This is a genomic window from Stenotrophomonas sp. Marseille-Q5258, assembly GCF_946900935.1.
Taxonomy (GTDB): Bacteria; Pseudomonadota; Gammaproteobacteria; order Xanthomonadales; family Xanthomonadaceae; genus Stenotrophomonas; species Stenotrophomonas nematodicola.
Map to the genome: position 1 here is coordinate 170591 of NZ_CAMPPN010000002.1, position 55203 is coordinate 225793.

Here is a 55203-nt window from a genome sequence, read left to right on the forward strand (position 1 = left end):
CGGGGGCGAAACTTGCATTGAAAGGTTTGCCTGTGCTTTGTTTGCCCTTAACAATTGTGATCGTTAAGCTGCCGGGACATAGCCGTGAATTGTTCATGAGCAAAGGGAGCGCCGTAACGTGTCATCTGTGCGCCTTGCCACAAGTCCATTGGCCCTGGATATCGCCACCATCGACCGCTTTCTGGCCCACAGCCATCGCCGTCGCTACCCTGCCCGCACGGACGTCTTCCGGCCGGGGGACCCCGCAGGCACCCTTTATTACGTGATCAGCGGCTCTGTTTCTATAATTGCCGAGGAAGATGACGACCGTGAGCTGGTCCTGGGCTATTTCGGCTCCGGGGAGTTCGTGGGGGAAATGGGCCTGTTCGTGGAATCGGACCGGCGCGAGGTCATCCTGCGCACCCGGACCCCGTGCGAACTGGCCGAAATCAGCTACGAGCGCCTCCACCAGCTGTTCCTGGGCCCGCTGTCCACCGATGCGCCGCGGCTGCTGTATGCCATCGGCCAGCAGATCTCCAAGCGCCTGCTCGACACCAGCCGCAAGGCCAGCCGCCTGGCGTTCCTGGACGTGACCGACCGCATCGTGCGCACCCTTCACGACCTGTCCCGCGAGCCGGAGGCCATGAGCCACCCGCAAGGCACCCAGCTGCGCGTCTCGCGCCAGGAACTGGCACGCCTGGTCGGCTGCTCGCGTGAAATGGCCGGCCGCGTGCTCAAGAAGCTGCAGAGCGACGGGCTCCTTCACGCCCGCGGCAAGACGGTCGTCCTCTACGGCACCCGATGAGCCCGGCAGACGCCGGGTGCCGGCCCGCAGCCGGCACTACCGCACCTTTCACCCGTTCAGGCTAGGCTGGGCGGATGGAGCCTGGCAGCGAATTCTATTGGTTCATCCTGATCGGCCTCGGCGCGCAGCTGGTCGACGGCGCCCTGGGCATGGCCTTCGGGCTGGTGTCCTCCTCGGTCCTGCTCAGCATGGGCCTGCCACCGGCTGCGGTCAGCGCCAGCATCCATACCGCCGAAGTCTTCACCACCGGGGCGTCCGGGGTCTCCCACCTGGTGGCAGGCAACGTGGATCGCCGGCTGTTCCTGCGCCTGGCGCTGCCCGGTGCGGTCGGCGGCGTGCTCGGTGCCTATGTGCTGACCCAGCTCCCCGGAGACGTGATCCGCCCGTTCATCTATGCCTACCTGCTGGTGTTGGCGATCTTCATCCTGCTGCGCGCAGCCGGGCGGCTGATGCCGACACGGGAGGTCAAGCGCGTGCCGGTGCTGGGCTTTGTGGCCGGCCTGCTGGATGCCAGCGGCGGCGGCGGCTGGGGGCCGGTGGCCACCTCCACCCTGCTGGCCCGCGGGGGCCAGGCCCGCACCACGATCGGCACGGTCAACGCGGCCGAGTTCGTGGTCACCCTGGCGGTGTCGATCACCTTCCTGCTCTCGATGGGCCTGCAGTACCTGAACATCGTCGCCGGCCTGCTGGTCGGCGGCATGATGGCCGCGCCAGTCGCGGCGCTGCTGGTGAAGAAGGTCAAGGAGCGCTGGGTGCTGGTGGCGGTGGGCGTGCTGGTGCTGGCGATCAGCCTGTTCCAGATCGGCCACGCCGTGCATGGCTGGTGGAGCAGCCAGTAGTGCCGGCCAGTGGCCGGCACTACGCATCAGGGCGTGTCGCCGCCCCTGTCCACGCAGCCCCAGTTGAGGATGCGGGTCCCCGGCTTCAACACGCGGCGGAAGAACGCCACCTTGGCATGCTTGGGGTTCACCACGACAGGATCCTTCGCCGCCAGCAGCAGCGGCAGGTCCGCCGTGCTGTCCGAATAAGCCACGTCGATGTCGCCGTAGCCCCGCTCGCGCAGCATCCGCATCTTTTCCTCGTTGTGGCAGTGGCGCGTCGCACCGACTGCGCCCAGGCGCGGCCCGACTTCGCTGCCGATCACCGGCACGCCCTGGTGGGCGACGAAGGCCAGGATCGCGCGCGCCAGTTCCGGTGGGGCGCCGGTAGCCACCACCACGCGATCGCCATTGGCACGGTGCCGGGCGAACACGTCCAGCGCCTTCGGCAGCAGCTTGGCGCGCAGTTCGGGCTCATGCTTGAGCACGTAGGCGTCGATCACGCGGTTGAACTCGCGTGCGCGGTGCAGGCCGAACGTGGCGATCCACACATACACCGAGATGCCGGCACGCCGGGTCGGCAGCATGGCCACCAGCGGCCCGGCGATCGGCGTGACCAGCAGCGCGGCCAGCAGCCGCAGCGGGTTGCGCTTGATCAGCGAGGCGAACAGGTGGCTGCCCGAATCGCCGTCGTACAGGGTGTGATCGAAATCGAAGACCACCAGCGGGGCGTCGTCGCGCGGCGTTGGGTAGATCGCAGTCATGCGCTGAAGAATAGCTGACGCAGGCCCTCGCCGGGCTCTTCGACGCGCATGAAGGCTTCGCCGACCAGGAAGGCGTGGATACCCGCCTCGCGCATCACCCGCACGTCATCCGTGCCGAGAATGCCGCTCTCGGTGACCAGCAGGCGGTCGCGCGGCACGGCCTGGCGCATGTCCAGGGTGGTCTGCAGCGACACCTCAAAGGTGCGCAGATTGCGGTTGTTGATGCCCACCAGCGGCACCGGCACCTGGAGGGCGCGCTCGAGTTCATCGATGTCGTGCACTTCCACCAGCACATCCATGCCCAGCTGCATGGCCAGGTCGGACAGCTCGGCCAGCTGGCGGTCGTCCAGCGCGGCCACGATCAGCAGGATGCAGTCGGCGCCGAGCACGCGCGCCTCGTACACCTGGTAGGGGTCGATCACGAAGTCCTTGCGCAGCACCGGCAGCGTGCAGGCCTCACGGGCCTGCTGCAGGTAGGCGTCGGCACCCTGGAAGAAGTCCACATCGGTCAAGACCGACAGGCAGCTGGCACCGCCGAACTCGTAGCTCACCGCGATGTCGGCCGGATGGAAGTCCGGGCGGATCACGCCCTTGGAGGGGCTGGCCTTCTTGATCTCGGCGATCACCGCCGGGTTGCCCGCAGCGATCGAGGCACGCAGGGCATCGGCGAAGCCGCGCACCGGCGGGGCCTGCTCCAGGCGGGCGATCAGCGCCTCCAGCGGCACCTGGGCACGGCGCGCGGCGACTTCGTCGGCCTTGCGGGCCAGGATGGTGTCGAGGATGTCGCTCTTGTCGCTCATGTCGGTCGGGGTCCTTCAGGCCGGCCATTATCGGCCAGGCGCGGGCAATGCGTGAAACAGGGAGCGAAAACGGCTCAGCCGCCGGCGCGGATGCGGTGGGTGGCCTCGACGTACTGCTGCATGCGCAGCCGCGCACTGCCATCGGCAATGACCGCCCGCGCGCGGGCCAGGCCGTCGGCGATGCTGTTGGCCACGCCGGCCACGTACAGCGCCGCACCGGCGTTGAGCGCCACGATGTCCAGCGCCGGGCCCGGCTGGTTGTCCAGTACCCCGCGCAGCATCGCGATCGATTCGGCCGGGTCGGCCACCTTGAGGTTGCGGCTGGCCGACATGGCGATGCCGAAGTCTTCGGGATGGATCTCGTACTCGCGCACCTTGCCGTCGCGCAGCTCGCCCACCAGCGTGCCGGCACCGAGCGAGATCTCGTCCATGTTGTCGCGGCCCCACACCACCAGCGCGCGTTCGGCGCCGAGCTCGCGCAGGACGCGCGCCTGGATACCGACCAGATCGGGATGGAACACGCCCATCAGCACATTGGTGGCACCGACCGGGTTGGTCAGCGGGCCGAGGATGTTGAAGATGGTGCGCACGCCCATTTCGCGGCGCACCGGCGCGACCAGCTTCATGGCCGGGTGGTGCATCGGCGCGAACATGAAGCCGATGCCGGTATCGCTGATCGCACGGGCCACTTCTTCCGGGCGCAGTTCGATGATCGCGCCCAGCGCCTCGACCGCGTCTGCGCTGCCGGACTTGGACGACACGCTGCGGTTGCCGTGCTTGGCCACCTTGGCCCCGGCGGCGGCCACCACGAACATCGCGCAGGTGGAGATGTTGAACGTGTGCGAGCCGTCGCCGCCGGTCCCGACGATGTCGATCAGGTGGGTGCGGTCCTCGACCGGCACCGCCAGTGCCAGCTCGCGCATCACCGTGGCCGCACCGGCGATCTCACCGACGGTTTCCTTCTTGACCCGCAGGCCGGTGAGGATCGCCGCGGTCATCACCGGCGACACCTCGCCACGCATCACCTGGCGCATCAGATCGACCATTTCGTCGAAGAAGATTTCGCGGTGCTCGATGGTGCGCTGCAGGGCTTCCTGGGGGGAGAAGGTCATGTGGGGTCCTTTGCGGTGCGGGGGCGGCGCGCTCAGCGCTGCAGGAAATTCTTCAGCAGGGCGTGGCCGTGCTCGGTAAGGATGGACTCGGGGTGGAACTGCACACCTTCAACCGGGTGCTCGCGATGCCGCAGGCCCATGATTTCCTCGACCGTGCCATCCTCGTTCTCGGTCCACGCGGTCACTTCCAGGCATGCCGGCAACGTTGTCTTGTCCACCACCAGCGAGTGGTAGCGTGTGGCCTGGTAGCGGTCCGGCAGGCCGGCGAACACGCCCTTGCCTTCATGCCGGATCGGCGAGGTCTTGCCATGCATGATGGTGCCGGCGCGGATCACATCACCGCCGTACACCTGGCCGATGCTCTGGTGGCCCAGGCAGACGCCGAGGATCGGCGTGGTCGGGCCCAGCCGGCGGATCAGTTCCAGCGACACGCCCGCCTCGTTGGGCGTGCACGGGCCGGGCGAGATCACAATGCGCTCGGGGGCAAGCGCGGCGATCTCATCGACGCTCAGCGCGTCATTGCGCACCACCTTGACCTCGGCGCCCAGCGTCTGCAGGTACTGCACGAGGTTGTAGGTGAAGCTGTCGTAGTTGTCGAGCATCAACAACATGGTCAGGGTCCGTCTTGGATGAGGAAAATGGCGTACACGTTCTCGGTGTACGTGATGGGCGCGGCGGTGAGCAGCTCGCCGCCCGACGCCGCGCGGTAGCGCGATCCGGTCACGGCTATTTTGTCCAGCGTTGTGCTTTCGCCGCCGCCGAACCCATCGCGGACGGCCGTGCCCCAGGTGCCGGCCTGCACGCCATAGGCGAAGTTCGGTGCGACGTCGGAAATGCTGTACAGGCCGGTGATCTTCGTGCCGTACGCGCCGGCCAGGCCCTTGGCCGATTCGCGCGTCTGCGCGGCGGCTTCGGCCTTCAGTTCACCCCGCAGGCGGCTTTCGCCCGAGTAGGTCGGTTCAGCGGTGCTGACCTGCACCTCGCGGCTGGCTTTCAGATCGCCGAGGAAGGCTTTCAGCGCCTGCGCATCGGCGAATTCCGCCTTCAGGTCGCGACTGGCGGCGGTGCCGTTGTACACCTCCTCATCGTTGCGATAGCGCGTGGAGGGGGCAATGCGCAGATTGGCGGCGCTCACGGTGCCCTCGATGGCACCGTGCCGGGCGAACAGCTGCAGCACGCGTTCGGCATTGGCCTGCACGCGGGCACGGGCGACATCGGTCTGCATGTCGACCGACTCCAGTTCCACCTTCACCGTGAAGCGGTCCGGCATCACCGTGCGGCTGGCGCTGCCCTTCACCAGCAGATGCGGCTGCGAGGGGATGGTATTGGCCTGGCCCCACGCAGGGGCGACCGCGGCCAGCGTCGTCGACAACAGCAATGCGCTCAGCAGCTTCATGCGCCCGACCAGACCGAAGATCGGGGGGGTGCACGTCTTGATGTCGGAATACGTTGTAGGCAGCAAACGACTATCTCCTGTTGAGGGAGCCGCCGTGCCGGGGAGCGTTGAACTGGAACTTGCCCGCCGATGCGGCGGCAAGGTGCGGTCGGGGACCGCGACGACATGCCGCTTCCTACTGGAAGCGCCACCACTGGGCTACGTTGTTTGACGCAGTGCGTGTCATCGGAAGTATTCTCAGATCTACAGGGAAAGGCTTCGGAACGCGCCTCGCCGGTGGTCCCTAGCGTAGCAGATCCCGTTCCACCCTGTGCAGGAGCAGATCCACCTCGCGCAAGCCTCCGCGCACCCGGTAGCTGATGGCGACAGGCCGGCCCAGGCATCTGGCAATCCGGCCTTCCTGCTCCTGCAACGGTATACGCCGCCTCCCCCCCGTACACGTGTTGTGCCGTGCAAGGGGCGTCTCTACGGTTCTGCCTCCGGCGTATCAAGGAAGGCAGGGATGGCCCGGCACTTCATCGTTGTAGGGGACAGTCTCAGCCGTGGCGGCAGGGTGGTGAGCGGGTCGCCCTTTACCGACATCGAGGGCCGCCCGATGGCCCGCGTCGGCGACAGAGCCTTATGCAGCAAGCATGGGCCGGCCACCATCATCACCGGCGATGCCACGGTGATCATAGACGGCAACGCCGCAGCGAGGCACGGTGACTGGGCAAGCTGCGGCTGTCAGCTTGTTGCCGGCCAGCAGTCGCTGGTGTTCACCGACAACGGTGAGTCCACTGCCCCAATGACAAGGGCACCCTCAGGCGAAATGCCGCCGGGACCCGCTTCGGGTGGGCCGCTGGCAGCACCCGCTCCATCGGCGCCCTCGACACTGGGGTCACGCGGTAGAGCCGCCCGGGTCTGCTGGGTCAACGATCAGGACATCCGGGTGGCTGCGAACGCTCACGGGCGCTACTACCAGGTTTACGGGCCCGGCGGCGACGCGAAGGTGTTCAGCATGGAACGACGATTCCGCATCGATGTGCCGTTGCACACCGCCGGCGACGTAGAGGTGACGGTGAAGCTCAAGGCCGTACCTGTACCAAGCCCTCCGGAAGCGCAGGCCACCGAACACGATATCGAGGCCGTCAAAGCACGCATGGAGGGTGCCATCCAACAGTTCTGGAACGGCAGGTTCACCTTGTCGGTGTCAGATCCACAGTGTGGGAACCGCTCTTTCCCGATCCGCTACAAGGTGGAGTGGGTGACCCGCGGACAGGACTACACCATGAATGTATACCCTTCCGTCATGCGGGCGCATGTCCAGAGCTTGAGGTTGAATATATGGAAAGGCATCAGCGCATGGACATTGGCGCACGAGTTCGCACATTGTGTTGGCGTTGCCGATGAGTACGCCTATGACCCAGACGAAGCTTGGACACTGCGGTACTACGCACACGATGGGACGTTGCACGACGAAGTGGTCCAACTGCCCCCCATCAAACCAGGCACCGATCCCACGGCCACTATAATGTCCACAATGCGATCCACCGCCACAGCGCCGAGGCACGCATGGCCCATTGCGTTTGAGGCACAACGCTTTCTCAGCGCGGAGATCGGAAGGACAATCACATGTATCGTCACTTGATCATTCCTATCGCCATTCTCATGAGCGCCGGTTCAGAGGCAGGGAGTGCACCCAGGGGCCTCAACCCCGATTTCGAGGTGACAGTGGTCTGCAGTAATGATGCGCGCTGCACCTTCGATCACTCGGATGTCCACTTCAGCATCATCATCAGGAACGTCAGCGATTCGGCGATCCGTTTTCCTCTGGAATTCCTGCGCCAGGCGGGTCCGTACGTGACCCTTCACGACAACAGAAGCGATCACACCGAGACCCTCCCCGCTGGCATGCGTGATGAAGCACTGCTTGCGAACCTGACCGTCGTCGAACCCGGCCAGACCGTCTCTATTCCCGGATCCATCAGCGAAGCACAGCTTGAAGCGTGGGGAGGATCGTCGGTCGATGTCACGGCGGAAATCCGCCTGTCGGCGCCACTGGATCAGACGCTGATGTTCCGCCCGATCGGCAGTGCGATGCTACGCATTGTCGGGAAAAAGGTCAGGCACGCCCCCGTTCAACCCCCGATGCCCTGATTCTTCGGGTTCCGCCAAGGGGCGCGGTGCGTGCGCGAGGCACCGGCCGCCTTTCCACCGCCGCCGCCACGCCTGTCGCGGCGGCGGCCACGCCTCACAGGCCCTTGGCAGCCTGCGCAACGGCGCGGAACAGCGCGCGGCCCTTGTTCATGGTCTCGTCCCATTCCTTGCCCGGATCGGAGTCGTAGACGATGCCGGCGCCGGCCTGCACATGCAGGCGGCCGTCCTTGATCACGGCGGTACGGATCGCGATCGCGGTGTCGGCATCGCCGTGCCAGCCGATGTAGCCGATGCTGCCGGCATACACGTTGCGCTTGATCGGCTCCAGCTCGCGGATCACTTCCAGCGCGCGGATCTTCGGCGCGCCGCTGACCGTGCCGGCCGGGAACGTCGCGCGCAGCACGTCGGTGTAGCTCAGGCCCGGCTGCAGCTGGCCGGTGACTTCGCTGACGATGTGCATGACATGGCTGTAGCGTTCGATCACGAACTGCTCGCCCACTTCCACCGTACCGGCCCGGGAAACACGACCGGCATCGTTGCGGCCAAGGTCGATCAGCATCAGGTGCTCGGCACGCTCCTTCGGATCGGCCAGCAGTTCGGCTTCCAGCGCGTTGTCTTCTTCCACGGTGGCGCCACGCGGACGCGTACCGGCAATGGGGCGCACGGTGACTTCGCCGTCCTGGAGACGGACCAGGATTTCAGGCGAGGAGCCAACCACCTGCACATCGCCGGTATCCAGGAAGTACATGTACGGCGAGGGATTGAGCGCACGCAGCGCGCGGTACACATCCACCGGGCGCGCCTTGAACGGCACGCTCAGGCGCTGGCTCAGCACCACCTGGAAGATGTCGCCGGCGCGGATGTATTCCTTGGATTTGTCGACCGCGGCGATGAAGCCTTCGCGGGTGAAGCCGGACACGAAGTCGTTCTCGTCGAGCACGTCGCGGGTGATCGGTGCCGGATAACCCGCACCGGGCGCGCGCAGCTTGGCCACCAGCGCATCCAGCCGCGCCTGCGCGTCGTCCCATGCGCCGGGCTGGCCCGGGTCGGCGTGCACGATCAGGTACAGGCGGCCCTTGAGGTTGTCGAACACCGCCAGGTCTTCGGAATGCAGCAGCAGGATGTCCGGGGTGCCCAGCTCATCGCGGCCGCGCGGCGGTGCCAGGCGCGGTTCGATGTAGCCGATGCACTCGAAGCCGAACCAGCCGACCAGGCCACCGGTGAAGCCCGGCAGGCCCGCCAGCTTGGGCACCGAGTGGGCGCTGCGCAGCGCCTCGACCTCGGTGAACGGGTCGGCGACTTCGCGGGTTTCCACGACCTGGCCGGCTTCACTGACGGTCAGGGTGTGACCGTGGAAGGCATACACCCGGCGCGCCGGCAGGCCGATGATGGAATAGCGCCCGAAGCGTTCGCCGCCTTCGACCGATTCGAACAGGTAGGTATGCGGGCCGTCGGCGAGCTTCAGATAGACCGAGAGCGGCGTGTCCAGGTCGGACAGCACTTCGCGGACGACGGGGATGCGGGTGTGGCCTTCAGCGGCCTGCTGCTGGAACTGATCGAGCGTGATCAAGACGACTTTCCTTCCGGGAAACGGCGGTGGCGGGACGGACGACGGCAACAGGCCACCATCGCCACCAGCGGCGAGCGGAAGAAAGGGAATGCGGGGTCGTCAGAATGGACACGCGGCGACTGTACCGCATTGGCGGCACCGGATGGAACCCGGCGCCGCCATGAAGGTCAGCGCCGCGACAGCAGCGGGCTGTCCAGCGGCAGGTGCAGCCGGACCCGGCCCGGCACGCAGTCGATGCGGAAGCGGCGGGCACGGACCGGCTCGCCATCCAGGTTCAGGGTCAGCGGCTGGGCCGCCTCGATCTCCACCCAGGGGGCCTGGACGCGTTCGGCCACCTGTTCCAGCGCGCCACGCTTGCCGCCCGTGACCAGCGCGGTGAAGGTGGACGCGACTTCGCCGCTGAGCTCGGGAATCAGGGTGAGGTCCAGCAGGCCATCGTCGATGTGCGCGTCCGGACACAGCACCTGCCCGCCCCCGGCCTGGCGACCGTTGCCGACCCCCAGCGCAATGAAGCCCCCTTCCCAGTCGAAGCCGGGCGCGCGGACCCGCGCCTGGATCGGCTCGATGCGGCCCAGCCGCGAAATGCCGGTGACCAGGTACGCCAGGCCGCCCAGCATCTTCTTCAGGCCCTCGTCGGTATCCACGGTGACCTCGGTACCGAAGCCGCCACTGGCCACGTTGGCGCACCACCAGCGCTCGCCGTCGGCGTCGATGCGCAACAGGTCCACCGGGCGCGGCGGCTCATGCTCGATCAGGGCCAGCGCCTGTTCGGGGTCGTCGGGAATCTCCGCCGCGGTGGCGAAGTCATTGGCGGTGCCCAGCGGCACCAGACCCAGCGACGGCAGCGCATCGGCATCCTCGTCCCGGTGCGCCAGCGTTTCGGCCACTTCACTGAGCGTGCCATCGCCGCCGGCGGCAATGATGGTGTCCACGCCGTGCGCGATCGCCTCGGCCACATAGCGCTCGGCATCGCCCTCTTCCCAGGTCACCCGCACTTCCAGCGTGGCCCCGCGCTCACGCAGCGCGTGCACCGCCTCGCGCAGCTCGGCATTGCCGGTGGACTTGCCGTTCAGGATCAGACGCCATCGCTTGCCACGCATGCAGCACTTCCACGGATCAGGGAGGCGCAGGCTAGCAGTGCGCTGTGTCGGGGGCGGTGAACGCCGCGATCACGCGTGGGAAAGCGGCCCCACGGGGCCACCCTGTGTCGACGAAACCGGACACCGTCGATTCAGCCGCCTGGGTTTTCCGGCGCATCCTCTTTGCCGACGGTGACGGATTTGTAGTGGTACTCCACCAGTGTCCACGCGCCGTTGTGGAAGGTGTAGCCCCAGGTTTCGGTACTTACTGCCGCGTCCCGGGAGGTAACGGTCATCCCGTCGCCTTGGTTGCCGCCGTTCGGCAGCGGCGTGGGCGGGCCTGCGCTGGGCGCGCGCGCGACGCTCGATCCGGTCAAGCCTGCTCGTGTCGTGAGCACCTGGACCGTGCCGCGCCTGGACACCGGCGCGTACGCCGGCGAGCGTCCCGCGATCCAGTCGAGCCAGGATGCCGCTTCGACCGACCCCGCCGGATAGGTCGTTTTCGTGGTGATGCTGACAGGGTGGTCAGCGCGTTGCGCCAATACGGCAACCGGTGCCGTGGCAAGCACCCCTCCTAGTACCACAGATACCATCGCAGTCCGAAGCGTCACGTTGATCTCCTTGTGTGGCAGTGAAGCAAACGGCGGACGTTCGCCGGTCGCCTCTCCCTTGTAGCAGCCCGTCAGGCCGTCTTCTGAAGCCCGTTGATTGCTTTTCTCGATAGTGCGACGTCGCTGCTGATATGGCACAGGGCGCGCCCCTTTCACACGAGTACCCGCGAACCGCAGCGGGAACGTGTGGACGTGCCTCGATGCGCTGCACGCCGCGTGGATGCACGCAGTTGCCGGTGCATGCATGGCCTGCGTGGCCCAGCACGGCGCGGGCGAGTGGCGCTGTCGCTTTCGACATAGACGCCGCGGTACAGGATTCTGCGTCGTCTGCACGCAGCGGGGAATGCGTCATCAAAGCGTCATCGCGCGCCCGGAGAATGGAAGGCCATAGCAGGGACGACGGATGGAGGCAGGATCAGCCTCCGATTAATTCCCAAGAACAGTTGCCAGCATTGGCGCTCAGCTTGCAGCAACTGATTCAATACCCCAGCAGCACCCCCAAGGCAGCGGCGTCAATGCGCTATTGCGGGTCATGGGTCGGAGTCTCTGTCGCATTGCGTACAGCACAATCCGCCCTAGCTGGCAGCAAAAGCCGCGCCCCGCCTCTTGCCCGCGAAGGACAGGATCACGTCGGTCCAGAAGGGCTACGAGAGCCCGCGTCCAGGTCAGATGGGTATCGCATGTACGAAAGCATGCCTATACAGCCTGTCAATCCGTGACCTGTCAGAGCACTTCAACAGTATCCTCAACTACGTGCGCCAGCAAAACCTTGGCGGCGTCCCTTACATGTGAGGTGGAGGGGTGTCGAAGCTTGTCGTTGCGGACACTCTGCTGCTTGGCAAGTCTGTCTGCGCGCCAGACGTTCAACTCATTCGTACCAGCTGCTGGCATTGCCTGTGAGCGAAAGAAGCAAGACAAAAATGAATGGCGGACTGGAGCGTTGCAAATGACCCGCATGATTGATGAAGATTTTGAGTATTTCTATCGAAACTCGGGTTTTGGTCCTGCAGTGGATACCCGACCCGCAGGGGAATCTACGCTGACGTTCTATCGCGGGAAGCTACCTGAAAAGCTGCTTGAGTACTGGAAGGCCTATGGCTTTTCCGGCTACGGAGGCGGCTTGTTTTGGATGACTGATCCAAGTGAGTATTCTGAAGTCCTCAATGCCTGGATCTACGGCACGCCGCTGTACGGGACCGACGATTTCCACGTTATCGGTCGGACGGCATTCGGGCGACTGATGGTGTGGGGAACCCGAACGGGCCCGTGCATGACCATCCTGTCGATGACGTCAATGATCTTCCCAAAAGACAATTCGAAGTGGATGAGCCAAGGCAAAGGCGACTTTTTAGCGTCCAGTTGGGTGGAGCGCCTTGATAAGGTCGATCTAGATGAGGAAGACGAAGCTGGAAAGCCTATGTTTGAAAGAGCAGTGAAACAGCTCGGGCACTTGGCTCCCGATGAGATGTATGCCTTCACTCCGGCTTTGAGGGCGGGCGGGCCGTGTCGCCTCGATCATTTGAAGAAGGTCAAGGCCGTCGAACACCTCATGCTCCTAGCCCAACTTGGAGAGCCAGAAATCATGGTGGACATCGTGAAAGAAGCGAAAGACCGTGGTGTTTGGAAGTAGCCCATGCCCGGTCATCCAGGTCGGACTGTCATCGGCCTCTAAGCCGCCGCCGTTTAGCGGCGGCGGCCATCCAGATTGAGCTTTCAGCATCCGACTGCGCTCTCAACTTTCGCTTGTCTTCGCAAAATCGACCTCCGCAACGGGCTGTTGACCAGTTGCATATCCACGCGCAGCTTCTGGGCTTCGCGCGTCAGCACGCCATCGCTGCCACGTAGCTTCTCGCTCCACTGGAGCCTTGCAGCCAGGGTGCGGTCTTTTTTGCCCGGTGTCAGCCGGCGGCGAATTCCCGCAGCGCGTCGCCTTCCATGCGGTACACCGTCCACTCGCTCTGCGGTTTCGCACCGGCGGCTTCATAGAACCTGATCGCCGGTTCATTCCAGTCCAGCACCGACCATTCGAAACGGCCACAGCCATCGGCAACCGCGATACGCGCGATGTGCTGCAGCAGCGCCTTGCCGGCACCGCTGCCGCGCTGCTGCGGGCTGACGTACAGGTCTTCCAGGTAGATGCCGTTGCGGCCCAGCCAGGTGGAGTAGTTGTAGAAGTACACGGCGTAGCCGATGGCCTCGCCACCGGCCTCGCAGATCAGCGCGTGCGCCGTGGCATCGGCGCCGAACAGGCTGGCGCGGATGCCGGCTTCGTCGGTCTGCACCGACGACTCGGCCTTCTCATAGATCGCCAGCTCGCGGATGAAGCGCAGGATCAGCGCTGCATCGTCGGCGGTGGCCACGCGGATGGTCACAGTGGCCACCGGCATGGCTCAGCCCCTGGCCTGGGCGACGTTGTGGCGCATCTGCGCGATCACGTCCTGGTAGCTGGAGGTGGCGTTGAAGATCGCCGAGCCGGCCACGAAGGCATCGGCACCGGCGGCGGCGATCGCGCCGATGTTGTCAGCTTTGACGCCGCCGTCGATCTCCAGGCGCACGTCGCGGCCGCTGGCATCGATCTTCTGGCGCACGACGCGCAGCTTGTCCAGCGCCGAGGGAATGAACGCCTGGCCGCCGAAGCCCGGGTTGACCGACATCAGCAGCACCAGGTCCAGCTCGTCCAGCACCCAGTCCAGGATGTCCACCGGGGTGGCCGGGTTGAGCACGATGCCCGGCTTGCAGCCCAGCGAACGGATCAGCTGGATGGTGCGGTGGACGTGGCGGGAGGCCTCCGGGTGGAAGCTGATGTAGGTGGCACCGGCCTCGGCGAAGTCCGGAATGATGCGGTCCACCGGCTCCACCATCAGGTGCACGTCGATCGGCGCGGTGACGCCGTGCTTGCGCAGCGCCTGGCAGACCATCGGGCCGATGGTCAGGTTGGGCACGTAATGGTTGTCCATCACATCGAAATGCACCCAGTCCGCACCGGCGGCGAGCACGTTGTCCACTTCCTCGCCCAGGCGGGCGAAGTTCGCGGACAGGATGGAGGGGGCGATGATGCAGTTGGACATGGCCGGGGCCTTCAGGACGTGGACGGGGAGGCGCCGCGCGGGGTCAGCGCTTGCGCAGGGTCTTGATGCGGTCGTAGGCGGCGTTGAGCAGGCGCGACTTGCGCTCGGCCTGCTGGCGCAGCTCCGGGGCGGCGCCGACGACCTTGTCGGGGTGGTACTGGGAGATCAGCCGGCGGTAGGCCAGATCGACCTCGGCGTCGGTCGCCTCGGAGGTCAGCCCCAGCTCGCGGTAGGGGTTCTCCCTGTTCAGGCGGAACCAGTCGGCGTCGAAGGCATGCCCGATCAACAGGCCGACCACGGCCCCGAACAGCGGATTGGGCCTGAAAAGCAGGGCGCCAGCGATGAATCCGAGCAGTTTTCCGTACCAGCGCATGGTCGTAAGGGCGGCCGGGTCGACAAAGGAGCCTCATTTTACGTCACAGCGGGCCCAACCCGCTTTACACTAGGCCGCCCGCTGTCTGTGCGGGCCCTCCGGGTCCCCTGGACAGCTGTCTTGACGAAGCCTCAGGAGTGCCCGTGCCGACCACGTTGTTGCAATCCGATCTCCCCGGCCTGCCCTTGCGCCATCGCGGCAAGGTGCGTGATGTTTTCGACATTCCGCGCGACCGGCTGCCCGCCGGCACTCCGCCGGGGGACTACCTGCTGATGGTCGCTACCGACCGTCTGTCGGCCTTCGACGTGGTGCTGCCCGATCCGATTCCCGGCAAGGGCGAAATGCTCTGCCAGGTGTCGAACTTCTGGTTCGCCAAGACCGCGCACCTGATGCCCAACCACCTGACCGGCATCGACGTGGCCAGCGTGCTGCCCGAGGGCGTTGACCCGGCGCTGTACGCCAAGCGCGCAGTGGTGACCCGCAAGCTGAAGCCGGTGCCGGTGGAAGCGATTGCCCGCGGCTACCTGATCGGCAGCGGCTGGAAGGACTACCAGCGCACCGGCAAGATCAGCGGCATCGATCTGCCCGACGGCCTGCGCCAGGCCGAACAGCTGCCCGAGCCGATCTTCACCCCCTCGACCAAGGCCGCCGTGGGCGACCATGACGAGAACATCGATTTCGATGCGATGGTGAAGGCGGTCGGTGCGGACCTGGCCGAGCGCGTGCGCGACGCCACCCTGCGCATCTACAAGTTCGCCGCCGACTACGCGCGCGAGCGCGGCATCATCCTGGCCGATACCAAGTTCGAGTTCGGGACCGATGCCGATGGCCGCCTCTACATCATGGACGAGATGCTGACGCCGGATTCCTCGCGTTACTGGCCGGCCGACGAGTACGAGGTGGGCACCAGCCCACCGAGCTACGACAAGCAGTTCGTACGCGATTACCTGGAAACGCTGGACTGGGGCAAGACCGCTCCGGGCCCGAGCATCCCGGCGGAGATCATCGAGCGCACCCGCGCCAAGTACGCCGAGGCGCTGCAGCGCCTGGCCGGCATCTCGGTCGATTGATGCATGTCCCCCGTCGCCGCAACGGCGACGGGGGACGTCGACCGTGGGTGGGCGGGGACACGCGACGCCGCGATGGGCGGGCTCCGGGAGTATCCTGTGCCCACTCCGGAGGCTCAATGTCCACGACGACCCAGCTTGAGCGGCCCATCGACCGCTACTTCGCCAGCTATTCCGACGACCACCGCAATGCGATCAACCAGCGCATCCATGTGATCGCGGTGCCGGCGATCATGTGGTCGGTGATCGCGCTGCTGTGGTGCCTGCCGCCGTTGATCACCTGGTTCCAGTACGGGATCTGGGCCGGTCTGGCGATGTTCGCCGCGTGGGCCTACTACAACCGTCTGTCACGCCGGCTCGGCTACGGGATGCTCGCCCTGTTCTTCGTCAGCGGCTGCCTGTGCCGGCTGCTGGAAGCCGAAATCGGCCTGCGTGGCCTGTTCTGGCTGGGCCTGGGCGTATTCGCCGTGGCCTGGGTGGCGCAGTTCATCGGCCACAAATTCGAGGGCCGCAAGCCCAGCTTCCTCACCGATCTGGTCTACCTGTTGATCGGCCCGGCCTGGGTGATGGCCAAGGTCTACCGTCGCCTGGACTGGCGCTTCTGAACGCACTTTCCTGAACGACGCGACAGGCTCACCGGCGGTCCACGCGCCGGCGTCCAGCATCCCCATCAGGCCCCCATCCGGGTACGCTGGCGTTCAGCTCCGTGACCGTCCGCCTTCTTCCGCAGGCCCTGCCATTGCTGGCCGGAACCCGCTCGGCACCCCCTGCGACCGGCCACGTTCGGCAAAGCCGCTCCATCGGTTCCATACGGCCCGCGACGCTCCCGGATGGACCCACTGACGAGGCTGAAAAAATGAATCAGCGCACGTTACATGCAGTTCGATGCGTATTCGGGAGTATCGGCGACAATTGCCTGCCTGTTAGACTGAACGACCTGCTCGTGAATCCCGCATTCCCTGCATGAATCCCAGTCTGCTCCTGCTGCTCGCCCTGCCCTTCCTGATGGCCGTGGCGGTCGCTTCATTCCGACGCACCTCCCGCTCCACGGCCGCCTGGTTGGCCGCGGCCGCTCCATTGGGTGGGTTGGCGCTGCTGGCCACCCTGACCCCCGACATCCTGGGCGGCGGGGTCGTCCGCAGTTTCGGGCAGTGGCTGCCGCAGATCGGGCTGGCATTCTCGCTGCGGCTGGACGGCCTGGCGTGGATGTTCGCCGGCCTGGTCCTGGCCATCGGCGCACTGGTGGTGATGTACGCCCACTACTACCTCAGCGCCCGCGACAGCGCCCACCGCTTCTACTGCTACCTGCTGCTGTTCATGGGCGCCATGCTGGGCATGGTGCTGTCGGGCAACCTGCTGCTGCTGATGGTGTTCTGGGAAATGACCAGCATCAGCTCGTTCCTGCTGATCGGCTTCTGGTCGCACCGCCAGGATGCCCGCGAGGGCGCGCGGATGGCGCTGGTGGTGACCGGCGGCGGCGGCCTGGCCCTGCTCGGCGGCGTGCTGCTGATCGGCCGCATCGTGGGCAGCTTCGAGCTGGACGCGGTGCTGGCCGCCGGCGATGCGATCCGCGCCAGTGCGCTGTATCCCTACGCCCTGTTCCTGGTGCTGGCGGGCATCTTCACCAAGAGCGCGCAGTTCCCGTTCCACTTCTGGCTGCCGCACGCGATGGCCGCACCGACGCCGGTGTCGGCCTACCTGCACTCGGCCACGATGGTCAAAGCCGGCGTGTTCCTGCTGGCACGGCTGCACCCGGCCCTGTCCGGCACCGACCTGTTCTTCTATACGGTCAGCGGCATCGGCGCGATCACCCTGCTGATCGGCGCGTGGAATGCGATCTTCCAGCACGACCTGAAGGGCCTGCTGGCCTACTCGACGATCTCCCACCTGGGCCTGATCACGATGCTGTTCGGGCTCTCCGCCCCGATGGCGGTGGTCGCCGGCGTGTTCCACATCCTCAACCACGCCACCTTCAAGGCCTCGCTGTTCATGGCTGCCGGCATCATCGACCACGAAACCGGCACGCGCGACATGCGCAAGCTCGGTGGGCTGCGTCGGCTGATGCCCTTCACCAGCGCGCTGGCGATCATCGCCTCGCTGGCAATGGCCGGCATTCCGCTGCTCAACGGCTTCCTGTCCAAGGAAATGCTGTTCGCCGAAGCGCTGACCACGGAGGGGCCGGAAGCGATGCGCATCGCCATGTCGGTCGCCGCCCTGCTGGCCGGCGTGTTCGGCGTGGCCTACAGCCTGCGCTTCGTGCACGACACCTTCTTCGGCAAGGGCCCGCACGATCTGGACCGCGTGCCGCACGAGCCGCCGCGCTGGATGAAGGTGCCTGTGGAGATTCTGGTGGTGGTGTGTGTGGCGGTCGGCGTCGCCCCCGCCATCACCATCGCACCGGTGCTGCATGCCGCCGCCTCGTCCATCCTCGGCCCGGCGATGCCGGCTTACAGCCTGTCGGTATGGCACGGCTTCAATCTGCCGCTGGCGATGAGCGCGGTTGGCGTGCTGGGCGGCATTGCCCTGTATTTCGGCCTGCGCCGCCTGATCAATCTGCATGCGGTGGTCACCCGCGCCACCGGCCGCAATCTGTTCCACAAACAGCTGGACCTGGTGTTCGGCTTCGCCCATCGGCTGACCCAGGCACTGGCCAACGGCAGCCTGCAGCGCATGCTGCTGGGGCTGGTGGTGGTGGCGATCATCGTCGCGGCAGCCCCGTTCGTGGCCACGCCGGTCTCGCCCAACTGGCCCTCGCCGCAGCCGCTGCCGCTGCTCGGCTGGGGGCTGTGGCTGGTGATGATGGCCTGCGCGTTCGGCGCGTTGTCCAAGTACCGCCAGCGCCTGCTGGCGGTGCTGCTGCTGGGTGGCGTGGGCCTGATCGTGTCGCTCACCTTCGTGTTCCTGTCCGCTCCGGACCTGGCCCTGACCCAGCTGCTGGTGGAGATGGTCACGCTGGTGCTGATGCTGCTGGGCATGAACTACCTGCCGGCGCAGTCGCCACGGGAGCGCTCGCGCTGGCGCAAGGGTCGAGACGTGCTGATCGCGGTGCTCGGTGGCGGCGGCCTGGCGGCGCTGGCCTATACGGCGATGACCCTGCCGCCCAATACGATGGCCGGCGAGCTGCTCGCCCGCGCTCTGCCGGAAGCGTACGGCCAGAATGTGGTCAACGTGATCCTGGTGGACTTCCGCGGTTTCGATACCTTCGGCGAGATCACCGTGTTCGGCATCGCTGCGCTGGTGGTTCACGCGATGCTGCGGCGTTCGCGGATGGCCCCGGAGCAGATCATGCCCGGGCCGCCGATGAAACTGCCGGTGCCGGCCGATCTGGCCCAGATCATGTTCCCGCTGACCATGACCGTCTCGATCTTCCTGTTCCTGCGCGGCCACAACGCGCCGGGGGGCGGCTTCATCGCCGGCCTGGTGCTGGCCGTGCCGCTGCTGATCCAGTACGTGATCCAGGGCACCGCGTCGGTGGAATCGCGCTTCGGCTTCGACTACATCCGCTGCATCGGTGCCGGCCTGCTGATCGCCATCATCAGCGGCAGCGCATCGATGCTGTTCGGCGTGCCGTTCCTGACCAGCGGCCACCTGGACCTGCACCTCCCGCTGATCGGCGAGGTGCCGCTGGCCAGCGCGATCGGGTTCGATACCGGCGTGTACCTGGTGGTGTTCGGCGGGGCGATGCTGATGCTGTCGATGATGGGCACCATCAAGCCGTCACGCACCCGCAGCGCCCGCAAGGGCGAGATCGATCCCAACCGTCGTTCGGCAAAAACCGGGGAGATGCACTGATGGAACTGGCCCTGGCAAGCGCGATCGGTGTGTTGGCCGCGATCGGCATTTACCTGCTGCTGCGTGCGCGCAGCTTCGACGTCATCCTCGGCATGACCTTCCTCTCCTACGCCACCAACCTGCTGATCTTCGCCGGTGGACGCCTGGTCACGGGCAAGGCGCCGGTGCTGCGCGAGGGCATCGACAGCGATCTGGGCAACTACACCGATCCGCTGCCGCAGGCGCTGGTGTTGACCGCGATCGTGATCGCCTTCGCGATGACCGCCGTCAGCATCGTGCTGGCCATGCGCAGCCGCAGCGACAACGATAGCGACCACGTCGATGCGCACGAAGACGACGCCGACAGCGGGCCGACCGATACCGCGTCTGGCCGGGAGGGTGACGCATGAACCATGCGGTGATCCTGCCGATCCTGATTCCCCTGTTCGGCGCGGCCTGCTCGCTGTTCGTGGAGCACCGCCGCTTCGGGCCCAAGGTCCAGCGCAGCGTGGCATGGATCACGCTGACGGCACTGGCAGCGGCGGTCGCACTGCTGTTCGCACAGACCGCCGATGGCAGCATCGCGGTGTACCTGCTCGGCGACTGGCCCTCACGGCTGGGTATCGCGCTGGTCGCCGACCGCCTGTCGGCGTGGATGCTGGTCACCACGCTGCTGCTGGCCATTCCCTGCCTGATGCACGCCTGCTCGGGCTGGGACCGTCGCGCGCCGCACTTCCACGCGCTGTTCCAGTTCCAGCTGGTCGGCCTCAACGGCGCCTTCCTGACCGGCGACATCTTCAATCTGTTCGTGTTTTTCGAGGTGATGCTGATCGCCTCGTACGGCCTGCTGCTCAGTGGCGGGCGCGGCCTGCGCATGCGCATCGGCCTGCACTATGTGGTGTTCAACGTCACCGCCTCGACCCTGTTCCTGATCGCGCTGGGCCTGCTGTACGCCTCGCTCGGCTCGCTCAACATGGCCGAGCTGTCCCAGCGCATCGCCGAGGTGCCCCCTTCGCACCTGCTGCTGGTCAAGGCCACGATGGGCCTGCTGCTGCTGGTGTTCTGCAGCAAGGCCGCACTGATGCCGCTGTACCTGTGGCTGCCCGAGGCCTATGCGCGCGCGCCGGCCGCAGTGGCGGCGCTGTTCGCGATCATGACCAAGGTTGGGCTGTATGCGGTGCTGCGGGTGAGCACGCTGTGGTTCGGCGACGATGCCGGCGCGATGGCCGGCTACGGCAGCGACTGGCTGCTGTGGGCCGGCGTGGCCACCCTGGTCCTCGGCGGACTGGGCGTGATGGCAGCGGCACGGTTGCGGGTGCTGGTCTCCTACCTGGTGGTGGTGTCGGCGGCCACGCTGTTCATCGCCTTCGCCGTGCGCACCCCGCAGGTGCTGTCGGCCGGGTTGTACTACCTGCCGCACAGCACCTTTGTCGCCGCAGCACTGTTCCTGGTGGCGGACCTGATCCGACGCCGTCGAGGCGGCGCCAGCGACCGCAAGGAGATCATCGCGCCAATGCCGGGCAAGCAGACCCCGGCGGTGCTGTTCCTGATCGGCGCGGTGGCCGTGGCCGGCCTGCCGCCACTGTCCGGCTTCCTGGCCAAGGCCGCGCTGCTGGCCGGCATGCCCCCCGCCTACACCGGCGTGGTGTGGACGGCAGTGCTGGGCAGCAGCCTGATGGTGATCGTCGGTCTGACCCGCGCCGGTATCCGCCTGTTCTGGCGCGTGCCGGCAGCCGAGGACGGCGCGCCGCCCGCGCGCAAGGCGCCCACCCGTACCGTCGAACTCATCGCTGCGGCCCTGCTGTTGAGCTACGGCATCGCGATGAGCCTGTTCGCTGGCCCGCTGATGCAGCACACCGACGCGATGGCGACCCAACTGCTTCAGCCGCAGGAGTATGTGAACGGCCTGCGCGCGACCCCGCCGGAGATCCGCCAGCCATGAGCGCCCGTCCTTCGCTGTACAAGCGCGTGCTGCCCTCGCCCTCCCTGAGCGTGATGGTGGTGGCGTTCTGGCTGCTGATGTCCGACAGCTTCACCGTGGGCCAGTTCGTGCTCGGCATGTTCCTGGGTCTGGTGGTGCCGCTGTTCGCGGCGCGGCTGGACCGCGAGTTCGCCCGCATCGGGTCGCTGCGGCCGCTGCCAAAGCTGGTGATGGTGACCCTGTGGGACATCCTGGTCTCCAACATCCGCGTGGCGATCCAGGTGCTGGGGCCGGAGCGACGCATCCACCCCGGCTTCATCTGGCTGCCGCTGGACATCGCCAACATCCACGGCATCGCCGCGCTGACCAGCATGATCACGCTGACCCCCGGCACCGTCTCGGCCGCGCTGTCGGACGACCGCCGCTACCTGCTGGTGCATGTACTGCACCTGGACGACCCGGACGCGCTGATCCGGCAGATCAAGACCCGCTACGAAGCCCCGCTGATGGAGATTTTCCCATGACCGGATACATGTTCATCCAGACCACGATGGTGGTGTGCATGCACGTGGTCGGCGTGGCCATGCTGCTGGCCACCTGGCGCCTGCTGCGCGGCCCGACCGTGCCTGATCGCATCCTCGCGCTGGACACCCTGTCGGTGACGGCGATCGCCGAGCTGATGCTGTTCGGCATGTACCTCAATTCGGCGGTGTACTTCGAAGCGGCGCTGATCATTGCCATGCTCGGGTTCGGCAGCACGGTGGTGCTGAGCAAGTTCGTGCTGCGCCGGGACATCGTCGAATGATCACCTTCATCCAGATCGTGCTGTCGCTCCTGCTGCTGTTCGGCTGCTTCTTCATCCTGGTCGGCGCGCTGGGCCTGGTGAAACTGTCGAGTTTCTTCAAGCGTCTGCATGCACCCACCAAGGCCAGCACGCTGGGCGTGGGCTGCGTGCTGGTCGGTTCGGTGTGTTACCACATCTTCCTTGGCGAAGACCCGCAGCCGCGCGAGCTGCTGATCACCGTGTTCCTGTTCATCACCGCGCCGATCAGCGCGCACATGATGGCCAAGGCCGCGTTGTCGCTGATGATGGAAAAGCGCCCCACTCTGCCGGGCGATGAAACGGCCAAGGAAGAAGCGCTGCCGCCGCCGGAACCACGCCGCGACGAGACGCCCTGACACCGCAGTGAAAGGGCCGTGGCCGCGCGCTGTCAGCCCGCGGTGGCCAAGGCCAGCTCCAACGCGACCCAGCCCAGGAACGCCACCAGCAGCACGCCGCCTTCGCGGCGGCTGATGGTCAGGTCGCCGCGCAGCATCGGGTACAGCACCAGCACGAAGGCGATCGCCGCCGGCAGCTCCAGCTTCACGAACGACTCGGGCAGTGCCAGTGGTCGCAGCGCGGCCATGCCGCCCACCACCACCAGCAGGTTGAACAGGCTCGAGCCGATGACGTGGCCCAGCACCATGTCGCCCTGCCCGCGGCGCGCGGCCGCAATGGCGGCGGCAACTTCCGGCAGCGCGGTGCCGATGGCGACCGGCAGCAGGCCAACCAGCAACGGCGACCAGCCCAGGCCCGCGCCGAACACCGGCGCCGCCTGCACGATCCAGCGCGCGCCGTAGTACAGGCAGACCACCGCGAACACCACGCGCAGCACGTTGAGAAACAGGCCGGTACGGGTCATCGCGTAGCCGGCAATCGCCTCGCGGACAGGCTCGGACTCGTGCGGCGCGCGGCGCAGCACAAATACCAGCACCGCCACGAAGCCCAGCAGCAGCACCGCGCCTTCCCAGCGTGCGATCACGCCATCCAGCCCGAACACGATCAGGGCCAGGCTGGAGACCGCCAGCAGCACCAGCAGCGGCGAGAGCAGCCGTGCACGCACCAGCAGCGGCGCCGCGAGGGCGGCCATGCCCAGGGTCAGGCCGACGTTGACGATGTTGCTGCCCACGGCGTTGCCCAGCGCCAGCGCCTCGGCACCGACCACGAACGCGCGTGCGTTGACCACCAGTTCGGGCAGCGAGGTGCCGAAGGCGACCAGCAGCAACCCGGCCACGAACGGCGAGGCGCCGAAGCGCTGCGCCAGCCCGGAGGCCGCCTTGACGATCGAATCGCCGCCCAGCGCGAGCAGCACCAGACCCAGTACGAACCATGTGGCAGCAGCGATCATCGGTAAATCCCCCGGTGGCAGGCGTGGGCCGATTCTAGAGCCACGGCGGGCCTACAGGCAGCCTTCCACGTAATCGACCTGCGGCGGCAGCCCCACCCGCCAGTCGGTGACGGTGCCGTTGCGGTCGATTTCGAAGTTGATCAGCGCGCCGCCCTCGGTGGCCGGGCGCACGCGCAGGTTGTGGCCCTGCTCGTCGTACTTGTGCGGGGTGACGTCGCCGCGGTCCGGATAGAGCGTCTGCAGCTCGCCCAGCGACATCCCGACTTTGCCACCCCCCGGAGCGACGATACGGTCGTTGTGCACGTCGTAGCGGACCAGGCGCCGGCCCTCGATCATGAACACCACGTCGTCGGCCTGCGCGCCCTGTGGCCGCAGCGAGTGGCAGTAGTCATCGGGGACCGCGCCGTCCAGGGGTTCCTTCCAGGCCGTACGCACCTGGTCCAGCGTGCTGTCCAGGCTCACCGGGCCGTAGCCGTCAAGGCGCGCCGGCCCGGCCGCGGGGACAGGCACGGCCGCCGGTGCAGCGATGGGGCTGGTGGGGGTGGAATCCGCGGTTCGCCCGCAGGCCCCCACGGCCAGTACCAGGCCCAGGGCCAGAACGCTTCCCAGCTGCTTCATGCGGTGTCCTCCGGTCGATGTCGGGCAGCCTAGCGCGATCGCCGTGCAGTGGCTGCATGCGGGCGCAGGGCTGTCATCGCCGTTTCACCTGCCGCGTTCAGGCTCGGCCTGCACCGCATCGACCCCCTCGCCCATGCAACCGCGCAAGACCGACCTCGCCCGCACCGCTCTGCAGGCCCACCGTGCGCCCCTGGACATGCGCCAGCGCCGCCTGCTGATCCTGTGCGACGGCCAGCGCGACCTGCCGCAGCTGACCGCCCTGGTCGGCGCAGAGGCAGCGGCGATGGTGATCCAGCTGATCCAGGCCGGGTACCTGGTCTCCACACCTGCGGCGGCTGCACCGGTGCCGGCTTCCACCAACGCCGCGCCGCGCGGCACCGGGGCGGCAGCCCCGGTCGAGCGCCGTCGCTCGCTGGTGGCCGCGCGCATCTATCTGCTCGGCATTCTGGAACTGCAGCGTCATCCACGCGCGGCAGCGCTGTTCCACGCCCTGCAGCAGGCACGCAGCGATGAAGGCGTGATCGAGGGGCTGCACGGCGCTCTTCAGGCGCTACCGGCACTGACCTCGCCCGGCTACGCCGAACGGGTGCGGCAGCGCCTGCTGGAAGTACTGCCGGCGGCGCACGCGGGCGGCTTCGAGCACAGTCTGGCGTAACCCCGCGATGCCGTCGCGGAAGGCGAGAAACGCTAGGAACGCATGACCGTCGCCTGCGCGGCGCGGGCTTCATTGGGCCTCCACGCCGTACACCGGCGTGGAGGCGCGTGCGGTTACTGCCGGGGGAAGTTGGCCTTCAACCCCTGCCAGCAGTGCTGATAGTCGCGCTGCCGGTGCGCAGCGTCCATTGCCTGCGCGGTGGGGCGGATCACCCCACGGGTCTCGAACATGAAGGCCATCGTGTCCTTGATCACGTCCGGCCTGCTCAGGTCCGCTGCCGAGGCCTTGTCGAAGGTGGCCGCATCCGGGCCGTGGCCGCTCATGCAGTTGTGCAGCGATGCACCACCCGGCACGAAGCCTTCGGCCTTGGCATCGTAGGCACCGTGGATCAGGCCCATGAATTCACTGGCGATGTTGCGGTGGAACCACGGCGGGCGGAAGGTGTCCTGGGCCACCAGCCAGCGCGGCGGGAAGATCGCGAAGTCCATGTTGCTGGTCCCGGGCGTGTCGCTGGGCGAATGCAGCACCAGGAAGATCGACGGGTCCGGATGGTCATGGCTGATCGAACCGATCGTGTTGAAGCGGCGCAGGTCGTAGCGGTACGGGGCGTAGTTGCCGTGCCAGGCGACCACATCCAGCGGCGAATGATCGATGTCCGCGCGCCACAGCTGTCCGCCGAACTTGGCGATCAGCTCGAACGCCCCGTCGATGTCTTCAAAGGCGGCATGCGGAGTTTCAAAATCGCGCGGGTTGGCCAGGCCGTTGGAACCGATCGGCCCCAGGTCGGGCAGCTTCAGCAGCGCGCCGAAGTTCTCGCAGATATAGCCGCGTGCCTGCCCGTCGGGCAGCTCGACCCGGAAGCGGACGCCGCGCGGCATCACCGCGATCTGCTGCGGCTCGATCTCGATCACGCCCAGTTCGGTGAGCAGGCGCAGGCGGCCGAGCTCCGGCACGATCAGCAGCTCGCCGTCGGCGTTGTAGAAGTAGCGGCCCTGCATGTCCGCATTGGCCGCGTACAGGTGGATGCCCACGCCGTGATGCGCATCCGGCGCGCCGTTGCCCCCCATCGTGTACAGGCCGTCGATGAAGTCGGTGGGCGTGGTCGGCAGCGGCAGCGGGTTCCAGCGCAGCTGGTTGGGCGAGACCGCACCGTGGGCGAAGTCGCTGTGCAGATGCGGTTGTGCGTAGGCGGTGAACTCGCCGTGGGTCACCGCCGGGCGGATCCGGTAGACCCAGCTGCGACGGTTGCTGCCACGGGGCGCGGTAAAGGCCGTACCGGACAACTGCTCGGCATACAGCCCGTGCGCGACCCGCTGCGGCGAGTTGCGCCCGACCGGCAAGGCGCCGGGTACCGCTTCGCTGGCGAACTCGTTGCCGAAGCCGGTCTGGTAGCCGCGTGATGCGATGGAGGTGGACATGGTCGGGCTCTCATGGTGCCGGGCGGCTCCCGGCGGTATGTTCATTCGTGCACGTCGGCAGCCCGGCGCGTTGCGACGCGCTCGGCTGCCCGGTGCGGCGGCGGTGGGGCGACCGGGTCGCCCCGTGCCACGTTACAGTACGCCGCGCTTCATCTGGTCGCGCTCGATGCTCTCGAACAGCGCGGTGAAGTTGCCTTCGCCGAAGCCTTCGTTGCCCTTGCGCTGGATGATCTCGAAGAAGATCGGACCGATGCAGTTGGTGGTGAAGATCTGCAGCAGTTTGCGCTGCTTGGTTTCCGGATCGGCGTCGATCAGGATCTTGTTTTTGGCCAGGCGCGCCACGTCTTCGCCATGACCGGGCACGCGCATGTCGATCACGTCGAAGTAGGTCTCCGGCGTATCGAGGAACTCCACGCCCTGCGCGCGCATCGCTTCGACGGTCTCGTAGATGTTCTCGGTGAAGCAGGCGATGTGCTGGATGCCCTCGCCCTTGTAGGCATCGAGGTACTCGTTGATCTGGCTCTTCGGATCGGAGGATTCGTTGAGCGGAATGCGCACAATGCCGTCCGGCGCGGTCATCGCCTTGGACACCAGGCCGGTCTTGAGGCCCTTGATGTCGAAGTAGCGGATCTCGCGGAAGTTGAACAGGCGCTCGTAGTAGTCCGACCACTGCTGCATGTTGCCGAAATACAGGTTGTGGGTCAGGTGGTCGATGAAGGTCAGGCCGAACCCGACCGGACGCTGCTCGGCACCGTCGATCGGCGCGTAGTCGGTGTCGAAGATGCTGCCGTTGGCGCCGTAGCGATCCACCAGATACAGCATGCAGTCGCCGATGCCCTTGATCACCGGTGCCGGCACCGCCTTGGTCTCCGGCTTGAAGTCGATCGCCTCGGCACCATTGCCAAGCGCCATCTGGAACACCTCCTCGCCCGGCTTCTGGAAGCGGATGGCGAAGCCGCAGGCGCACGGGCCATGCTTCTCGGCGAAGTCGGCAGCGAACGAATCCGGCTCCTCGTTGACCAGGAAGTTGACGTCGCCCTGGCGGTAGACGGTGATCGCGCGCTGCTTGTGGCGCAGCACCGCGGAGAAGCCCATCTTGCGGAAATAGGCGTGCAGTTCGGCGCCACGGCCGGCCGGTGCGGCGAATTCGACGAACTCGAAACCGTCGATGCCCATCGGGTTTTCGAAGGTGGTGACCTGCATGCCCGGGTTGGGTGCGTGGGACGCGGTGCTCAGTTGGCTGCTCATGATGTGGCTCCAAAGCAAGTCCGCATCGGAAAAAACCAGGTGCGGGAGGAAGGCAGACCCGCGAGAATGCGGAGTCCGGACTGAAGGTTTATAGTTTCACATGAAACCACCATCAAGGTGCACCGCAGCATGAGCCCGCCCGATCCCACCAGCCACAGCATCCGCGCCTCGCACGCCCTGCTCGATCTGGAGCAGTTTCTGCCGTATCGGCTCAGCGTGCTGTCCAACCGGGTCAGCGGCAACATCGCCAAGCTGTATGGGGACCGGTATGGTCTGGCGATCCCGGAATGGCGGGTCATCACCATCCTGGCCCTGTACCCGGGGTCGTCGGCGAGCGAGGTGTCCGATCGCACCGCGATGGACAAGGTGGCCGTCAGCCGCGCCGTGGCCAGACTGCTCGAACGGGGCTTCATCAAGCGTGAAACCCACGGCGACGACCGCCGTCGTTCGGTGCTGGCGCTGTCGGCGGCCGGGTTCGAGGTCTACGAGACCATCGCGCCGCTGGTGATCGAGATCACCCGCAAGCTGATGTCCGTGCTCAGCGAGGAGGAGGAGCAGATGCTGGAAACGCTGATCCTGCGCCTGGCCGGGGAAGGCCTGCAGCGCATGGACGAAGGGTAGAGCCGGGCTCTGCTAGCTCAGGTGCTTGCGGCGCGCATGCACCCACGGGGCCGCCAGTGCCCCGATGGCGCCGCCAGCGAAGCCGAGTGAGGCGGCGACCGCCGCCGCTTCGATGGCGCCGGGAAGCGCCAGGGCGGCCACCACCAGCAGCAGCGAGGGCAGGCCGATGAAGGTGGCCATGAAGTAACGCCAGCGCGGTGCCCAGGTGCCCACCTGCAGCAGGCTGACCGGCATCCAGGTTTCCGCCGAAGCGTCCTGCGCGATCTTGGCCGCGACCTTGCCCAGGTCCACTTCCACCGGCCCCTTGCCGGTGCGTGCCGTGGCCAGCATCTGCGCCACTTCGTCCACCGCCGGGAACGACGTGGGCCAGGCGACGGGTGCGGCCACGCCGTAGGCGGTCAGCAGCGGCACGCTGATCCAGGGCGCCAGCAGCGGCCGCAACTTGCGCCGGTCCAGCACGCACCAGATCTGGCTGACACCGTGGGCGGTCACGCTGTACAGCGCCATCTGCCCCGGTTCGGGGTAGGCCAGCATGCTGACCCGCGCCGCCATGCTGTCGTAGCCCATCTGGCGCAGGAAGCCTGGCCGGGTGCGTCCTTCGTGGACCCACGCCAACCCCAGCGCCCCGACCAGGTAGGCCTCCGCCGGATCCTTCACGCCCGCACTGGCGCGGTCGTCGCTGGCCAGGAAGAACGCCAGCGACTTGGGCTCGGCCACATCGTCGCGGTCCCAGCGCCCGGCGTCGCCCAGCACGTGCTTGAGCGGCAGCCGCGCCGGTGCGGTCTCGGCCTTGGCCGCGTTGTGCAGAAACGGCAGCACCGAGAGCACGAAGCCCTGCAGATCGACCGCGCGCAGCCCGCTGCCCAGCCACTCGGCCGGCAGCAGCCCGGCCAGCGCCGGGTTGCGGGCCAGCGCATCGAGCTGGGCCTTCTGCTCCACCAGCTTCTGCACCGCGGCTTTGAGCAGCACATTGTCGGGCACCGCGACCAGCGGCAGGCGGTAACGTATCGCACCGGGCGCAGGGGTATCGGCCTCGGCGTCCGGGGTGTCCAGCGTGCCGTGATCGTCGAGCAGGACATCGACAGGCGGCAGGCTCACGCCGGCCGGTCCGTCGAGGGAGATATCGGAACTGCTGTCGCTGGTGCCCGGCTGCATGCGTTTCAATCCGTTGGGTGCGCGCCACGAACTGCGCGGCATGTCGTCCTTGGAGGTAACGGCAGCCCGGCTGAAACCTGTAGGGCCGGCAGCAGGCGACGCGCCACCGGCAACAAAAAAGGCCGCGGAATCCGCGGCCTTGTCGATCATGGCGCCTTCGGCGGCGCCCAGTCCTTCATGAAGGCGAAGAACCGCGTGCGGTCATAGCCCTTCGGCTGGCCCTTGTCGGCCTCCAGCTCGCCGGTGAACTGCGAGTGCAGCAGCGTGCCGTCCGCGTCGAGCACGAACAGGTGCGGATAGCCCTTGATCGCCGGGAACTGCGACAGGAACGCCGTGTTCTCGTTGTCTTCGCTGTAGTTGACCTTCATCCACACGAAGTGGGCATCGCGGAAGCTGCGGATCTCCGCATCGCCCTCGATGAAGGCGTCCATCAGGTGGCACCAGGAGCACCACTCCCCGCCCACGTCCAGCACGATGCGCTTGCCGCCGCGCTGGGCTTCGACCTTGGCCGTGGCCAGGTCCGCGACCGGATCGCGGCCCGGGTCGAACTGCGCGTTGAGCGCGGCGACCGCGGCGATATCCGCGGCGGCCGGGGTGTTGCCCGAGGCCACCGGCTCGCCGGGATCGGCGACCGGCGGCTTCTGCTCGGAGGTATCCAGCGGCTGCGCAGGCGCGGCAGTGGGCGCCGATGGCGAACAGGCGGCCAGCAGGCCGGCCAGGATCATCGGGGACCACCACAGGGTCGTACGCATCGCGGACCTCACTTGACGCCGTGCATCAGCTTGTTGATCAGCGGGGCGATCAGGAACAGCACCGCGCCGGAGCCGATCAATGCCCAGAAGCCGAAGGTGTAGCCCTTCAGCGCCGACTCGACGGTCATGCCGCCTTCGCCACTGACCACGCCGGCAAAGATGCCCGACAGGTTGTTGCCGATGCCGGTGGACAGGAACCAGCCACCCATGCCGAAGCCGACCAGGCGCACCGGGGCCAGCTTGGTCACCATCGACAGGCCGATCGGCGACAGGCACAGCTCGCCCACGGACTGGATGACGTAGACCATGAACAGCGTCCAGAACGGGATCTTGCCGTCCACCACCATCGTCGACAGCGCGAGCATCAGCAGGGCGAAGGCAGCGCCGTTGAACAGCAGGCCCAGGCCGAATTTGCGCGGAATCGACGGATTGGCACGGCCCAGCTTGATCCAGATCCAGGCGATGATCGGGGCCAGGGTGATGATGGCCACCGAGTTGACCGACTGGAACCACGCGGTCGGGAAGGTCCAGCCGCCCAGATTGCGGTTGACGATGTTGTCGGCCAGGAAGGTGAAGGAGCTGCCGGCCTGCTCGAAGAACATCCAGAACATCACGTTGAAGATGAAGATGATCAGCATCGCGATCACGCGGTCGCGCTGGACCTTGCCCTCACGGATGCCCTCGACCAGCAGCAGCACGCCCAGCGCCACGAACATCACGCCGAGGATCCAGGCCAGCGCGGTGGCGCCGGTGGAGAGCAGGAAGTAGGCGACCGGGATGGCCACGATCGAGCCGACCAGCACCATGATGATGCGGCCGAACCCTTCGGCACCTGCCGGCGGAGCGCCGATGCCCTTCAGGCCGGCACGGCCGACGTAGAACCATGCCAGGCTGATCAGCATGCCGATGCCCGACGCGATGAAGACCATCTTGTAGGACGGCATCGCCTGGGTACCGAAGACCGCTTCGGCCAGGTACTGGGTCAGCACGGGGGCGATCATCGCGCCGATGTTGATGCCCATGTAGAAGATGGTGAAGCCCGAATCGCGGCGCTCATCCTTCAGGCCGTAAAGCTTGCCGACCATCGTGGAGATGTTGGGCTTGAACAGGCCGTTGCCGATGATGATCGTGGCCAGACCCAGTTCGAAGATCTCCTTGTTGGGCATGGCGACCATGAACAGGCCGGCGGCCATGATCACCGCGCCGGTCAGGATCGACCGCTGGTAGCCCAGCACCCGGTCGGCGACGTAGCCACCGAAGATCGCAGCGGCATAGACCAGCGCCAGGTAGGCGCCGTAGGTACGGCTGGCGGCCGCCTGGCCGGCCGCGTCGCCCTGGAAGAACTGCGAGACGATGTACAGCACCAGCGCCCAGCGGATGCCGTAGAACGCGAAGCGCTCCCAGAATTCGGTCATGAACAGCATCCACAACGGGCGTGGATGGCCCAGCGTGGTCTTGAACTCCGGCAGCGCCGGTTCGGGAACGGATTTCGCGGCGGCGTCTACGCTCATGCGGGATTCCTGGGTTCGGTGGATGACATGCACGTCCGATGTGCGAAACAGCGCGGGAGAATCCCAGACCAACCACGTTCACGTCAAATACACGCCGATTCGTGCAGCTCGCCGCGCGCTCGCTGAACTTGCACGCTCCGGACCCCGGGGCGGACGGTCGGCGCAGCAACGGCGGGGCCTGCGCCCGCGCCGGCGGTCATCATCGCGTCATGATGAATGGGCGCCCGGGGCGCCCGGCCGTATCAGGCGTCCGGCGGCATCGGATCGTCGTTGCGGATGGTGGTGCGCACCTGGAACAGCTCCGGGAAGAAGGTCAGCTCCAGCGCCTGCCGCAGGAAGCCCACCCCGCTGGAGCCGCCGGTGCCGCGCTTGAAGCCGATCACCCGCATCACCGTGCGCATGTGGCGGAAGCGCCACAGCTGGAAGGCGGTTTCCAGGTCCACCAGATCCTCGCACAGCGAGTACTCGCGCCAGAAACGGTCGGTGTTCTGGTAGATCCGCTCGAACACCGGGTGCAGCGCATCGTCGGCCACGTGCGGCTGCTGCCAGTCGCGGCCCTGGTAGGCGGCGGGTACGGGATGGCCGAACCGGGCCAGGTAGCGCAGGAATTCCTCGTACAGGCTGGGCGCGTCCAGCACCTGCTGCAGCTGCGCCTGGCCGGCCGGGTCATGCGAGAACACCTGCAGCATCTGCGCGTTCTTGTTGCCCAGCAGGAACTCGATGTAGCGGTACTGCAGCGACTGGAAGCCCGAAGACGGGCCCAGCACGTCGCGGAAGCCCATGTACTCGGACGGGGTCAGGGTTTCCAGCACCGACCACTGCTCGGTCAGCTGGCGCAGCACCTGCTTGCTGCGCGCCAGCACCTTGCGGCACTGCCAGACTTCGTCGCGCTGCAGGAAACCGATCGCCGCCCGCAGTTCGTGGGCCAGCAGCTTCAACCACAGCTCGGAGGTCTGATGCTGGATGATGAACAGCATCTCGTCGTGGTGCGGCGGGTTGGACAGCGGCTGCTGCGCCGACAGCAGCTGGTCCAGCCGCAGGTAGCCGCCGTAGGTCAGGCGCCCCTCCAGATCGGTGTGGATACCGGCTTCGAGATCGCGTTGGTTCTTGTCGACAGACATGGCGGGCGCCGCAGAAGGGGGACAAAGGGTAGCGCACCGCCGCATCGCCCGCCCGGGGGGCTCCCTACGCCGGCGTCCGGGGGCGGCTTTCTGCGCGGTCCGCGCGCGGAGGCCGGTCTGGCGGGGGCGCTGCCGGGGGCCGCTCATGCCCGGTTCCGGCAACTGAATACGTTGTAGTCATTGGCATTGCGTCACCTGTCTGCGGTATACCGGGGCGCTGTCCACCGGGACACTTGCTGCGCCGCAGGACGGCTTTTTCGTACGCCTTCCTTAACATGGCAATTCATATCATTTGTAACTTCCTGTCGAAGGTGCAGTACGCAATGACGGTTGCCGCTGAGTTCAAGATCGAATACCTGCAGTACCTGGACACGGACGGCACGCTCGTCCGCGATGACCTGCCCGAAGCCCTGCGCGATCCGCGCGCCCTGCTGCCGATGTTCAAGCAGATGCTGTTCGTGCGCGTGTTCGACGGCAAGTCGATCGCACTGCAGCGCACCGGCAAGCTGGGCACCTACGCGGCCTGCCTGGGCCACGAAGCGGCACACGTGGGCATCGGCGCGTCGATGCAGAAGGACGACGTGTTCGCGCCGTCCTACCGCGAGTACGGCGCCATGTTCATGCGTGGCGTGCGCCCGCGCGACGTCCTCATGTACTGGGGCGGCGACGAGCGTGGCAACGACTACGGTGGCAATGCCGCCAGGGACTTCCCGTTCTGCGTGCCGATTTCCACCCAGTGCCTGCATGCCGCCGGCGCTGCGCTGAAGTTCAAGCTCAACAACGAGAAGCAGATCGCGGTGGCCGTATGCGGCGACGGCGGCAGCTCCAAGACCGACTTCTACGCCGCACTGAATTCGGCCGGCGCCTACAAGCTGCCGCTGATCCTGTGCATCGTCAACAACGGCTGGGCCATCTCGCTCCCGCGTTCGGCCCAGACCGGTGCCGAAACGCTGGCACAGAAGGGCCTGGCCGGTGGCCTGCACTGCCTGCAGGTGGACGGCAACGACCTGATCGCGGTGATGGCGGCCATGCTGCAGGCGCGCGAGCGCGCGCTGGCCGGCGACGGTGGCACCGTGCTGGAACTGATGACCTACCGCCTGTCCGACCACACCACCGCCGATGACGCGCGCCGCTATCGCGACGACGCCGAGGTGAAGGATGCCTGGCAGCGCGAGCCGATGCTGCGCCTGCGCAAGTACCTCATCAATGCCGGTGTGTGGAGCGAGGAAGAGGAAGCGGCGTGGACCGTCGACTGCGGCAAGCGCGTGGACGACGAGGTCAACCTGTACCTCAACACCCCGGTGCAGCCGGTCGAAGCGATGTTCGACTTCCTCTATGCCGATCCGCCGCAGGATCTGCTGGCCCAGCGCGCACAGGCGATCGCCCTGGAGCAGCGTCATGGATGAGATCAAGCACACCAGCGCCTCGGGCGCGCAGACCAATGCCGCCGACAGCGCCGCCATCGCGCGCGGAGAACCGAACATGACCACCACCCCGATCACCCTCATCGAAGCCATCACCCAGGCGCTGGCCTGGGAGCTGGAGCACGACAAGTCGGTGCTGGTGCTGGGCGAGGACGTGGGCGTCAACGGCGGCGTGTTCCGCGCCACCGCCGGCCTGCAGCAGCGCTTCGGCGCCGACCGCATCCTGGACACCCCGCTGGACGAAACCACTATCGCCGGCCTGACCATCGGCCTGGCCGCGCAGGGCATGAAGCCGGTTGCCGAAGCGCAGTTCGATGGCTTCATGTACCCGATGGTGGACCATATCGTCTGCCACGCCGCACGCCTGCGTTACCGCACCCGTGGCCGCCTCCACTGCCCGATGGTGCTGCGCGTGCCGTGGGGCGGCGGCATCCGTGCGCCGGAGCACCACAGCGAAGCCAACGAAGCGATCTTCACCAACGTGCCGGGCCTGCGCGTGGTGCTGCCGTCGTCGCCGCAACGCGCCTACGGCCTGCTGCTGGCCGCGATCCGCGAACCGGATCCGGTGATCTACATGGAGCCCAAGCGCATCTACCGCCAGTACAAGGAAGTCGTCGTCGATGACGGCGAAGCCCTGCCGCTGGACGTGTGCTTCGTGCTGCGCGACGGTACCGATGTCACCCTGGTCACCTGGGGCGCACAGGTCAAGGAAGCGCTGGAAGCGGCCGACAAACTGGCCGGCGAAGGCATCAGCGCCGAAGTGATCGACGTGGCCACGCTGCGTCCGCTGGACTTTGCCACCATCGCCGAATCGGTGGCCAAGACCGGCCGCTGCGTGATCGTGCAGGAAGCGCCGAAGACGGCGGGCTTCGGCGCGGAAATCGCCGCGCGCCTGGCCGAGGAATCGCTGTACGACCTGCTGGCACCGGTCGAACGCGTCACCGGTTATGACACCCACATTCCGCTGTTCCGCCTGGAAATGAAGTACCTGCCGAGCGTGGACCGGATCGTGAGCGCGGCCAAACGCGCGGTTGCGGCGGGCTGACATGCGGGCCCGCCTCCTAGGCCCGTACCGCAGCCAGTATCCCAACCCGCTCCGGTTCCGCGCCGGCCAGATCGTCGAACTGGGCGTCCGCGACGAGGAATGGCCGGCGTTCGCCTGGGTACGCACCGATGACGGGCGTGCCGGGTGGGCACCGGTGGCATGGTTGCAGCGGCTGGACGATGGTCGCGCAGAGGCTCTGCGCGACTACGACGCCCGCGAACTGGACGTGGACAGCGGCGAACTGGTCAAACTGCATCACGAACACGGTGGCTGGTGGTGGTCCGAACGCGCGAACGGCGCGACGGGCTGGCTGCCGGCCCGCGATCTCGAACTGCTGGAAGAGAACTGCACATGAGTGAGAACAAGAATTTCCACCTGCCCGACCTCGGCGAAGGCCTGCCCGACGCCACCATCGTCGAGTGGTTCGTCAAGGAAGGCGATGTGATCAAGCTGGACGAGCCGCTGGTCTCGATGGAGACCGCCAAGGCCGTCGTCGAAGTGCCCTCGCCGTTCTCCGGCACGGTGCTGAAGCTGGCCGGCGGCGCGGGCGACATCATCCCCACCGGCAGCGTGCTGGCGCAGTTCCAGCTGGACCCGAACCTGCCGCAGCGCGCCGATGGCCAGGACACCGGCCACAGCCACGGGCATGCCGCACCTGCCGCCGCCCCGACTCCGCCGCCGATCCCGGCAGCGGCAGCGGTGGAAGACGCCAAGCCCGCCGCCGAGCGTGATGACGCCGGCACCGTGGTCGGTGCGATGCAGAGCTCCAACGCCGTGCATGCCGAACAGGCACTGGCCGTGGGCGGGGTCAAGGCCGTGCCGGCCGTGCGCGCCACCGCCCGCAAGCTGGGCGTGGACCTGAGCCGCGTGCGCGCCACCGGCGCCGATGGCGCGGTGACGATGGCCGACGTGAAGCAGGCTGCTGCCGACGGCAGCGCCAAGGTCGGTGCCGCACCGGCGCCGGTCGCCGCCGCGCCGGTTGCCGCCGCTGCACCGGTGGCCCGCCAGAGCGAGGCCCGCGCCCCGCTGTCCGCGGCAGGCAAGCCGATGCGCACCCAGCCGCCGGGCGTTGTCGCCAAGGGCCAGCCGGAACAGCTCAAGGGCGTGCGCCGCAACATGGCGCGGGTGATGGCCGACGCGCACAGCAAGGTCGTCCCGACCACGTTGAACGACGACGCCGACATCCATGCCTGGGTGCCGGGCAACGACGTCACCGCGCGCCTGGTCCGTGCGATCGTGGTGGGCTGCCAGAAGGTGCCGGCGCTCAACGCCTGGTTCGACGGCGACGCCCTGACCCGCACGTTGCACGCGCACGTGGATGTGGGCATCGCGGTGGACACCGACGACGGTCTGTTCGTGCCGGCGCTGCGCAATGCCGACGTGCTCGATGCACGCGGCATCCGCGAAGGCGTCAATCGCCTGCGCGAGCAGGTGGAATCCCGCGCGATCGCCGCCTCCGAACTGAGTGGCTACACCATTTCGCTGTCCAACTTCGGCATGTTCGCCGGCCGCTATGCGACCCCGGTCGTCGTGCCGCCCTGCGTGGCCATCGTCGGTGCCGGCCGTGCCCGCCACCAGATGACCCCGGTGATGGGTGGCGTGGAAGCGCACAAGGTGATTCCGCTGTCGGTGACCTTTGACCACCGCGCGGCCACCGGCGGCGAAGCCGCCCGCTTCCTGCGCGCGATGCTGGACGACCTGGCCTTGGCCAGTTGATCCACAGGTAGGAAGAGGTACCGGCCGCAGGTCGGTACCACGAAGAAGCCGGGCATTGCCCGGCTTTTTTTTCATCGCGTCAGCCCGGCCCGGCCCGACACTACCGGCGCGGCGCCAGCCGCGCCGAGTCGATGACGTGGACGCCCGGACGCGGCGACAGCGCCGCCTCCAGCATTTCTCCGGCGATGGTGTGCGCCGGGTTGATCCGCCAGCCTCGCGGCAGGACCGGGCCCAGTGCGCCCAGCACGATGCTGGCCAGGTGTTCGCCGGCCCTCCGCTCGGCGCGCTCGCCCCCGATCAACCCTGGGCGCACCAGCGTCAGCGACGGATATCCCAGGCCGCGCAGGTCCTGTTCCAGCCGGCCTTTGACCCGGTTGTAGAAGAACCGCGAGCCTGCGTCGGCGCCCATCGCCGAATTCAACACAAAGGCATGGGCGCCATGCGCCTGCGCCAGGGTGGCCACCTGCAGCGGATAATCGTGGTCGACGCGGGCGAATGCCTCGCGGCTCCCGGCCTGCTTGATGGTGGTGCCCAGCGCGCAGATCACCGCATCCACCGCCCACCAGTCCGCGTCGACGGGCAGCCGCTCGAAATCGACCACCGGATTGACCAGGACCGGGTCGCTCTGCTCCAGCGGACGGCGCGTGGGCGCTACCACCGCATCGCAGCGCGCATCGTCCAGCAGCTGCAGCAGGACCTGCCCGCCGACCAGCCCGGTCGCCCCTGCCAGCATCACCTTCATCGCACGCTCCTGCTTTCCGATTGCCTACCATCGTGGCATACCGACCGTGCCCGGTCCGTGGGTTCAAGCCGGCGTTCCCGGCGCCGATACTGTTCCAACCTCCCACCCGCCCGGCCCGCGCGCCGGAAACCCGCCAAGGACCTGCGCATGACCGACCCGCACGACGCTCCCCCCAGCCCCGGTACCGCCGTGGGCCGGCTGCTGTCGCGGCGCCAGGTCGACACCCGCGTGATCGAGGAGGCCGGCGTCGCTGCCGCCGGTCCCAAGGGCGGCAGCAGCGCGATGCTGCAGCGCCTGTTCGCCGGGGCCGAGCAGCCCGAGCCGCTGCTGGCCGCCTTTGCCCACGGCATGTCCACGCTGCCCGGCGAGCTGGGCGACATGGGACTGCGCCTGCAATCGGCGCAGCGCAGCGCCGACTGGGTCAGCTACGGCCGCGCGATGCGCCAGCTGATCGACAAGTACATCCGCACCATCGAGCAGGAAAGCCCGGACGGGCAGCCCGACAGCCTGCGCCTGCGCGAGCTGCTGCGGCACACGCTCGGGGTCACGGTGGCCAGCCTGCTGCAGAACATGCCCGAGCTGAAGGACGAACCGGCGCGCATCGCCGGCGACCTGCGCCATTGGCATCCCGGCCAGCCGCTGCAGCCGATCGAGCAGCGCCTGCGCGAGCTCACCCACCAGATCGGCGTGCGCAGCGATGGCTGGCAGGAGCAGCAGGAGCTGCTGCTGAGCCTGTTCGACCTGCTGCTGGACAACATCGGCGAGCTGCTCGACGACAGCAGCTGGCTGCACGGCCAGGTGCACGCGGTGCGGGCCCTGATCGGTGGCCCGCTGGACCGCGACTCGGTCGAACAGGCGCGCGCCAACCTGCGCGAGGTGATCTACAAGCAGGGGCTGCTCAAGCAGGGCATCAGCGACTCCAAGGCGGCCATGAAACACCTGATGGGAGGCTTCATCGAACGCCTGGACGGCATGGCGGTCAGTACCGGCGAGTACCACGACCGGATCAGCAGCTATGCCCTGGCATTGAAGGAAGCACGCAGCATCGCCGACCTCAACCTGCTGCTTCAGGATGTGCTGCAGGACACCGGCCGGGTCCAGGAACAGGCCCTGCAGGCACGCGACCACCTGGGCAACGCACGCCGCGAAGTCGAACAGGCCGAAGCGCGCATCGCCGTGCTGGAGCAGGAACTGCGCGATGTTTCCGGACTGGTCCGCACCGATCCCCTGACCGGCGCGCTCAACCGCCGTGGCTTCGATGAACTGCTGGAGCGCGAACTGGCCCGGGCCGCCCGGCAGGCCCACCCGCTGGCGCTGGCCCTGATCGACCTGGACGACTTCCACCAGACCAACGATACGCACGGCCATGCCGGCGGCGATGCGGTCCTGCGGCACCTGGTCGCGGTCTGCCAGCTGCACCTGCGCAGCAGCGATGCGATCGCGCGCCTGGGCGGCGATGAGTTCGTGCTGCTGCTGCCGGAAACGCCGGGTGCGGACAGCATGTCCACCCTGCTGCGCCTGCAGCGCTCGCTGGCCCAGCGCCCGCTGCCTCTGGACCAGCAGCGGGTGCCGGTGCACTTCAGCGCCGGCATCGCGCAGTGGCAGCCGGGCGAGGACGCCGACACGCTGCTGCGCCGGGCCGATGCGGCCCTCTATGCGGCCAAGCGGGTTGGCAAGAACCGCGTGCAGGCGGCCGATCCTCCGCGCTGAGCGCACCGTGTGATATCGGCCGCGTCCCTGCGAATCATCCGGGTATGGACATGACTGCCACCGCCCCTGCCGATCCCCGCGCCCAGTTCGCCGCGTTGCTGGCCCAGCACCGCGGCATCGTGCTGAAGATCGCCCGCGGCTACTGCGCCCACCACGAGGACCGGCTGGACCTGATCCAGGACATCAGCGTGCAGGCCTGGGATGCTTTCGACAGCTTCGATCCGGCGCGCGCCCGCTTCTCCACCTGGCTGTACCGGGTGGCGTTGAACCTGGCCATCTCGCAGTTGCGCCGCCAGCAGCTGCGCCAGCGCCACCACGCGGTGCTGGACGAGGCGGCATTGGCCGCCGACGACGGTGTGCCGGCTGAACACCGGCAGACGCTGCGGCAGCTGGAGGCGGCGATCCGGGCGCTGCCGCCCCTGGACCGGGCGCTGATGCTGCTGCACCTGGATGACCACGACCACCGCCAGATCGCCGAGATCCTGGGCATCAGCAGCGCCAATGTCTCCACCCGCCTGCACCGCCTGCGCCAGCAGCTGCGGGCGCGGTTCGACCCCACTCTCTGAGGGCACCACCATGCACAACGACCCGCTCCAGCATCTCTGGCAGCAGTACGCCGGCACCGACGGCAACGAGGGCCCCGCCGCGATGGATGCCTGGCGCCGCCACCGGCAGCACGCCGTGCAGCGCCAGCTGTCGGCCTTCGGGACACTGCAGGTCGTGCAGCTGCTGTTCTGGCTGGCGCTGGCGATCTACTGCGGCAGCGTGTGGTGGCAGCAGCCGCCGCTGGCGGTGATGGTCAGCGCGCTCGCGCTGCATGCCTACAGCGTGGCGGTGATCATCGCCAGCGCCGCGCGGCTGCACCTGCGCCGGCAACTGCAGCCCGACCAGCCCGTGGTGGAGCAGTCGCGCGTGCTGGCGTCGCTGCGCATGCACACCGCCTTCGGCGAGCTGCTGCTGGGGCTGCCCTGGTGCTGGTTGTGGCTGGCGGTGCCGGTACTGCTGGCCTGGCAGGCCTGGGGCGTGGACCTGGCGGTGTATGCCGCGCGCTGGCTGCTGGTGTCACTGGTGGCCGGCACGGCGCTGATGGTGGCGCTGCTGCTCCTGGCGCGGCGCTGGTTCGCCCGCGATCCCCAGTCACCTCGCCTGCAGCGCGCGGTTGACGCCCTTTCCGGGCGCCGATTGGCACAGGCACGCGCCGAGCTGGACGGACTGCGCGACTGGTCGTAGCGCCGGGTTCCACTCCGCGCTGCGGGGATCAGTGCGCGGCGTGCCTGCCGCGCAGCTTCTGGACGGCGGTGACTGCAGCCAGCACGATCGCACCGGCGATCACGCCAACGACCATGTTGCCCAGCGCGTTGACCAGCCAGCCCCACTGGCCCTCGCCACCGAGCGACAGCACCAGGTGGTGCAGCGCCGGCACGTTGTGCACCAGAATGCCGCCACCCACCAGGAACATCGCGGCGGTGCCGGCGACCGAGAGGAACTTCATCAGCCACGGCGCAGCGACCAGCAGGCCACGGCCGAACGCGGCCAGCGCCGCGCCCTTTCGCGACAGGTACAGACCGAGGTCGTCCAGCTTCACAATGCCGGCCACCAGGCCATAGACGAACACGGTCATCGCCAGCGCGATGACCACCAGTGCGGTCACCTGGTTGAGGAACGGCGCAGCGGAGACCACGCCCAGCGACAGCACGATGATCTCGGCCGAGAGAATGAAGTCGGTGCGGATCGCGCCCTTCACCTTGTCGTTCTCCCACGCCACCATGTCCACCTTCTCGTCGGCCAGCGCCTTCACCCGCTCGGCCTTCTTCTGCTCATCCTCTTCCTTGGAATGCAGAAAGCGGTGCGCCAGCTTCTCCACGCCTTCAAAGCACAGGAACGCGCCGCCGATCATCATCAGCGGCACCACGATCGGGACCGGGAAGCCCTTGCCGCGCAGCCAGGCTTCCAGCGCGCTGATGGCCAGCGCGGCCGGCACCAGGATCGCCTTGTTGACCAGCGAGCCCTTGGCCACCGCCCACACCACCGGCAGTTCGCGGTTGGCATTGACGCCGGTGACCTGCTGCGCGTTCAGCGCCAGATCGTCGCCCAGCACACCGGCGGTTTTCTTGGCCGCCACCTTGGTCAGCACCGACACGTCGTCCAGCAGGGACGCAATGTCATCGAGCAACGCGAACAGACTGGCACCGGCCATGAGGCTTCCAAAGGATCGATCGAAGCGCCGATTCTGACTTATCCAGCCCCGCTCGCGGTAGATGCCGCCGGATTCACCGCTCCACCACCGGGACCCGGCCACACTGCGGTGGATCGCCGTTGCCGGAGTCCTGCTTGAATACGCCACCTGTCGCCCCCGGTTCGCCCTCGCTGGTAAAGGGCATGAGCCGCCGCAGCCAGATCCTGCGGCTGCTGCTTCGCTACCGCCATTCCGGCGTGTTCTCGGGCATGAACCTGGATGCCCGCGCCGTGCACGACCTGCCGCCCGAAGGCAATCCGGAGCAGTTCGTGACCGATCTGGAGGCGCTGGGCCCCACCTTCGTCAAGCTCGGCCAGATGCTCTCCACCCGGCCCGACATGGTGCCGGTGGAGTTCGCCACCGCACTGGAGCGGATGCAGGAGAAGGTCGCCCCGATCCCGGTGGAGCGCATCTACGCGATCATCGAGCAGGAACTGGGCGCCTCGGTGTCCAAACTGTTTTCCTCATTCGACCCGGTGCCGCTGGGGTGTGCCTCGATCGCGCAGGTGCACCGCGCCGCGCTGCATGACGGGCGCGAGGTGGCGGTCAAGGTGCAGAAGCCGGAAGTGGCCGCGCAGCTCCGCTCGGACCTGGAGGTGCTGCGCAGCTTCGCGCTGGCCGCCGACCATCTCACCCAGGTCGGGCGCCGGGTGCGCCTTCGCGACTGGCTCAACGAGTTTGCCAAGACCCTGATGCAGGAACTGGACTACCAGGCCGAAGCGGAGAACCTGCAGCGCTTTGGCCAGCATCTGCGTCCGTTCAAACCCTTGTGGGTGCCACAGCCGATCTGGGACTACTGCAGCCATCGCGTGCTGACGATGGAGCTGGCCCAGGGCGTGCGCGTGGACATGATTCCTGATGTGCGCCGGACCGAACAACCGATGGCACCGCTGGCGGCGGCGCTGATCCGCGGCTATGTCGACCAGATCTTCGTGCATGGGGAGATCCACGCCGATCCACATCCAGGCAACCTGCGCGTTACGCCGGAAGGACGTCTGGCCATCTTCGACCTGGGCATGGTGGCGCACATGCCGCCGCGGCTGCGCGAGCGGCTGCTGAAGCTGCTGTTTGCTGCGGTCGACGGTCGCGGTGAAGAAGTGGCCGACGAGATCATCGGCATCAGCACGCGGCTGGAGTCGTTCGATGAAGAGCGCTACCTGCGCGAAACCGGCCAGGTGATCGCGCGCTACGCCGCCAACAGCAGCTTCTCCGAAGGCCGTGTGGTGCTCGACCTGGTCCGCATCGCCACCGCCAGCGGCCTGCGCACACCGCCCGAACTGAGCCTGCTCGGCAAGGCGCTGCTCAACCTGGAAACCGTGTGCCGGCTGTTGTCCCCGGATCTGGATACACGCCGCATCGTCGAGCGCCAGCTGCAGCACGTGATGCGCGCACGCCTGAAGAAGTCGCTGTCGGCGGCCAACCTGGCCAGCGAGGCGATGGAGCTGCAGCAGCTGCTGCGCGACGGCCCCCGCAAGATGACCGACATTCTCGCCCTGCTGGCCGAGAACCGCCTGCAGATGAAAGTGACGGGGCTGGAAGAATCGCGGTTGATGGAGAACCTGCAGAAAATCGCCAACCGGGTCGCTGCCGGCATCGTCACCGCCGCACTGATCCTGGCGGCGGCAATGATGATGAAGGTGGACACCGGCTGGCACCTGTTCGGCTACCCGGCCATCGCATTCACGCTGATGTTGATCGGCGTGTTCCTCGGGCTTGGCATCATCCTCAGTGCGCTGATATTCGATCGTCGCGCACGTTCCAGGGAAGAACGCGGGCATCGTTGAAGTATTGCCCACCTGCGGTGGGCACCCGACTGGACGTGACAGCGCACCCGCACGCGACGCGCGTTTTCACGCGTGTTTTACATCGCAGATGGCAGTGCGATAAACGACATCTGCTGTCGTTCCAAACAAACATTTCAGTCAGGTTCGTGCAGGCATGATCGGGTCATCGGCCTGTCATGCACATGTGGTTGGACAGCCGGTCGGATGGGAATCACGTCGTCATGACGTCCATCACCACCTGTCTCCGCTGCCAAATGTGCCTATGCTCTGGATCCTGCTGCTGTCGCTGTTGCTGCTCGCCTGGCTGTTGCTCGCATCACGTACGTGGGTGTGGTGGAAAGCCGGCCTGATGTCACTGCTGATGCTGGCACTCAGCGCGTGGTGGCTGATCGACAAGCTCTCCGGCGACGGCCTCAATGCCGCCACCCTGTATCACCTCGGTGCGGACATGGAGGGCGCAGGCATCGCCGACTTCAAGCGCTACATCGCCGGCTTCATCGTGCTGGCGCTGGTGTCGCTGCTGCCACTGGCGATGACGCGGATCCGCCGCTGGCAGCGCAGCGGCCACGGCGGCGCCATCTTCGGCGGCTTCGTGGTGGTGTGGTTCGGCGCGATCCTGGTCAGCCCGCTGTATCACGATGGCCAGCGTCTCTATCAGCAGATGCGCCCGGTCGATTACAGCATGGTCGCGCCGGAGTACCGCGTGCCGCAGCAGCCGCTGCGCAAGCCGCGCAACATCGTGTGGATCTACGGTGAGAGTCTGGAGCGCACCTATCTGGATGAGGCCACCTTCCCCGGCCTGATGCCCAACCTCAACCGCCTGGCGGCGCAGTCGCTGGACGTGCGCGGGCTGGCCTCGGCCGAAGGCGGCGGCTGGACCATCGCCGGGCTGGTGTCGTCGATGTGCGGCGTACCACTCACCACCGCGCAGGGCGATGAGAACAGCATGGGCCGCATGGGCAGCTTCCTGCCCGAGGCGGTGTGCCTGGGCGACTACCTCAAGCAGCAGGGCTACACCAACCACTATCTCGGTGGCGCCAACGGCCAGTTCGCCGGCAAGGGCCAGTTTCTGGCCACGCACGGTTTCGATGCGGTCGACGACCTGGCCTGGTTCAAACAGCAGAAGATCGCACGCGCGCACTTCTCCACCTGGGGCGTGCATGACGACGTGCTGCTGGACAAGGCCTACGACCGCTTCATGCAGCTCTCCCGCAAGGGCGAGCCGTTCATGCTGACCACCCTCACGATGGATACCCATCACCCGGCCGGGCACCTGCCGGTGGCCTGCAAGCGCACCCGCTACCAGAGCGACTACGGCAACATCGGCCTGCTCAACGCCCTCAAGTGCACCGATGGGCTGATCTCCCGCCTGGTCGACCGCATCCAGGCCAGCCCGTATGGCCAGGACACGCTGATCGTGATCGCCTCGGATCACCTGGCCATGCCCAACGATCTCAGCCATGTGCTGGCCAGGCAGTCGCGCGAGAACCTGCTGCTGTTCCTCGGCAAGGACATCGCCCCGCGCCAGCTGGCCGCCACCGATGCCTCCACGCTGGATTCGGGTGCCACCCTGCTGAGTCTGCTCGAACCGCAGATCAAGGCCATCGGTTTCGGCCGGTCGCTGCTTGATCCCAAGCGGGCAGACCGCGCCAGTGCGAGCGCGGCGGCCTTCCGCGACAACGGACGGGACTACCCGCGTTACCTGGCGTTCTCACGCTCGCTGTGGCTGGGGGACAAGACCCGTCAGCTGCGCATCGATGATGACAACCAGGTCGTGGTCGGGCTGCAGCATGTGCAACCGCCGGTGCTGCTGGAATACGACAAGCAGTGGGACCTGAAGTCGGTGTACCTGGAGAACACCTCCAAGCAGTTCGACCTGGCCGACCCGGCCAACACCCTGGCCTATGTGGATCGTTGCACCGCCTTCGAAGATGGCTCGGCCGATGGTGACTGGTGCGCGATGCTGGTCAACCAGGACAAGGGCATCAAACTGTTCCGCGATGAGCAGCTGCGTACCGGGATCGCCGTGGACGGTCCGCTCGACCCGAGCACCGGCCCGCGCCCGAGCATCCGCCAGGCGCACATGATCACGCAGAAGGGCCGCCGCACCCGGGCCGGCCAGTACATGCTGCAGATGGTGGCCAGGCAGTCGCCCGACCGCGGCTTCTGGATCGAGGCGGTGTCATCGCAGCGCAAGGTGGTGGTCGCCCAGCAGTGGGTGCAGCCCGATGCCGATGGCCGTATCAACGTGCCGTTCGGGCTGGATCACGAAGTGGACGACCTGGAGATCCGCGCCTGGTTGAACCACGCCGAGAAGCTCGCCGTGGATACCTTCGCGCTGGTGCCGTCGCGCCGCGGCAACCGCGGCTGACGGCCCCCGGCGACGGCGGGAAGTTGCCGGCCAGCGGCCGGCATTACCGGTCGCGGACCAGGTGGATGTCCGTCGGCGAGGACAACGCGATGCCGGCGGCGGCGAAGCTCTGCAGCATGTTGAAGTACAGGTCGCTGCGGACGCCGTACACCGCGCGCGGGCCGGAGACGTAGGCGAAACTGTTGATCGCGATCTGGCCGTTGGCGATCGAATCGATGAACACCGACGGCGCCGGATCGGCGAGGACCGCCACGTGGGCGGCATAGGTATCCAGCAGGATCTGCCGCACTGCAGCCACATCGGTGCTCAGCGGTACTGAGAACTGGATCTGGATGCGCCCCTGCGCATTGCCCATCGTCATGTTGCGGATGGTCTTGGTGATCAGTTCCGAGTTGGGCACGATCAGGGTGGATTTGTCGCCGACCTGGATTTCGGTCGAGCGCACGCTGATGCGCTTGATGTCGCCTTCCTGGTCGCCCAGCTTGACCCAGTCGCCGATCTTGACCGGCCGCTCGGCCAGCAGGATCAGGCCCGAAACGAAGTTCTGGGTGATCGCCTGCAGACCGAAGCCGATGCCCACCGACAGCGCGCTGACCACCAGCGCCAGCTTCTCGAACCCGATGCCCAGCGCGGTCAGCCCCCACAGCACCGCGGCGATGATGCCGAGGTAGCGGGTGACGGTGCTGATGGAATTGCGCGCGCCGGCATCCAGCTCGGTCTTCGGCAGGTAGGTCTCGGTGAGCCAGCGCTGGAACGCCTGCATGACCGCCCACACCACCAGGAACACCAGCAGCGCATATACCACGCTGCTGGGCTTGAGCGTGGTTTCACCGATCTTCAATCCGCCCGACAGCGCATCCAGCCCGCCGTAGAACGCATTGAGGTTGCCGAACGGCACCGCCAGCGCGAGGACCGCCAGCAGAATCACGCCGATACGCAGCACCGCCGAGAGCAGCACGCCGGCCTGCTCCACCCGGGCACCGCTCAGCCCGGTGGTCAGTACGATGGTCTGCCCGACCCGGCTGTTGGGCGAGAGCATCGTGGTGGCCAGGTCGTCGGCGAATTTCAGCAGGAGCGAGGCCGCCAGCAGCACCACCGCCCCCCAGACCAGCTGCTGGGCCACGAACAGCGCGAAGTTGAGGTAGCCCAGCAGGGTCGCGATGACGGCCGCGGCCACCACCACATGCCCGGCCACGCGCGCCAGCACGATCCAGCCGCTCCGGCGCGGCACGCCCTTGGGCTTGCCGTCGCCTTCCTGCGCGTCCAGCTTGGCGGCCGCCTCGGCGGCCTGGCGGCGGTGCAACCGCGCCAGCGACACCAGGATGGCGATGATCAGCGCCATGTAGGTGATGGCCACCAGCCCATCCACCGCAACGGTGGTGATCTCGCTGGTGCGCGAGGCGCGGTTGATCTCCACCAGCAGAATGCCGATGAAGGTGAGCCCTGCCGCGCCCCAGGCGTACTTGCGCAGGCGCCACGCGGCGCTGTCGTCGAGCGCCAGCAACCGCCATGAGGGTCGCTTGGGCACCAGCAGGCAGGCGCTCAGCGCGGTGATGAAGGCGGCAACGAAGGTGGCGACCTGGAAGTGCAGCGCCAACTGCTGCAGGCGCGGCGGAATCGCGCCGATCGACTCGAGCGAGGCCACCAGCACCACTGCCGCGAACCCCGGCAGCAGCGTTCCCACCGCCAGCAGCCACACCGCCAGCCCGGAGCGGCGCAGGCGGCCATCCGGCGCCCGCTCGGACGCGGCATAGCGGCGGCCCAGCGCGCGCAACCACAGGCGCAGCGGGAAGAACATCAGCAGCGCCAGCACCAGCCCCGTCAGCGGTGCGCTCCAGCCGTGCCGGGCGATGGCTTTGCGCGCGGTGTTCTCGCCCTGCCGGTACAGCAGCACCAGACGGTGGATGTCGGCCGGCACATGGGTGGCGAACTGCCGCCACAGCGAAGGCGACAGCGGTGAATTGACCTTGCGCGCCAGTTCCTCGCTGAACTGGGTCACGCGCATCTTTTCGATGTCCGCGCTCAGCTGTTTGGCGTTGTCGGCAAGCAGGTTGGACCGTGCGATGGCCGAGGCGACATCGGCGCGCTGCTGGGTCATGGCCTTGCGCTGCTGGGCGATGTCGCGCGCTTCGGTCGCCCCTTCGGGCACCTCGCCCAGCTGCGCCAGCCGTCCGTCTACCTGCTTGAGCTGCGGATCGAGCGCGTCGCGCGCCGCCTTCGCATCACGCTGTACCGCCAGTGCGCGGTCGGACAGCGTCTTGAGGGTGTCCAGGGTATCGCCGTCGTCCAGCGACGCCTGGATCTGCTTGAGGTCCTTGTCGGCCTGCGCCAGCTGCGCGATCGGGTCGGGCTCGGCCGGGTCGTCGTTCTGGGCCAGCGCCACCGGCGCCATGCCGAGCCAGACCAGCAGCAGCAACCACGCCAGTGGCCGCGACAGGAAAGAAGGGAAACGGGAAGACAAACCGGCGCACCACGGGCTTCGCGCGGACCACCGCGCCTGCGCGAACTATAAACCCGGCGTCGTTCAGACCGGGTATGCGCGGCTCAGTACTTCAGCCGGAGCTCTTCCACCTGCGGCTGCAGACGGGCGTACCAGTCCTGGAATTCCTCTTCGGTGATCTCTTCCGGGGCGTACACCGCGATCGGGTCCCAGGCGTGGTCGGTGGGCAGCGGCTGGCGCGGCCCGGCGCGCAGCGAATAGCTGATGCCCTGGTGCTCGACCACGTCGTCCACCGTATCCCAGCGGTCGCGTACGAAGCCGCTGTCGCTCGTGAGCAGAATCACCTGATACATCCGCACCTCCCTCGCTCTGGTCCATCCACAGCATAGCGCCGCCCCCCGGGCCGCAGCACCCCACCGCGACAACGCACTGTCTCGACGCCCCGCTCGCCCGGGCTTCACCCGCCCGTGGCGGTGGCGTGGGCATCGTGGAGGCCTCTTCCCTTCTCTGGCCGCGATGAACACCTCCGACGACCTCAAGACCGTGCCCCACCTGAAACTGCCGCGCTACCTGGGCACCTGGTACGAAATCGCGCGATTGCCGATGCGGCACGAGCCGGAGGGCTGCACCGACGTCTCGGCGCATTACACGCTGCAGGACAACGGCAACGTGCAGGTACGCAATCGGTGCCGGATGGATGGTGAGGTCGAGGAAGCCATCGGCGAGGCGAGCGTGACCGGTGACGACAGCGCGCGGCTGGCGGTCAGTTTCCTGCCCAAGGGCCTGCGCTGGCTGCCATTCACCAAGGGCGACTACTGGGTGATCCAGATCGCCCCGGACTACAGCGTGTCGCTGGTTGGCAGCCCGGACCGCAAGTTCCTCTGGCTGCTCTCGCGCACGCCGACGCTGGACCGCACCGTGCAGGACCATTACCTGGCCTATGCACGTCAACAGGGCTTCGACCTCACCGACCTGATCCACACACCGCACACCGGCCATCCCACCGCCTGATGGGCTGGCAGGCGTGGACGCTCAGCCAGCCGACATGGATGAAACCAACTCTGCAAAAGGCAGCGCATGGACCTGAAAAGTGGTTATCCCTGGTGGGCTGTACGCAACGGACTGATCCAGGCATTTCCCCCGCTGGAGCGCGACCTGCGCTGCGATGTGCTGGTGGTCGGCGGCGGCATCACCGGCGCGCTGATCGCCGATGAGCTGTCAGGGCACGGCCATGAGGTCGCCCTGATCGAGCAGCGCGACATCGGCTGGGGCAGCACCGCCGCCAGCACCGCGCTGCTGCAGTACGAGATCGACACCCATCTGCTGGAACTGGCCCAGCGCTATGGTCACGAGGCGGCGACGCTGGCCTACCGCGCCTGTGCCGAGGCGATCCCGGCACTGGGCGACGTGGCGCGCGGCCTGAAGGACGTGGACTTCCGGCGCATGGACAGCCTGTACCTGGCCAGTCGCCGCCGCGACGTACCCCGCCTGATGGCTGAGGGCCAGGCACGTCGCAGTGCCGGCCTGGACGCCCGCTGGCTCGGCCCGGAGGCGCTGGCGGAGCGCTTCGATGTGGATGCCGGCGGCGCATTGCTGACCCGGCAGGCGGCGCGGGTCGACCCGTACTGCCTCACCTATGGACTGCTGAAGCGGGTGCGCCGGCGCGGCGGTCACATTCACGATCGCACGGTCCTGCACACGCTGACGCCGGGCACGCGGGGCGTCACGGCCCAGACCGAATCCGGGGCGACGATCCGCGCGGGCCATGTGGTGCTGGCGATGGGATACACCAACCAGCGCTGGATCAGGCAGCGCGTCGCACGCAACCGCAGCAGCTATGCCTTCATCACCGACCCTGTCGATGCCGCGGTGCTGGGTCCCCTGCAGCGCACGATGGTGTGGGAAAGCGCACGCCCCTATCTGTACCTGCGTGCCACCGGCGACCGCCGCCTGCTGGTGGGCGGGCTGGACGATGCCATCGACATTCCGGCACGGCGCGACCGGCGGGTGGAAGGCAAGGCAGACAAGCTCATGAAGCAGCTGCTGGACTGGTTCCCCCGGCTCGCCCCCACGCCGGCATTCTCATGGGCCGGGACCTTCGCCGAGACCGCCGACGGATTGCCGTTCTTCGGTCCGCATGAACAGTGGGGGCCGCGCGTGCAGTTCGCGATGGCTTACGGCGGCAACGGCATTACCTACTCGATGATCGGCGCCGGGCTGCTGCGGGCCCGGATCGAACGCCGGGGGCATCCACTGGCGGCGCTGTTCGGATTCGACCGCCTCGGCTGAGTTCCCCTTGCAACTGGCGGCATGACAGGCATCATTCAAGAATCGGCTGCTAGCGTCAGCGCTGTCGGCCGTCCCGCCTGTCCGCCCCGGAGCTTCCCATGATCCGCCTGCTTGCCCTGCTGCTGTGCCTGTCCATGCCCGGTGTGGCGTTGGCCCAGTCCGCTGCAGGCGCCACCGGCCCCCAGTCGGCCACCGGCCTGGACCTGACCATCCCCGACCAGCCGCTGCAGTATCTGGGCGACCCGTCGCTGCGCGGCGATCCGCCGGGCACCTTCTACGGTGACAAGAGCGGCCGCCGGGTCAGCGAGCGCGCCGGCAACGGCATCGCCGAGGTCACCGACGACAAGCTGCGCATCAACGGCAGCTTCACCACCGGGATCGGCTACGCGAAGAACTACGGCAACACGCATTTCAACGCCGCCGAACTCAACCTCAGCAAGAACTACACCAACGATGAAGGCAAGACCCGCGGGGTCAACGTCAACATCCAGGTCAGCGAAGGCAAGGGGCCGGGCTTCTTCGGTCCGTATGGCGGGTATGGCTACGGGCGTGGCCCGGGCTACTGGGACCCGCCGCCGATCGGCTGGTAAGCCGGCCAGCGACACCAGCATCCACGGCCGGGGCACCCCGGCCGTTCTCGTTTCCGCCGTGCGCGGTCAGTCCCACCAGCGGTCGCGACGGCTCGACAGCACGCGGCCGTCGTAACCGCTCATGCGCACCTCCACGCGCTGGTCGCGGGCATTGCGGGCGTCCAGCGTCCAGGTGGCGCCGTCGCGTTCGAACGACTCGATCTTCCGGAAACCGGCCTTGCCGGCCAGCGCCAGGATCTGCCCGGCATCGAGCACGGGGCGCCCGCCGCGGGCATCGAAAATCTCGCCATTGGACGGATCGACGATCACGTCGTCGACGGTGCCATCGGCGCGGGTGACGTCGGCTTCCCACACGCCGTCCTCGCGATCCAGCTCATGCACCTGCGTGTAGCCGGCCGCACGCAGCTTGGCCTGCACATCGGCAGCGGTCAGATCGGCGGCGAAAGCCGGGGCGGAGAACAGCGCCGCCGTCAGGGCGGCAGTCAGCATCGGAATGTTCATGGGAGGCTCCAGGGGTGGCCGGGCGATTCCGGCACCGCCAGTCTGGCAAGCAGGCCTAACCGCACCATGAGGCCGGTTGTTAGGCAGCGTTTAGACGTGCACCGTATACCGTATGCATCCGCCCACGATCATTGACCATGTCCGCCCTCCCGCTGCTGCTGCCGCTGTTGCTTGGTATCGCCCCGCAGGACCCCGCACGGGTGCTCGACGGCGGTGCGCGCCAGCAGGATGCGGTACGCCAGGCGGTCCGCCAGGGCCGGTATGTGCCCCTGGAGCAGGTCGTCGCCGACGCGATGCGCCGCTATCCGGGCACGCTGGTGGAGGTGGAGCTGGACGATGACCGCTACGAGATCGAGATTCTCGGTCCCAGCGGCGTGGTGATGGAGCTCGACTATGATGCCCGCAGCGGGCGCCTGCTGAAGATGGAAGAAGACTGATGCGGATCCTGCTTGCCGAGGACGACGCCCTGCTCGCCAGCCGCCTGCAGCGTTTGCTGGAGGACGCCGGTTACGTCGTCCTGCACAGCGCCGAGGGCCGCGCGGTGGAAGAACTGGGGCAGATCGAGGACATTGCCGCGGCGGTGGTCGATCTCGGTCTGCCCGGCCTGGATGGCCTGAGCGTGATCGAGCGCTGGCGCCAGGCCGGCCAGGGGTTCCCGGTGCTGGTACTGACCGCGCGGGCCCGCTGGCACGACAAGCTGGCCGGTTTCGACGCCGGCGCCGATGACTACCTGACCAAACCGTTCCAACCCGAAGAGCTGCTGCTGCGCCTGCGCGCCCTGATCCGCCGCAGCGCCGGCCACGCAAGCCCGCGCCTGCAGTGCGGGCCGCTGCTGCTGGACGTCAATGCCGGCCGCTTCGAGCTGGGCGGCGAGCTGCTGCACCTGAGCCCGCAGGAGCACCGCATCCTCAGCTACTTCATGCATCACCCGGACATCGTGATCAGCCGGTCGCGCCTGGGCGAACACGTCTACGACGCGGGCTTCGACCCCGATTCGAACACGCTGGACGTGCTGATCGGGCGGATCCGCCGCAAGCTCGGCGCCGAGCTGATCCACACCCACCGCGGGCAGGGGTTCCGGCTGTCGGCCGCGCCATGACCAGCGGCTCGCTGCGCACCCGCCTGCTGCTCGCCGGCGGACTGGGGTTGATTCTGGTTTCGGCCGTGGCCACCTGGTGGCTGGGCGCGATGTTCGAGCGCTCGGCGCGCGCAGCGATGGACCAGCGCCTGGGCAACGAACTGATCGCGGTGCTGGCACTGGCCGAAAGCGACGCGCAGGGCGGCCTGCAGCTGCGCCGGGCACTGTCGGACGAGCGCTACCAGCGGGTGTTCTCCGGCACCTACTGGCAGGTGCAGGATGCCAAGGGCCAGCCGCTGGGCCAGTCGCGTTCGCTGTGGGACGACACCCTGCTGACACCCGCCACGCTGCGGACCGGCCCAGCGCAGGCCTACGACACCACCGGGCCGCTGCAGCAGCCGCTGCGCGCCCTGGCGCAGCAGGTGACATTGCCGCGCATGTCGACACCGCTGCAGGTGGTGGTGGCCACCGACCGCAGTGAACTCGACGCACAGGTCAGCGCGTTCCGCAAGCGCACCGCGCTGGCCCTGGCCGTGCTGATCGCCCTGTGGTTCGCGGTGCTGGTTACCCAGGTGCACTACGGCCTGCGCCCGCTGTCCGAGCTCGGCCGCATTGCCGGGCAGGTGCGCAACGGCGAACAGGTGCGCTTCCCGCAGCAGGGTCTGGTCAAGGAAGTCGCCCCGCTGGCGGCGCAGCTCAACGATCTGCTCGACCACCATGCACGCATGGTGCTGCGCGCGCGCCGCAGTGCCGAGGATCTTGCCCACGCCCTGAAGACCCCGTTGACCGTGCTCGCCACCGAGGCCGAAAGCGAGGGCAGCGACTGGCGGCAGACCCTGCGCAGCGAAACCGCGCGGATGCAGGCCAGCATCGAGCGCTACCTGGCCGCCGGCATCGGTGCGGACAGCCAGCAGCGGACGCCGGTGGCGCCGGTGCTGGCCAGCCTATGCGGGCTGATGCAGCGCGTGCACGTCGGGCGCGAGGTGTCCTTCCACTACGATCCGGACGCGCAGGGGCTGTTCGCCGGCGCGCGCGAAGATCTGGAGGAAATGCTCGGCAACCTGCTCGACAACGCCGGCAAATGGGCCGCGCATCGGGTGCAGGTGACCGTGGCGCACATCGGCAACCGCATGCGCATCGACGTGAACGACGATGGCAGCGGCCTGCCCGAGGACGATCTGGCGCGCGCGCTCGGCCGTGGCGTGCGCCTGGACGAACGCATGCCCGGCAGCGGACTGGGCCTGGCGATCGTGGCCGATATCGCCGAGAGCTACGGCGGTACGCTGGTACTGCGCAATGGACATCCCGGCCTGCGCGCGACGTTGACACTGCCCGCAGGCTGAGCGACGGGATACGGCGGCGCTGCCCTCACCTGCCTGCGTGCATCCACCAGCAGTCGATGGCATCCAGCACGATGTGCACGATCAACCCGATGCCGAACAACCGCGTCTTCTTTGGCACGCACAGCCCGGCATACACAGCGATTGCCGGCGCGGTGTGCAACGGATGGAAGCCGATGCTGCAGCGGTTGGGGGCGTAGATCGGGTCGGCCAGCAGGTGGTCCAGGTCGATGATCCAGCCCAGCAGCAGCAACAGCCATGCCGAGGCGAACCGCTTGCGCCAGAACAGCCACGCCAGCAGCGCCGGCACGGCGGCATGCAGCAACAGGTGAATGATGGCGCGGCTGCTCATCGTGCCGCCGCGCCACAGACCCGGATGCGGTGGACCGCGCCGATCAGACCAGCGGCTCGTCGGACAGGTAGGTATAGCCGGTCAGACCCGCTTCCAGCGCATCGGACAGCTCCTGCGCACGCGCCGCCGACAGGTTCGCCGCCGCCACGCGTGCGGCATAGCTCGCGCGCAGATCGGCCAGGCTGTAGCCCACGTAGTCCAGCATCACATCGGTGGTATCGCCGCGTCGCTGCTGGGTGATGGCGTAGCCATCGGCGTCGGCCAGCACTTCCACCGCGTCGGTGTCGCCGAACAGGTTGTGGATGTCGCCCAGAATCTCCTGGTACGCACCGACCATGAAGAAGCCGATGCGATAGCTCTCGCCCGGATTCATCGCGTGCAGCGGCAGCGAGCTGTCCAGGCTCTCGTTTTCGACATAGGTCTTGACCATGCCGTCCGAATCGCAGGTCATGTCGGCGATGATGCCGCGGCGTGCCGGCTGCTCGTTCAGGCGCTCGATCGGGACGATCGGGAACACCTGGTCGATCGCCCATGCATCGGGGATCGACTCGAACACGCTGAAGTTGACGAAGTACTTGTCCACCAGCCGCTCGTTCAGCTCGTCCAGCGCCGGGCGATGGCTCTTCTCGTCATAGCTCAGGCGCGCGCGCACGGCGTGGGCAATGGCATAGAACAGGTCGTCGATGCGCGCACGCTGCGGCAGGTCGATCTGGCCCAGCGCGTAGCTGGACAGGCCTTCGGCATGGAAATGCTGGGCTTCCTGGAACAGTTCCACCGCCGGGCGCTCGTCGAGCTCGGCATGGATCTCGCGCAGGTGGCGGATCGCCGCCGGCTCGTCATCGTGCTGGTCCGGCACACGGCCTTCCTGCGCCTCTTCCACCTCGGACACGTTGGCGATCAGCACCGCATGGTGCGCCGTCATCGCGCGGCCGCATTCGGTGACGATGCGCGGCGGGGTCAGGCCGTGCTCCTCGCAGGCGTTGGCCAGCGGCTGCACGATGTTGCTGGCGTAGGAGTTCAGCCCGTAATTGATCGAGCAGAAGCTGCG

At 67.4% G+C, this 55203-nt stretch carries 56 protein-coding genes (1 of these 56 running past the window's edge); 30 read left to right on the top strand and 26 right to left on the bottom strand.

Translation table 11 applies throughout. The features are described from left to right. Positions 1-118 precede the first annotated feature (118 nt). Positions 119-784 carry a cAMP-activated global transcriptional regulator CRP gene (gene crp / locus OC534_RS02010; protein WP_017354543.1) on the top strand — a complete coding sequence of 222 codons (666 nt, stop codon included), beginning with the start codon at positions 119-121 and terminating at the stop codon, positions 782-784. A gap of 74 nt (positions 785-858) precedes the next feature. Next, positions 859-1623 (top strand): sulfite exporter TauE/SafE family protein, encoded by a 765-nt coding sequence (locus tag OC534_RS02015; protein WP_262071285.1) that lies wholly within the window; start codon positions 859-861, stop codon positions 1621-1623. A gap of 26 nt (positions 1624-1649) precedes the next feature. Here the strand turns inward: OC534_RS02015 and OC534_RS02020 are convergent, their stop codons facing one another. From OC534_RS02020 to OC534_RS02040, 5 genes are all read right to left on the bottom strand, one after another. After that, entirely contained in the window at positions 1650-2366 is a 717-nt protein-coding gene (locus OC534_RS02020) for a haloacid dehalogenase-like hydrolase (protein WP_262071286.1), read from the bottom strand. Continuing rightward, the gene (gene trpC, locus OC534_RS02025; RefSeq protein ID WP_262071287.1) at positions 2363-3166 is read right to left on the bottom strand and encodes an indole-3-glycerol phosphate synthase TrpC; all 804 of its coding nucleotides are present in this window, start codon (positions 3164-3166) and stop codon (positions 2363-2365) included. The genes OC534_RS02020 and trpC overlap by 4 nt, the downstream gene beginning before the upstream one ends. A 74-nt stretch (positions 3167-3240) precedes the next feature. Beyond that, positions 3241-4278, bottom strand: coding sequence for an anthranilate phosphoribosyltransferase (trpD, locus tag OC534_RS02030; protein WP_262071288.1), 1038 nt, complete (start codon positions 4276-4278; stop codon positions 3241-3243). Between the two features lie 32 nt (positions 4279-4310). Then, positions 4311-4889 carry an aminodeoxychorismate/anthranilate synthase component II gene (locus OC534_RS02035; RefSeq protein ID WP_017354538.1) on the bottom strand — a complete coding sequence of 193 codons (579 nt, stop codon included), beginning with the start codon at positions 4887-4889 and terminating at the stop codon, positions 4311-4313. 2 nt (positions 4890-4891) lie between these two features. Then, a complete protein-coding gene (locus OC534_RS02040) occupies positions 4892-5674 on the bottom strand; it encodes an SIMPL domain-containing protein (RefSeq protein ID WP_262071289.1) in 783 nt (260 codons plus the stop codon). A 502-nt stretch (positions 5675-6176) separates the two neighbouring features. On the opposite strand from OC534_RS02040, the gene OC534_RS02045 reads away from it, so the two are divergent. After that, a complete protein-coding gene (locus OC534_RS02045) occupies positions 6177-7301 on the top strand; it encodes a PAAR domain-containing protein (RefSeq protein WP_262071290.1) in 1125 nt (374 codons plus the stop codon). Continuing rightward, on the top strand, positions 7286-7810 hold the full coding sequence (locus OC534_RS02050; RefSeq protein WP_136004609.1) for a hypothetical protein: 525 nt from the start codon (positions 7286-7288) through the stop codon (positions 7808-7810). Before OC534_RS02045 ends, OC534_RS02050 begins: the two co-directional genes overlap by 16 nt. Before the next feature lie 94 nt (positions 7811-7904). Here OC534_RS02050 and trpE read toward each other — a convergent pair whose 3' ends face one another. From trpE to OC534_RS02065, 3 genes are all read right to left on the bottom strand, one after another. Further along, positions 7905-9380, bottom strand: a complete 1476-nt coding sequence (gene trpE, locus OC534_RS02055; protein ID WP_262071291.1) for an anthranilate synthase component I — start codon at positions 9378-9380, stop codon at positions 7905-7907. A 167-nt stretch (positions 9381-9547) separates the two neighbouring features. After that, positions 9548-10480, bottom strand: coding sequence for a lipid kinase YegS (gene yegS, locus OC534_RS02060; RefSeq protein ID WP_136004612.1), 933 nt, complete (start codon positions 10478-10480; stop codon positions 9548-9550). A 131-nt stretch (positions 10481-10611) separates the two neighbouring features. Then, the gene (locus tag OC534_RS02065) at positions 10612-11208 is read right to left on the bottom strand and encodes a hypothetical protein (RefSeq protein ID WP_262071292.1); all 597 of its coding nucleotides are present in this window, start codon (positions 11206-11208) and stop codon (positions 10612-10614) included. Between the two features lie 808 nt (positions 11209-12016). On the opposite strand from OC534_RS02065, the gene OC534_RS02070 reads away from it, so the two are divergent. Beyond that, a complete protein-coding gene (locus OC534_RS02070) occupies positions 12017-12700 on the top strand; it encodes a GAD-like domain-containing protein (RefSeq protein WP_262071293.1) in 684 nt (227 codons plus the stop codon). Positions 12701-12968: 268 nt separating this feature from the next. Here OC534_RS02070 and OC534_RS02075 read toward each other — a convergent pair whose 3' ends face one another. Genes OC534_RS02075 through OC534_RS02085 form a run of 3 tightly spaced genes read right to left on the bottom strand, consistent with a single transcriptional unit; the run spans position 12969 to position 14511 of the window. Further along, positions 12969-13451: a GNAT family N-acetyltransferase gene (locus OC534_RS02075; protein WP_262071306.1), complete on the bottom strand. Its 483-nt coding sequence runs from the start codon at positions 13449-13451 to the stop codon at positions 12969-12971. A gap of 9 nt (positions 13452-13460) precedes the next feature. After that, positions 13461-14138 carry a ribulose-phosphate 3-epimerase gene (gene rpe / locus OC534_RS02080; protein WP_262071294.1) on the bottom strand — a complete coding sequence of 226 codons (678 nt, stop codon included), beginning with the start codon at positions 14136-14138 and terminating at the stop codon, positions 13461-13463. 43 nt (positions 14139-14181) lie between these two features. Next, entirely contained in the window at positions 14182-14511 is a 330-nt protein-coding gene (locus OC534_RS02085) for a DnaJ domain-containing protein (protein ID WP_017354530.1), read from the bottom strand. A gap of 143 nt (positions 14512-14654) precedes the next feature. Between OC534_RS02085 and OC534_RS02090 the strand changes: the two genes are divergently transcribed. The 8 genes from OC534_RS02090 (at position 14655) to OC534_RS02125 (ending at position 22449) form a co-directional block, all read left to right on the top strand. Next, a complete protein-coding gene (locus tag OC534_RS02090) occupies positions 14655-15581 on the top strand; it encodes a phosphoribosylaminoimidazolesuccinocarboxamide synthase (RefSeq protein WP_165699812.1) in 927 nt (308 codons plus the stop codon). Positions 15582-15697: 116 nt separating this feature from the next. Next, positions 15698-16183 (top strand): Mpo1-like protein, encoded by a 486-nt coding sequence (locus OC534_RS02095; RefSeq protein ID WP_153165049.1) that lies wholly within the window; start codon positions 15698-15700, stop codon positions 16181-16183. 358 nt (positions 16184-16541) lie between these two features. Next, a complete protein-coding gene (locus tag OC534_RS02100) occupies positions 16542-19370 on the top strand; it encodes a monovalent cation/H+ antiporter subunit A (RefSeq protein WP_153165050.1) in 2829 nt (942 codons plus the stop codon). Continuing rightward, complete coding sequence (locus tag OC534_RS02105; RefSeq protein ID WP_262071295.1) at positions 19370-19759, top strand: Na+/H+ antiporter subunit C; 390 nt, start codon at positions 19370-19372, stop codon at positions 19757-19759. Before OC534_RS02100 ends, OC534_RS02105 begins: the two co-directional genes overlap by 1 nt. Beyond that, entirely contained in the window at positions 19756-21291 is a 1536-nt protein-coding gene (locus OC534_RS02110; protein WP_017354525.1) for a monovalent cation/H+ antiporter subunit D, read from the top strand. The genes OC534_RS02105 and OC534_RS02110 overlap by 4 nt, the downstream gene beginning before the upstream one ends. After that, positions 21288-21794, top strand: a complete 507-nt coding sequence (locus tag OC534_RS02115; protein WP_017354524.1) for a Na+/H+ antiporter subunit E — start codon at positions 21288-21290, stop codon at positions 21792-21794. Before OC534_RS02110 ends, OC534_RS02115 begins: the two co-directional genes overlap by 4 nt. After that, complete coding sequence (locus OC534_RS02120) at positions 21791-22075, top strand: K+/H+ antiporter subunit F (protein ID WP_017354523.1); 285 nt, start codon at positions 21791-21793, stop codon at positions 22073-22075. Before OC534_RS02115 ends, OC534_RS02120 begins: the two co-directional genes overlap by 4 nt. After that, on the top strand, positions 22072-22449 hold the full coding sequence (locus tag OC534_RS02125; RefSeq protein WP_017354522.1) for a Na+/H+ antiporter subunit G: 378 nt from the start codon (positions 22072-22074) through the stop codon (positions 22447-22449). The genes OC534_RS02120 and OC534_RS02125 overlap by 4 nt, the downstream gene beginning before the upstream one ends. A 32-nt stretch (positions 22450-22481) precedes the next feature. On the opposite strand, the gene OC534_RS02130 is transcribed toward OC534_RS02125, so the two are convergent. Further along, entirely contained in the window at positions 22482-23438 is a 957-nt protein-coding gene (locus tag OC534_RS02130; protein ID WP_136004625.1) for a sodium:calcium antiporter, read from the bottom strand. 51 nt (positions 23439-23489) lie between these two features. After that, complete coding sequence (locus OC534_RS02135; protein ID WP_262071296.1) at positions 23490-24056, bottom strand: hypothetical protein; 567 nt, start codon at positions 24054-24056, stop codon at positions 23490-23492. Between the two features lie 133 nt (positions 24057-24189). On the opposite strand from OC534_RS02135, the gene OC534_RS02140 reads away from it, so the two are divergent. Next, positions 24190-24711: a hypothetical protein gene (locus OC534_RS02140; protein WP_136004629.1), complete on the top strand. Its 522-nt coding sequence runs from the start codon at positions 24190-24192 to the stop codon at positions 24709-24711. A gap of 113 nt (positions 24712-24824) precedes the next feature. Here OC534_RS02140 and hmgA read toward each other — a convergent pair whose 3' ends face one another. Both hmgA and hppD read right to left on the bottom strand, forming a co-directional pair. After that, positions 24825-26129 (bottom strand): homogentisate 1,2-dioxygenase, encoded by a 1305-nt coding sequence (hmgA, locus tag OC534_RS02145; protein ID WP_017354856.1) that lies wholly within the window; start codon positions 26127-26129, stop codon positions 24825-24827. Between the two features lie 132 nt (positions 26130-26261). Further along, complete coding sequence (gene hppD / locus OC534_RS02150; protein ID WP_017354857.1) at positions 26262-27377, bottom strand: 4-hydroxyphenylpyruvate dioxygenase; 1116 nt, start codon at positions 27375-27377, stop codon at positions 26262-26264. Positions 27378-27506: 129 nt separating this feature from the next. On the opposite strand from hppD, the gene OC534_RS02155 reads away from it, so the two are divergent. Beyond that, entirely contained in the window at positions 27507-27998 is a 492-nt protein-coding gene (locus OC534_RS02155; protein WP_051008562.1) for a MarR family winged helix-turn-helix transcriptional regulator, read from the top strand. Between the two features lie 12 nt (positions 27999-28010). On the opposite strand, the gene OC534_RS02160 is transcribed toward OC534_RS02155, so the two are convergent. The 4 genes from OC534_RS02160 to OC534_RS02175 all read right to left on the bottom strand — a co-directional run bounded on the left by OC534_RS02160 (position 28011) and on the right by OC534_RS02175 (position 32537). Then, the gene (locus tag OC534_RS02160; protein WP_229296524.1) at positions 28011-29153 is read right to left on the bottom strand and encodes a hypothetical protein; all 1143 of its coding nucleotides are present in this window, start codon (positions 29151-29153) and stop codon (positions 28011-28013) included. Positions 29154-29299: 146 nt separating this feature from the next. Beyond that, positions 29300-29878: a thioredoxin family protein gene (locus OC534_RS02165; protein WP_246864000.1), complete on the bottom strand. Its 579-nt coding sequence runs from the start codon at positions 29876-29878 to the stop codon at positions 29300-29302. Positions 29879-29913: 35 nt separating this feature from the next. Continuing rightward, entirely contained in the window at positions 29914-31416 is a 1503-nt protein-coding gene (locus tag OC534_RS02170; protein WP_017354861.1) for an oligopeptide:H+ symporter, read from the bottom strand. A gap of 242 nt (positions 31417-31658) precedes the next feature. Further along, complete coding sequence (locus OC534_RS02175) at positions 31659-32537, bottom strand: tryptophan 2,3-dioxygenase family protein (RefSeq protein WP_017354862.1); 879 nt, start codon at positions 32535-32537, stop codon at positions 31659-31661. 323 nt (positions 32538-32860) lie between these two features. Between OC534_RS02175 and pdhA the strand changes: the two genes are divergently transcribed. Genes pdhA through OC534_RS02195 form a run of 4 tightly spaced genes read left to right on the top strand, consistent with a single transcriptional unit; the run spans position 32861 to position 36722 of the window. Next, complete coding sequence (gene pdhA / locus OC534_RS02180) at positions 32861-33943, top strand: pyruvate dehydrogenase (acetyl-transferring) E1 component subunit alpha (RefSeq protein ID WP_262071297.1); 1083 nt, start codon at positions 32861-32863, stop codon at positions 33941-33943. Continuing rightward, the gene (locus OC534_RS02185) at positions 33936-35006 is read left to right on the top strand and encodes an alpha-ketoacid dehydrogenase subunit beta (RefSeq protein WP_136004633.1); all 1071 of its coding nucleotides are present in this window, start codon (positions 33936-33938) and stop codon (positions 35004-35006) included. Before pdhA ends, OC534_RS02185 begins: the two co-directional genes overlap by 8 nt. Position 35007: 1 nt before the next feature. Then, a complete protein-coding gene (locus tag OC534_RS02190) occupies positions 35008-35361 on the top strand; it encodes an SH3 domain-containing protein (protein WP_136004635.1) in 354 nt (117 codons plus the stop codon). After that, the gene (locus OC534_RS02195) at positions 35358-36722 is read left to right on the top strand and encodes a dihydrolipoamide acetyltransferase family protein (protein ID WP_136004636.1); all 1365 of its coding nucleotides are present in this window, start codon (positions 35358-35360) and stop codon (positions 36720-36722) included. The genes OC534_RS02190 and OC534_RS02195 overlap by 4 nt, the downstream gene beginning before the upstream one ends. A gap of 100 nt (positions 36723-36822) precedes the next feature. On the opposite strand, the gene OC534_RS02200 is transcribed toward OC534_RS02195, so the two are convergent. Then, the gene (locus OC534_RS02200) at positions 36823-37464 is read right to left on the bottom strand and encodes an NAD-dependent dehydratase (RefSeq protein WP_017355149.1); all 642 of its coding nucleotides are present in this window, start codon (positions 37462-37464) and stop codon (positions 36823-36825) included. 147 nt (positions 37465-37611) lie between these two features. Between OC534_RS02200 and OC534_RS02205 the strand changes: the two genes are divergently transcribed. From OC534_RS02205 to OC534_RS02215, 3 genes are read left to right on the top strand one after another with little or no spacing between them, the layout of a single operon-like run. Then, positions 37612-39174, top strand: a complete 1563-nt coding sequence (locus tag OC534_RS02205; protein ID WP_262071298.1) for a GGDEF domain-containing protein — start codon at positions 37612-37614, stop codon at positions 39172-39174. Positions 39175-39224: 50 nt separating this feature from the next. Continuing rightward, on the top strand, positions 39225-39740 hold the full coding sequence (locus OC534_RS02210) for a sigma-70 family RNA polymerase sigma factor (protein ID WP_262071299.1): 516 nt from the start codon (positions 39225-39227) through the stop codon (positions 39738-39740). Positions 39741-39750: 10 nt separating this feature from the next. Next, on the top strand, positions 39751-40404 hold the full coding sequence (locus OC534_RS02215; RefSeq protein ID WP_017355146.1) for a hypothetical protein: 654 nt from the start codon (positions 39751-39753) through the stop codon (positions 40402-40404). A gap of 28 nt (positions 40405-40432) precedes the next feature. On the opposite strand, the gene OC534_RS02220 is transcribed toward OC534_RS02215, so the two are convergent. After that, positions 40433-41371, bottom strand: coding sequence for a DUF808 domain-containing protein (locus tag OC534_RS02220; protein WP_017355145.1), 939 nt, complete (start codon positions 41369-41371; stop codon positions 40433-40435). Positions 41372-41490: 119 nt separating this feature from the next. Here OC534_RS02220 and OC534_RS02225 point away from each other — a divergent pair, with 119 nt between their 5' ends. Continuing rightward, a complete protein-coding gene (locus tag OC534_RS02225; RefSeq protein ID WP_316044048.1) occupies positions 41491-43194 on the top strand; it encodes an AarF/UbiB family protein in 1704 nt (567 codons plus the stop codon). 262 nt (positions 43195-43456) lie between these two features. After that, positions 43457-45565: a phosphoglycerol transferase I gene (locus OC534_RS02230; RefSeq protein WP_262071300.1), complete on the top strand. Its 2109-nt coding sequence runs from the start codon at positions 43457-43459 to the stop codon at positions 45563-45565. A gap of 43 nt (positions 45566-45608) precedes the next feature. On the opposite strand, the gene OC534_RS02235 is transcribed toward OC534_RS02230, so the two are convergent. After that, entirely contained in the window at positions 45609-47957 is a 2349-nt protein-coding gene (locus OC534_RS02235; protein ID WP_262071307.1) for a DUF3772 domain-containing protein, read from the bottom strand. Between the two features lie 152 nt (positions 47958-48109). Beyond that, positions 48110-48358: a hypothetical protein gene (locus OC534_RS02240; RefSeq protein WP_017355141.1), complete on the bottom strand. Its 249-nt coding sequence runs from the start codon at positions 48356-48358 to the stop codon at positions 48110-48112. 163 nt (positions 48359-48521) lie between these two features. Between OC534_RS02240 and OC534_RS02245 the strand changes: the two genes are divergently transcribed. The 3 genes from OC534_RS02245 to OC534_RS02255 all read left to right on the top strand — a co-directional run bounded on the left by OC534_RS02245 (position 48522) and on the right by OC534_RS02255 (position 50884). Continuing rightward, positions 48522-49016: a lipocalin family protein gene (locus tag OC534_RS02245; protein ID WP_017355140.1), complete on the top strand. Its 495-nt coding sequence runs from the start codon at positions 48522-48524 to the stop codon at positions 49014-49016. A 66-nt stretch (positions 49017-49082) separates the two neighbouring features. Beyond that, entirely contained in the window at positions 49083-50294 is a 1212-nt protein-coding gene (locus tag OC534_RS02250; protein ID WP_262071301.1) for an FAD-dependent oxidoreductase, read from the top strand. A gap of 98 nt (positions 50295-50392) precedes the next feature. Next, positions 50393-50884, top strand: a complete 492-nt coding sequence (locus OC534_RS02255) for a hypothetical protein (protein ID WP_153165061.1) — start codon at positions 50393-50395, stop codon at positions 50882-50884. Between the two features lie 66 nt (positions 50885-50950). Here OC534_RS02255 and OC534_RS02260 read toward each other — a convergent pair whose 3' ends face one another. Continuing rightward, positions 50951-51385: a PepSY domain-containing protein gene (locus OC534_RS02260; RefSeq protein WP_017355137.1), complete on the bottom strand. Its 435-nt coding sequence runs from the start codon at positions 51383-51385 to the stop codon at positions 50951-50953. A gap of 137 nt (positions 51386-51522) precedes the next feature. Between OC534_RS02260 and OC534_RS02265 the strand changes: the two genes are divergently transcribed. The 3 genes from OC534_RS02265 to OC534_RS02275 are packed head-to-tail and all read left to right on the top strand — an operon-like array spanning position 51523 to position 53806. Then, positions 51523-51822, top strand: coding sequence for a PepSY domain-containing protein (locus tag OC534_RS02265; RefSeq protein ID WP_017355136.1), 300 nt, complete (start codon positions 51523-51525; stop codon positions 51820-51822). Further along, a complete protein-coding gene (locus tag OC534_RS02270) occupies positions 51822-52484 on the top strand; it encodes a response regulator transcription factor (protein WP_017355135.1) in 663 nt (220 codons plus the stop codon). Before OC534_RS02265 ends, OC534_RS02270 begins: the two co-directional genes overlap by 1 nt. Further along, positions 52481-53806 carry a HAMP domain-containing sensor histidine kinase gene (locus tag OC534_RS02275; protein WP_136004647.1) on the top strand — a complete coding sequence of 442 codons (1326 nt, stop codon included), beginning with the start codon at positions 52481-52483 and terminating at the stop codon, positions 53804-53806. The genes OC534_RS02270 and OC534_RS02275 overlap by 4 nt, the downstream gene beginning before the upstream one ends. Before the next feature lie 25 nt (positions 53807-53831). Here OC534_RS02275 and OC534_RS02280 read toward each other — a convergent pair whose 3' ends face one another. Together OC534_RS02280 and speA are read right to left on the bottom strand one after the other, a co-directional pair. Continuing rightward, positions 53832-54155, bottom strand: coding sequence for a DUF6122 family protein (locus OC534_RS02280; protein WP_017355133.1), 324 nt, complete (start codon positions 54153-54155; stop codon positions 53832-53834). 43 nt (positions 54156-54198) lie between these two features. Continuing rightward, positions 54199-55203, bottom strand: the 3' portion of a protein-coding gene (speA, locus tag OC534_RS02285) for an arginine decarboxylase (protein ID WP_262071302.1). Its footprint extends 885 nt past the window's final position; only the last 1005 of its 1890 coding nucleotides appear in the window; its start codon lies off the right edge, out of view; it ends in the stop codon at positions 54199-54201.

Coding starts and splice junctions, on each gene's coding strand:
- OC534_RS02015 (WP_262071285.1), top strand. CDS start 859: ATGGAGCCTGGCAGCGAATTCTATTGGTTCATCCTGATCGGCCTCGGC.
- OC534_RS02020 (WP_262071286.1), bottom strand. CDS start 2,366: ATGACTGCGATCTACCCAACGCCGCGCGACGACGCCCCGCTGGTGGTC.
- trpC (WP_262071287.1), bottom strand. CDS start 3,166: ATGAGCGACAAGAGCGACATCCTCGACACCATCCTGGCCCGCAAGGCC.
- trpD (WP_262071288.1), bottom strand. CDS start 4,278: ATGACCTTCTCCCCCCAGGAAGCCCTGCAGCGCACCATCGAGCACCGC.
- OC534_RS02035 (WP_017354538.1), bottom strand. CDS start 4,889: ATGTTGTTGATGCTCGACAACTACGACAGCTTCACCTACAACCTCGTG.
- OC534_RS02040 (WP_262071289.1), bottom strand. CDS start 5,674: ATGAAGCTGCTGAGCGCATTGCTGTTGTCGACGACGCTGGCCGCGGTC.
- OC534_RS02045 (WP_262071290.1), top strand. CDS start 6,177: ATGGCCCGGCACTTCATCGTTGTAGGGGACAGTCTCAGCCGTGGCGGC.
- OC534_RS02050 (WP_136004609.1), top strand. CDS start 7,286: ATGTATCGTCACTTGATCATTCCTATCGCCATTCTCATGAGCGCCGGT.
- yegS (WP_136004612.1), bottom strand. CDS start 10,480: ATGCGTGGCAAGCGATGGCGTCTGATCCTGAACGGCAAGTCCACCGGC.
- OC534_RS02070 (WP_262071293.1), top strand. CDS start 12,017: ATGACCCGCATGATTGATGAAGATTTTGAGTATTTCTATCGAAACTCG.
- rpe (WP_262071294.1), bottom strand. CDS start 14,138: ATGTCCAACTGCATCATCGCCCCCTCCATCCTGTCCGCGAACTTCGCC.
- OC534_RS02085 (WP_017354530.1), bottom strand. CDS start 14,511: ATGCGCTGGTACGGAAAACTGCTCGGATTCATCGCTGGCGCCCTGCTT.
- OC534_RS02095 (WP_153165049.1), top strand. CDS start 15,698: ATGTCCACGACGACCCAGCTTGAGCGGCCCATCGACCGCTACTTCGCC.
- OC534_RS02100 (WP_153165050.1), top strand. CDS start 16,542: ATGAATCCCAGTCTGCTCCTGCTGCTCGCCCTGCCCTTCCTGATGGCC.
- OC534_RS02105 (WP_262071295.1), top strand. CDS start 19,370: ATGGAACTGGCCCTGGCAAGCGCGATCGGTGTGTTGGCCGCGATCGGC.
- OC534_RS02110 (WP_017354525.1), top strand. CDS start 19,756: ATGAACCATGCGGTGATCCTGCCGATCCTGATTCCCCTGTTCGGCGCG.
- OC534_RS02115 (WP_017354524.1), top strand. CDS start 21,288: ATGAGCGCCCGTCCTTCGCTGTACAAGCGCGTGCTGCCCTCGCCCTCC.
- OC534_RS02120 (WP_017354523.1), top strand. CDS start 21,791: ATGACCGGATACATGTTCATCCAGACCACGATGGTGGTGTGCATGCAC.
- OC534_RS02125 (WP_017354522.1), top strand. CDS start 22,072: ATGATCACCTTCATCCAGATCGTGCTGTCGCTCCTGCTGCTGTTCGGC.
- OC534_RS02130 (WP_136004625.1), bottom strand. CDS start 23,438: ATGATCGCTGCTGCCACATGGTTCGTACTGGGTCTGGTGCTGCTCGCG.
- OC534_RS02135 (WP_262071296.1), bottom strand. CDS start 24,056: ATGAAGCAGCTGGGAAGCGTTCTGGCCCTGGGCCTGGTACTGGCCGTG.
- OC534_RS02140 (WP_136004629.1), top strand. CDS start 24,190: ATGCAACCGCGCAAGACCGACCTCGCCCGCACCGCTCTGCAGGCCCAC.
- hmgA (WP_017354856.1), bottom strand. CDS start 26,129: ATGTCCACCTCCATCGCATCACGCGGCTACCAGACCGGCTTCGGCAAC.
- hppD (WP_017354857.1), bottom strand. CDS start 27,377: ATGAGCAGCCAACTGAGCACCGCGTCCCACGCACCCAACCCGGGCATG.
- OC534_RS02155 (WP_051008562.1), top strand. CDS start 27,507: ATGAGCCCGCCCGATCCCACCAGCCACAGCATCCGCGCCTCGCACGCC.
- OC534_RS02160 (WP_229296524.1), bottom strand. CDS start 29,153: ATGCAGCCGGGCACCAGCGACAGCAGTTCCGATATCTCCCTCGACGGA.
- OC534_RS02165 (WP_246864000.1), bottom strand. CDS start 29,878: ATGATCCTGGCCGGCCTGCTGGCCGCCTGTTCGCCATCGGCGCCCACT.
- OC534_RS02170 (WP_017354861.1), bottom strand. CDS start 31,416: ATGAGCGTAGACGCCGCCGCGAAATCCGTTCCCGAACCGGCGCTGCCG.
- OC534_RS02175 (WP_017354862.1), bottom strand. CDS start 32,537: ATGTCTGTCGACAAGAACCAACGCGATCTCGAAGCCGGTATCCACACC.
- pdhA (WP_262071297.1), top strand. CDS start 32,861: ATGACGGTTGCCGCTGAGTTCAAGATCGAATACCTGCAGTACCTGGAC.
- OC534_RS02185 (WP_136004633.1), top strand. CDS start 33,936: ATGGATGAGATCAAGCACACCAGCGCCTCGGGCGCGCAGACCAATGCC.
- OC534_RS02190 (WP_136004635.1), top strand. CDS start 35,008: ATGCGGGCCCGCCTCCTAGGCCCGTACCGCAGCCAGTATCCCAACCCG.
- OC534_RS02195 (WP_136004636.1), top strand. CDS start 35,358: ATGAGTGAGAACAAGAATTTCCACCTGCCCGACCTCGGCGAAGGCCTG.
- OC534_RS02200 (WP_017355149.1), bottom strand. CDS start 37,464: ATGAAGGTGATGCTGGCAGGGGCGACCGGGCTGGTCGGCGGGCAGGTC.
- OC534_RS02205 (WP_262071298.1), top strand. CDS start 37,612: ATGACCGACCCGCACGACGCTCCCCCCAGCCCCGGTACCGCCGTGGGC.
- OC534_RS02210 (WP_262071299.1), top strand. CDS start 39,225: ATGACTGCCACCGCCCCTGCCGATCCCCGCGCCCAGTTCGCCGCGTTG.
- OC534_RS02215 (WP_017355146.1), top strand. CDS start 39,751: ATGCACAACGACCCGCTCCAGCATCTCTGGCAGCAGTACGCCGGCACC.
- OC534_RS02220 (WP_017355145.1), bottom strand. CDS start 41,371: ATGGCCGGTGCCAGTCTGTTCGCGTTGCTCGATGACATTGCGTCCCTG.
- OC534_RS02230 (WP_262071300.1), top strand. CDS start 43,457: ATGCTCTGGATCCTGCTGCTGTCGCTGTTGCTGCTCGCCTGGCTGTTG.
- OC534_RS02235 (WP_262071307.1), bottom strand. CDS start 47,957: ATGGCGCCGGTGGCGCTGGCCCAGAACGACGACCCGGCCGAGCCCGAC.
- OC534_RS02240 (WP_017355141.1), bottom strand. CDS start 48,358: ATGTATCAGGTGATTCTGCTCACGAGCGACAGCGGCTTCGTACGCGAC.
- OC534_RS02245 (WP_017355140.1), top strand. CDS start 48,522: ATGAACACCTCCGACGACCTCAAGACCGTGCCCCACCTGAAACTGCCG.
- OC534_RS02250 (WP_262071301.1), top strand. CDS start 49,083: ATGGACCTGAAAAGTGGTTATCCCTGGTGGGCTGTACGCAACGGACTG.
- OC534_RS02255 (WP_153165061.1), top strand. CDS start 50,393: ATGATCCGCCTGCTTGCCCTGCTGCTGTGCCTGTCCATGCCCGGTGTG.
- OC534_RS02260 (WP_017355137.1), bottom strand. CDS start 51,385: ATGAACATTCCGATGCTGACTGCCGCCCTGACGGCGGCGCTGTTCTCC.
- OC534_RS02265 (WP_017355136.1), top strand. CDS start 51,523: ATGTCCGCCCTCCCGCTGCTGCTGCCGCTGTTGCTTGGTATCGCCCCG.
- OC534_RS02270 (WP_017355135.1), top strand. CDS start 51,822: ATGCGGATCCTGCTTGCCGAGGACGACGCCCTGCTCGCCAGCCGCCTG.
- OC534_RS02275 (WP_136004647.1), top strand. CDS start 52,481: ATGACCAGCGGCTCGCTGCGCACCCGCCTGCTGCTCGCCGGCGGACTG.
- OC534_RS02280 (WP_017355133.1), bottom strand. CDS start 54,155: ATGAGCAGCCGCGCCATCATTCACCTGTTGCTGCATGCCGCCGTGCCG.